We start from the raw sequence: 56,676 nt of genomic DNA on the forward strand, positions 1-56,676 counted from the left end.
CCTCTAAGCTCTGTTCGGAGCAGCAATGAAGCTTCGGTTACACCATCAAGCAGCTCCATCGGATTCGCCACGCCCGTACACTCCACGAACAACACATCGGGCTGATGTTCATCGACAAGCCGCAGTATTTCCATCCCCAGATCACCGCGTACGGTACAGCAAATGCAACCACTTAACATTTCCTTCATAGGGACACTGGAATCGACTTCAATACCGTCCAGATTCACATCCCCGATCTCATTCATAACAACTGCAGCCTTCAGTCCCTTATACTCCGCTTGCTTCAACAAGCGGGTGAGAAGTGTCGTCTTGCCACTCCCAAGAAATCCAGCAAGTATATAGATTGGAATCGGTGTAGTACTCATGGTATTTAACCTGCTCTCCATAATTATTCAGAATATCCGGCACGACCGTAAGGGGATTCTAACAGCGAAGGAGGTGGTCTAATGGAACGCGACCAGGTCAAGCAATTGGAGCCTAAGTATACCGGAAATACCCGTCATCTGACGGAAGGTGAAGCAGCCGCTATTATGCACAATGACCCTACTTATGAGGGTGACGATGACAGCATCTTAGAGAAAATCCCTCCCGTCCTCTTACTCGGTGTCAATCGGCCTCAATAATGCTCAGATGCAAGCAAGAACCTTCCATACAGCTACGTGGAAGGTTCTCTTATTCAGGATGGAGTTCAGACACGGCTTACTTCCGGGGACCAGCATCATGCTTGCCCAGCAATTGGGTCAGCTCTTTCATGAACATATTGATGTCTTTGAACTGCCGATATACAGAAGCGAAGCGGACGAAGGCGACCTCATCTACGGGATGAAGTTGCTCCATGACCAGTTCGCCAATCTCTCTGCTTGCTACTTCTGCATGAGCATGACTTCGAAGCTCCTTCTCCACTTCAGATACGACATACTCCAATTGTTCCATGGACACAGGCCTTTTCTCACAAGCCCGAATGAGTCCCCGAAGCATCTTATCGCGGCTAAATTCCTCTCGGCTCCCGTCCTTCTTAATTACAATTAACGGGGTCTCCTCAATCATCTCGAACGTGGTGAATCTTCTCTGACATTTGTCACATTCCCGACGTCTTCGAATCGATTTGTTCTCATTCGCGGGCCTGGAATCCAACACTTTCGTACCTGCATTATCACAGAACGGACACTTCAACGAACTACCTCCTCTCAAAGCTTATTATCTATTACATTGTGGGACCCCGGGACATTCCCCTACAGAGTATTCCAATCAATCATTTACCAAGCAATCACTGTATGAACCAAGGATATCCGTACATAATACAAGTACTACCGACAAGGAGGTGAACAAACATGGCAGCAACAAACTCTCTTATAGTTCCACAAGCGAACCAAGCACTGGACCAACTAAAATATGAAGTAGCTCAGGAGCTAGGTATCTCTATTCCACAAGACGGTTATATGGGTAACATGGCAACTCGCGATGCAGGTTCGATCGGAGGAAATATCACTCGCCGTTTGGTACAAATCGCTGAACAACAACTTGCAGGCTCTTCGAGATAATACGTTCCTACTGAATCTTACTACGGCCGCCATCCTGCAAAGGGTGGCGCTGTTCCATTATAACGCACGATTAGCTTATCCACATTCAGCTTGAAGATTCGAGCCCCAGTTCCTCCTCATACAACTTCACATATTTGTTGTAATAGTACATGACTCGCTGTATGTAATGCCGAGTTTCCCCGAACGGAATTTTATCGATATTTTTCAAACTGCCATCCCAAGTTCCGCTCTGCAGCCATTTCCTGGCGTTTCCTGGTCCTGCATTGTAGGCGGCAAGCACGGCAATCCGATTCGTTTCGAATTGCGTGTACAAGGAATTCAGATACCACGCGCCTACCTCAATATTCACATCAGGACGTTCCAGGGAATGGACCGTCTTTTCTGCATAATCCGCCTTGTCTACGATCCACTGCGCCGTATCCGGCATTAGCTGCATGAGCCCAATCGCGCCCTTGCGAGACTTCTTGTCAGGATTGAAGTTCGTTTCCACTCGGATAATGGCAGCGATCAGGAATGGATCTACATTATAGTTACTTGCGCTTACCCGTATATCCTTCTCATACGAGATCGGATACATCCACGTTCCCAGCAGTCTCGTATTATAGAACAAGAAGATCACAAACAGCAAGAGCAGCAAAGCATATATACGTTTTTTGCGAAAAAACTTCATCCCATTCCCTTTCTGTTCCAGAAATCATCTAGCTGCTTTTCCAATTCCTCTAAGGTACCACTATTGTCAATGACTATATCGGCCAGTTTCTTCTTGGATTCGATCGGCATTTGCGATTGCAGCCGTTTCTCTGCTTGCTCTAGTGTCAAAGCATCACGAAGCATTAGACGCTCCAGTTGCAAGTCAGCCGGAATATATACGAGCATAACCTCGTCGAACATATGGGACAAGTTCGACTCATACAGAAGCGGCACTTCCACCACGACAAGCTTGTCCGGCTGTAACTGCTCGAATCGGGCCATCTGATCCCGCATCGAAGCACGTATGGGCGGATGTAAAATCCCCTCGAGGTCCTGACGTGCAGTCTCGTCATTGAATATGATCTCACCCAGCTTCTTACGGTTCAAGCTCCGGTCTTCGAACAATACGTCCTGTCCGAACCGTTCTGCTACTTGGTCTAATACCGGGCTCCCAGGGAGCACGACGTCCCGTGCGATTCGATCGGCATCGACCAGATTGGCACCACGCCGCACAAGCATGGAAGCGACCGTGCTCTTGCCGCAAGCGATGCCACCCGTTAATCCAATATTCATGTCATGCCCCCTCCCAGCATTATCATCTATAACAGCTTCATCAAGCCCATGAGGATCAAGAGGAACCCAGGGAGAAAAGTAAGTTTCTTCACCCAGGAGCGATTGGCATAAAAAATTCCAAGGCGGAGCCCGCTTGCAATGAAAAATCCGCTGGAGCATGCAATTACGAAGGCTGTTGTAAGCGAACTGAATCCAATGAACGCAGCTCCGATTCCAGCCCCGAAGGCGTCGAGTGACAATGCGATTCCGAGCAGTACCGCCTCTGAAGCCGATATGATGCCCGAATGGTCAATGTCTGCCAAGGAAGGCTTGCGCAAAATCTGAATGACTAACCCTATGCGCTTCCACTCGATTACTACGAGTGTCTTAACCTCGCCAGACTGCGTAATTGGCGGCTCGTTGACTGATTCTGAATTTACGGAACTTGCAGATGCATCCCCTTCAGCCGACCGGTTCCGGATAATTTGCAAGAGCGCCCATATCCCGATCAGAATCAAGATAACCGCGCCAATTATTGTGGCAACATGGGGCGAGATAAACTGGGACATGTAGGATCCGATCTGCATGGCGAGCCAGAATATGAATCCCGAGCATCCCGAGATAATCGCGACCGACAGAAAAGGGATACGAATTCTCCGCAAACCGTAAGTAATGCCAACACCGAAGCCATCCAGACTGACGGCCAAAGCTAATAAACACAATGATATGATAGGCAGCATAAGCACCATCCTCCCCGCTCTAGGCTCCTACCCACTATATGGCGGAGAGGCGGAATAAGTGCTTATTGTTTCTTGATCGATCGGCCCGCGTTCTTCAGCTTCTGACAGGCAGGACAAAAGTGTGTTCCTCTACCGCCGACTACAGTCTTCACGATAGGTTCCCCGCAGCTCGTGCAGGGCGCCCCTGTCCGACCGTATACGAGTAACTGCTGCTGGAACATCCCCATCTCCCCTTGGCCGTTGACATAGGACTTGATCGATGAGCCTCCAGCATCAACCGCTTCCTGAAGCGTACTCACAATCGCTTCATGTAAGGAGGTAAGCTCTGCTCGGCTAAGCGAATCCGCCGTTCGTTCGGGGTGGATGCGGGAACGGTGCAGAGACTCATCGACATAGATGTTGCCGATGCCGGTTACGATCTCCTGATTCAACAGAAGAGGCTTAATCTTCGTCGTCCGCTTGGTGACCCGCTGGCGGAAATCTTCTGGCGTGAACGCTTCGTCCAACGGCTCGCGGCCGAGCTTATTGAGCGGCGGCAGTGTCAAGTCTTCTCCGGGAGCGAACAGGTGCATCGTACCGAATTGACGAACATCCTTATACCGCAGCTCCGTACCATCGTCGAAATGAAACACAACATGGGTATGCTTCTCCAGCGGCTCATCCGCACGGTATACCCCATATCGTCCTTCCATTCGTAAGTGGGAGACTAGGACCAGCTGATCCAGTATGAGGCGAAGGAATTTCCCCCGTCGTTCTACAGTGCGAATCGTTTGGCCTTCCAACATGAGGCTAAACTGCAAGATGTCATCTGGCCGCTGAATGATTCGGGGCAGATGCACGGATACGCGCTCGATACGTTTGCCGGCTACTAACTCATTTAATGTCCGTCGAACGGTTTCTACTTCTGGCAATTCAGGCATGCTGATCTCTCCTCACTCTCAGAGTTACATTACAATTATTGGCTTATTTGGCTTCATACCAATTGACGCCATAGCTCACATCGACCTTAAGCGGCACAACAAGAGCCAAGGCACTCTCCATTACTTCCGGAACGAGAACCTTCATCAACTCCAGCTCCTCCTCCGGCACTTCGAATACAAGTTCGTCATGCACTTGAAGCAGCATACGGCTCTTCACATTCGCTGCCTGCATCCGTTCAGACAATTGCACCATAGCTAGCTTAATAATGTCGGCAGCCGTGCCTTGAATCGGCGTATTCATGGCTGTTCGTTCGGCGAACGACCTTAGATTGAAGTTGGAAGCTGTAATATCCGCCAGATAGCGACGGCGCTGCAAGAGCGTAGTGACGTAGCCATTCGTGCGGGCTTGCTTCACAATGTCGTCCATATACTGTCGGACACCTTGGAAGACAGCGAAATACTGCTCGATAAACTGAGCTGCATCCTTACGCGTAATATGCAAGTTCTGCGACAATCCGTAGTCGCTAATTCCATACACGATACCGAAATTTACGGCTTTGGCCTGGCGGCGCATGTTGGAATCGACATCAGACTCCTGAACGCCGAATACGTCCATCGCAGTCTTCGTATGAATGTCCATATTGTTCTGAAACGCTTCAATCAACTTCTCGTCCTTGGAAATGTGGGCGAGCACCCGCAACTCGATCTGCGAATAGTCAGCGGCTAGCATGTACCAGCCAGGCTGGGAAGGCACGAATACTTTGCGAATTTTGCGGCCTTCTTCCAGGCGGATCGGAATGTTTTGCAAATTCGGAAATTGGCTGCTGAGACGACCGGTAGCTGCAATCGTCTGTTGATAATACGTATGCACCTTGCCGGTCTCCGGACGAATCTCTTTCAATAAGCCTTCCACATATGTGGATTGTAGCTTGGCCAATTGACGGTAATGTAGAATGCTAGTCACCACATCATGGTAGGGAGCCAGCTTATCGAGTACCTCAGCATCGGTCGAATAGCCGGTCTTCGTCTTCTTGATCACCGGCAGATTCAATTTGTCGAATAAGATTTCACCCAACTGCTTCGGTGAATTGATGTTGAATTCCATACCAGCGAGACTGTAGATCGTCTCAGCCAGCTTCTCAATTGCCTTACCCAGATCACTGCCGAGTAGGCGCAACCCGTCGGCATCAACGCGAATACCTTTCTTCTCCATGCTCGCCAGCACACAAGCAAGAGGTTTCTCCAGCTCATAATACAACCGATTCATCTCATTGTTCTCCAGCTCGTTTCGCAGAATCGGAACTAGACGGTGGATGACGGCAGCTTTGCGACATAGATGCTCACTCAATTGCTCCAAGCCAGGCAGCTTGAACTTCGCCCCCCTGCCGAACACATCCTCGTCAGCAGCAATGCCTGGCAACCGATGTCGGCCGGCCAATGCATTCAGTGTATGATTCGATTCGGTAGGATCGAGCAAGTAGGCCGCAATCAGGATATCGAAGGAAACGCCCTGTAGATCAATCCCTTTCCAGGACAACGCCACTTCAGCACGATGCATATCATAGACGTTCTTCTTAGTTGATCCATCCGACAGCCAGCTTCGGACTTGGTTTCCTTCTGTACCTTGGAGCAGTTCAAACGGTATATAGTAGCACGTATCGTCCGTGTAAAAGGTTAGTCCGATTACAGACGCTGTATGGGGATTGTCACCAATGACTTCCACATGCAGCGATTGTACAGCGTTCGCTGCCAGCAACTGTTCGAAGGCAGACAAGTTCGCTTCGTTAAGAACCGTGATCTGAAGCTGCTCTTGAGGTTCAATGGATTCCATTGAAACAGGCAGCTCCAGCTTCTCCAGCAACGACTTGAACTCCAGTTTACGGAACATCGCGCCAAGAATCTGTCCATCATATCCATCGTATTGCAGACTGTTCCATTCCAGCTCCATCGGAACTTCCCGGTAGATGGTGGCAAGCTCCTTGCTCATCCGTGCACTATCCGCATGTTCGCGAATCTTATCCTGCATCTTGCCGGAAATCTCTTCAACACGCTCAAGTACCTGCTCTACGCTACCATATTGATGCAGCAGCTTGAGGGCAGTCTTCTCGCCAACTCCCGGAATACCGGGAATGTTATCGGACGCATCGCCCATCAACCCTTTCAGATCAATGATCTGATGCGGCTCCAGTCCGTACGTCTCCTGAATATAGGCTGGTGTGAATCGTTCGACTTCGCTCACGCCTTTGCGGGTAAGTGCAATCGTAACATTGTCGGAGGACAGCTGCAGCATGTCCTTGTCTCCAGAAACGACAACGACGGGAAATTTCAATTCGTCAGCAAGTCGAGTCATCGTGCCAATAATATCGTCCGCTTCATATCCCTGTAACTCGAACTGGGATATACCGAACGAAGTCAGCAGCTCTTTCACGACGGGGAATTGCTCCGATAGTTCGGGCGGCGTCTTCTCGCGACCACCCTTGTAGTTCTCATAACCTTTATGTCGGAACGTCACTTTCCCGGCGTCGAAGGCGACCAGAAAGTGGGTAGGCTTCTCTTCTTCGATGAGTTTAAGCAGCATAGTTGTAAACCCGAATACGGCGTTCGTGTGCAAGCCTGACGAATTGCTGAGCAGCGGAAGCGCAAAAAAAGCGCGATACGCTACGCTGTTGCCGTCAATAAGAATCAATTTGTTCATGTTTACACCTCTTTTTGTACAGTCCTTGTCCCATCATAACATAATTGACTCTCATATCCTATGCATCAAGATCATATACATAATCATTAGTCTCGCTTAAAGAGGCTGTCGATTAACTGTGAACAAGAGGAGTGGAAAGTGAAAAAGAGGACCCTGGCGAGTTTTGGCTTGAACCTCCATACCACGAAATCCCTTGTACAATCATAGGAGGTTCAAACAAGATGTTTGAGCAGAAGGGTCCTTTTTCACTTGGAACGGCCGTATTAGCCTCCATCCACAGTTAATCGACAGCCATATAATCGAGCATCACAACAATGAGGTGTCCACATAATGAAGAGAACCATCATCCCCCCTAAGACAACCACTCTATTCTTCGATATGAACAACACGATGATTGATCCGGAACGATCCTTCGACCATTGTTTCACAAATATTCTGATCGACTTCACCGGTCGGTGGGAGTCGGACGACCAGCAGGCCACACCAGAGAAGGCCGTCAATCTATACTTGACCGAATGGAACAAACGCAAGAAGAAATACAAACCTTACTCGAACCAGACAGGAACGGCCATCAATGAGTTGCGTAAAATATGCTTGAAGGCAGCGCTCCATCATTACCCGTTCGCGGTTAATGATTCGTTCGTGCTGTCATTTTTCCGTGAGATGAAGAAACAGCAGAGACAACATGCTGTCCTATTCCCAGGCACAGCGGAGACGGTGCGAGGGCTGGCCAAACACTATCAGTTGGGCGTGATTAGCAACGGAAATCGCGAGGTACAGAGCGGGATGATCGCAAGGTTCGGCCTCTCTAAAGAGTTGCCCACAGAGCGCATTTTTACCTCGAAGAAAGGGGAATACCGCAAGCCTGAACCTGCCATATTCCATCACGCCTTGAGAAGCATGTCCGTCGCACCAGCAGAAGCTATTATGATCGGTGATTCCTGGACGAATGACATCGCGGCGGCACTGAAATGCGGGATGAACGCGATCTGGATTAACAGGTCAAGCGATAAAAAAATAACCCAACGCAAGGTTGGGAAGCATAAAATAACAGTGATTCGACACTTCGAGCAATTAAAGGATATGTTGCAAGGGTAGAAGAACCGCGTACTAGGGCCTCGTCGCGTATGATTACGAAGTAGCAGTAGCGTTGGTGGTATCATTCAAATGCTGGTACACATAGATGCTGCCTTTATACGACTTGGCCTGTTTCTTCAGCTTGGCCGCTTCCTGAGAGATGTGTTCAGGCATCAAGTCCGAGTAGCATTGGCATATTATGAGAGACAATGAAATGCTCACCCCATCAACATCTACAGGGTTCCCTTCCCGATCGAACACGCTATGACTTTCCTCATAGAACGAAACTACGCCCTGATTGAACCGTCGAATGATTTCCTCGCACAGCTTGTCCGGCATGTTCACATTCGTTATGACAATGAAATCGTCACCGCCTATATGCCCGACGAAGTCGAAAGGATGCCCACATGTACGGCTCGCTTCCTGCAACACGTCTGCTGTGAACTGAATCATCTGGTCGCCCCGGTGGAACCCATATCGATCATTGAACCACTTGAAGAAGTCCAGATCTGCGTAGATGACCGAGAAGGATTGCCGCTCGGTTAGCCGCTTCGTCAATTCTCGTTGAATCTGCACGTTGCCCGGGAGTCCGGTCAATGGATTGGCAATCCGTGCATATTCCACGCGGGCTTTCGTGATCGATTCCAATATGGAACGGATAGAGGCCGCCCCTAGGAAATGACCAGCGGACGTAATGACCACATAATCGTACAACTGGTTAAATTCTCGGGATGTGGCCATCTGCGACACTTGGTCGATCGGGGTTTGTTCGTCGACAATGAGCGGATGACGGTCCATGAGCTGGCTGATAGGACGATTCCAATACAAGGAAAGTCCGTATTGGCCCGCCAACTGTTGGAACAGCTTGTCCCTCATAATGAGTCCGATCGGTACACCGAACGAAACGATGACTGAACAGATCACACGCTCATTCTTCTTGAAATAATTAGCTACCTCAGATATGTACGCTTCCGGCTCGAACGTACGGTTCGGAGCTGCAAGCTGCCCGATGTTCATCAGGCCGTTCACGCTTCTTAATCTGCGCTGCCGTAAGATGTGCTCGACCAGTTCGTTGTCAATTGAAACCATCCTGGTGGCAGGCTTGGCGATCAAGTACCCCTGCCCGAAATGCACACCCATTTGCATCAGCTTCACCAGCTCTTCCATCTTCTCGATGCCTTCTGCAATGATACGGATGTTCATCTTTTCCGCGAACGAGACGAACGTTTCCAATATGTTCTCTTTGATCTTGTCTTTGTGAATATCCTGGATGAGGGAACGATCGACTTTGATAAAGTCAGGATGCAGTTCCGCTATGGCTTGCAAGGAAGAATACCCCGCTCCAGCATCATCGATGGCAATCTGGTACCCTTGGCTGCGATAATGCTGGAGCAGCTTCTTCGTTGTCGAGAAGTCTTCTATCGAGCTGCGTTCCGTAATCTCGAACACTACGTTGTGAGGTGTAAGGCCGCGTGCCTTCAGCAGCTTCAACGTCTGGCCAGGCGTGAATTGAGGATCGTGGATAACGTGAGCAGGGATATTGATGAACACCCGCTCCGACTTCTGCAGTTCCAGACAACCAGAGACCGCCTTCTCTCGAGCAAGGCGGTCGAGCATGTAGAGCATATTCTCCCGTTCGGCGAACTGGAACAATTGAACTGGAGAGTGGAAGACAGAGCCGACCGGACCTCGAGTAAGCGCTTCGTAACCGAATATACTAGCGTCATCGAATGAAACGATCGGCTGGTACACAGAAGAAATCAGCTGCTTCTCCATAATTGCCAGAAACTCGCTCACTTCACTTGACGCCTCGGACCCATCCTGCAGCCGGGCTGCACGGATCGATTGCTTGACGGCCGAATAAATGATTTTGTCGATGGCGGACACGCCGCTTTCCAACTGCTTGTTCTTACTGCCACTCTCCGCCAGTAGAGCCGTTCCCATATGAAGCTCAATGGGAAGATCCAGATGATCCGGACCATTGGTCAAGCGAAGCATGCGCTCTACCTCCAGCTTCAGGTGCATGCCCATTTCCAATAGGTCTCTCTGCTGACGATCTTCTGGCTGCTTCAGCTTCAACGTGGCGAAGAAGAAGAAGTCTTCTCCCACACTGTTCACTTTGAAAATCGACGGATTATCCGCTTGAAGCTGTATGATGTTAGTTTTAACGGAGGATAAGATGTGCTCACAATACGCCCGCCCATGCAACTGCTCCCACTCGGAGAAGCGGGCAATGTCCATATATATAAGGCCAACACGACTGCTCTTCCATTGGTGTCGGATTCGTTCCAGTTCTTGACTGTTCAAACTGAACATGCATATCCCTCGCAGTGTTGGCTTGATCGGTTAGTGGTAGGGTACAGATTGGTGAATGGGTTGGATCAAGTGTTCAAATCGGGACGTTTGCCCCGCACCAGATACACAACGCTTTCACCGATATTCGTGGCATGATCCGCCATCCGCTCGAGGTAACGGCTAACGAAACAGAGCAGCAACGACTGGTTGACGGTCTTCGGATTATCCACCATGAAGACGAACAGTTCTCTCATGATCTGACTATGCAGATGATCGACGTCGTCATCCATCTTGGCCATCTTGTAAGCCATATCGACATCCTCATTCACGTACGCGTTAATGCTCTCATTGGTCATCAGTTGCACGATTTCCGCCATACGCGGGATGTCGACAAGCGGCTTGATCAGCGGTTCCTCGCCGATGCGCTGCGTAACCTTGGCGATATCCACAGCCAGATCTGCCATCCGCTCCAGATCGCTGGCCATACGGAAAGCGATAATGATGCGGCGCAAGTCCTTGGCGACCGGCTGCTGGGTGGCGATCAGGTTCGTGCCCAGTTCATCAATATGCTCTTCCATGGCGTTAATCGACGCATCATTGGCGATCACTTGTCTCGCCAATTCCAAGTCGCCTTCCTTGAGTGATTTCACGGAGAGGAGGATGGCCTTCTCTACCTTCTCACCCATCTCGATCAATTGTTTGCGCAACCCGCTTAAGGCGCTGTCGAACTGTTGTCGTTTCGTTACCATCGTCTCAATACCCCCATGAATGGATTAGCCGAATCGGCCGGTAATATAATCTTCCGTGCGCTGATCATCCGGGTTGGAGAATAGCTTGACCGTATCGGCAAACTCCACCACTTCACCGTTTAGGAAAAATGCGGTTTGTCCAGAAACGCGCGCGGCCTGCTGCATATTGTGCGTGACAATCACGATGGTGTATTGATCCTTGAGCTCTTGAATCAGTTCTTCAATCTTCAATGTGGAGATCGGGTCAAGCGCCGAAGTAGGCTCATCCATGAGCAAGATAGTCGGATTCACTGCGAGCGCACGGGCAATGCACAAGCGCTGCTGTTGACCACCTGACAAGCCGTATGCAGACTTTTTCAAGTAGTCCTTCACTTCATCCCATAATGCTGCAGAACGAAGACTTTTCTCTACAATCTGATCCAGATCTGCTTTGCCTGATATTCCATGAATCCGTGGACCATAAGCCACATTCTCGTAGATGGACTTCGGAAAAGGGTTAGGCTGCTGGAACACCATGCCGATCTCCTTGCGAAGCGCTTCTACATTAACACCCGGACCGTAGATGTCCTCTCCGTTGACAGCGACATTCCCGCTAATGCGAACCCCCTTGATCGTATCGTTCATCCGGTTCAATGTACGCAGCAATGTAGACTTGCCGCAGCCGGACGGTCCGATAAAAGCGGTAATCGACTTCTCCTGGACATCCATCGCGATTTGCTTCAGAGCATGGAACTCTGTGTAGTATAAGTTCAGGTTGGAAATTTGGATGATAGCCACGGCCATGTTCCCCCTCTATGATTTATCTCCTGATATTTTCTTCTGGATCAGCCGGCCCGGAATCGCTATGAGCAGGTTGAACACGAGTATGACCAACACGAGCAAGGCTGCGCTGCCTTCAGCAATTTGCTTGGCATCCGGTGCAAGCGAGCTTCCACCCACATACCACAAGTGAACGGCCAACGTCTCACCGATTGCGAGCGGATCGAAGTCCGGAAAGTGCCTGGATACCGAAGTTCCCGCCGTGTAGATCAAGATCGCCGTTTCCCCGAGTGCCCGTCCAGCTACCAGTGTAACTCCAGTCAAGAGGCCTGGCAGGGCGGCAGGCAGCAGCACCTTGCGAATGCTTTGCCATTTGGTCGACCCAAGGGCGAGGGATGCCTCCCAATACGATTGCGGCACGGTTCTCAAGCTTTCTTCCGTAACGCGTACCAGTACAGGGAGGTTGAGCAGCGCCAACGTCGCCGCCCCCCCCAGGATCGAGAAGCGAAGTCCCATCCAGTTCACGAAGATAAGTGCCCCGAACAACCCGAATACGATGGAAGGTACAGAGGACAAGGCTTCTACCGAAATTCTAACCAGGTCAGTGAAGCGGTTCTTCTTGGCGAAGATCGTTAAGTATACGCCGGCTCCAATACCGATTGGAGTAGAAAACAGCATCGACAGAAACAATATATAAAACGAGTTGAACAAATGCGGCCCGACGCCTCCGCCTGCTGTCAGCTCTTGCGGTTTCCCAGTGATGAAGTGCCAGGACAAGTGCGGCAGTCCTGCCCCCAATATACGGACTAGAAACCAGGCCAGGATGACTATGATTAACACGCCGGCACTCCAAAAAAATAACGTAGCAAGCCGGTCCGTGATTTTACTCAGCTTCATTTCAATTCACTCCTTCGCGACAAGATTCTAATACCTAGTATCAGAACCAACGATATGACCAGCAGCAGGAGCGCCATCATATATAAGGCATTGTTCCAGGCCGTACCGTAAAATGTATTCGCCATGTCTTTCACGATAGCTGTTGTCAGCACAGTCGTGGAATCCAGTAAAGAATCTGGGATCTTGGGGGAGTTCCCGATAACCATGAACACCGCCATCGTCTCACCGATCGCCCGGCCCATACCCAAGATGACGGCTGTCATAATGCCCGAACGTGCTGCCGGCAGCAGTAAGCGCCATATCGTCTGCCAGCGTGTAGCCCCGAGGGCCAACGAAGCTTCTTCCAGACGGCGGGGCAGCGAACGAATCGCGTCCTCCGAGATCGACATGATCGTCGGCAGGATCATGACGGCGAGTATAATCGCGGCCGGCAGGATGCCGTATCCGATGCCGCCGAACACAGAGCCCAGGAACGGTACGATTACCGTTAAGCCTATCAACCCGTACACGACGGACGGGATGCCTACGAACAGATCAGCGGCCGGGCGAAGAATCTCTCTCATCCACTTCGGCGCGATCTTGGCAATGAATACGGCCCCAGCCAGCGCCAACGGCACGGCGAGCACGATGGAGAGCAAGGTTAGAATCAGTGTGCTATACAAAAACGAGAATGCTCCGAATCGTGGTGTTTCTGACGCCGGAGACCAGTCCGATGAGAAGAAAAACTGCTTGGGTGAGACGTCCTTAAATGTCTGAAGGCCCTGGAAGCCCACGAATGCAATGATGGAAAATATAATGACTGTTACGATCAATGCGCTGGCAATGAATACCCATCTCATGAAATTGTCCGTGCGCTTCTGCTTCCTTGTCCACTTGCCGGAAGCCGACTTGTCTAGTCGTTGATCTTTCAATGGAAGCTCCCCCTCTCTTTCTCTATCATAGGGTCAGACTGTTTTCCCAATATTAATAATTTGTAAAGTTAATGTAAAATGAGTAGGACTTTCGGCATTATATCGGTCTAGGAGGCTGTCGATTTACTACGGACAAGAGAAGTGGAAAGTGAAAAAGAGGACCCAGGCGAGTTTTGGCTTGAACCTCCATGCCGCTAAATCCCTTATACAATCCGAGGAGGTTCAAACAAGATGTTTGAAACCCGGGGCCCACACAAAGTACTCGGTAATACTACAGAGCTTGGCTTCACTTTGTGGGGATGACTAGGGGTCCTTTTTCACTTGGAACGGCCGTTTTTGTCAGGGTACCCGCACCAGAACTATTAGCCGCGAACAGTTAATAAATAGCGATCGCCCCCATGAATCGGAAGCGATCGCCGCATGATCATGCCTATTTATTTCTTCAGAAGATCGGCTGGAAGGAATCCAAGATCGGTGACTTCTGGTTTGTTCAAGAAATCTTTGCTCATAATAAAGTCGATGAATGCTTTCGTTGCGCCAGTTGGCTCACCCTTCGTATACATGTGCTCCATGCCATACAGCGGGTACTTGCCGGACTTGATGTTATCTGCGGAATATTCCACGCTGTCCATCTTCAACGCTTTGATCTTGTCATTGCCTTTGATGTAAGGTACGTCAACATATCCGATTGAACCTGTTGTCGAGCCTACGGCTTCAGCAACCGTCTTGCTTGTATCTTGCTGCACGCCGTCTTTAGTGAAATCTTTGTTATCCAGGACGATTTGCTTAACAAGCTTGCGGGAACCGGAGCTTTCTGGACGGTGTACGACGGTAATCTTCTGATCTTTGCCGCCTACGTCTTTCCAGTTCGTGATCAAGCCCATGAAGATGTCAGCGGCTTGTTTCTTGGTCAAGTTGTCCACGTTCACGTCTTTGTTCACGATCAAGGCGAACGGTGCGATTACAACGATATTGTCTTTCAACTTATCTTTATATTGAGCGTCAGCTTCCACGTCGGAATTCCCGATGTCGGATACGCCGTCCGCCACGTTCTTCACACCTGTTCCGGACCCGCCGCCGGTTACAGTAACTTCGGCCTTCGGGTTCTTTGCCATAAAGTCTTGAGCAGCTTTCGCTACGAGTGGTTGAAGCGCGGTGGAACCTGAGGCGGATACTTTCCCAGTTACTCCCGGTGCAGGTGATGCTGTTGTAGTTGCTGCCGGTTTCGAACCGTTTGTTGCGTCCGATGCTTTCGGATCATTTTTAGTTCCGCAACCTGCCAACGCCCCCGTAGTCAGTACTGCTACCATGGCCAACCCTAACATTTTTTTCGACATCAGCTTTAACATCTCTGAATGTCCTCCTCTTATCTTTTTTTTGTCTACGTCTGTTATCTTAGCAGTTGATTGTTAAGAGAAAACCCACCAAACGTAAAGGCAATGTAAAATAAACGAGGACTTACGCCACTTTCCAAAACAATCCATACATTTACATTCGGTTAACAGACTCTATCTTTCTACTTAATAGTTGTCCTCTATACTAGGCCCATACACATACATATATAAGGTGGAGGGGAACAGACGATGGGACTGATTCAGCATATTCCGTCTTGGAAAGGGAAGCTGGTCCTAAGTTTTGCGGTCATCGTACTCGTGTTTGTGGCGACGGCCGGATTCAATCTGATTCAGGTGCGAGGCATCGGGCAGCAAATCACCCAACAGAATGAAAAAGTTGCCAACCAGTTGATGGCCCGGGATTTGTTAGTACTTACGCAAGAGCTAAAAGATATATCTTCCGGCCTGATGATCTCGCGTGATCTACAATATGTAGACAAATACTATGCGAAGCGAGCCGAGTTCGAATCTTTACTCCGCACGATTGGCAACACAGCCACCACAGATGAACAACGGCAATGGAGAAGTCAGCTATTAATGGCCCGGACTGATCTCCTAGACTTGTTCGACCGCGCCGTTAGCATTATGCAGAACAAAGGTTTTTCGGAAACCGATATTCAGATCAATACCGCTTCCCTCTATAAAGAAACGCAGCAAAAACGTGACACCTTGTTCGACCTGATCAGCAAGTTCGATGCGGATTTCTCGCGGGATGCCGACAAGGCCGTAGCCTCGTCCGAAATCAAGTTAAACTTCACGTCGCTTGTCATGGTCGTGGCTTCCGGCTTCGTCCTCTGCATCACGATTGCGATCTCCATCTGGCTACTGCGCTCCTTCCTCAAGCCGGTCAACAAGCTGCAACAAGCGGCGGCCAAGATGGCGGAAGGCGACTTCCGCCACAACATTCGCTCTGTCGCCCTAGACGAATTCGGCCAGTTGAGCCGCGAGTTCGACCGCATGATCGATCATGTGCGGACGATGCTGCAAGGCACCCATGCAATCGCTTCGTCGCTGTCGGAGCGATCGGGCCGGTTCCGGCATTTCGCGCAAGTGACGGCGTCCGCCAACTCCAGCATACTCACGGCGATTGAGGAGATCTCCACCGGTGCCGACCAGCAGGCGTCGCAGACCGAGAAGAGCACCCAGCTCGTCACCGAGCTGGCGGAGGAAGTGGCGGACATCTCCCGCCACACAGACGAGATGCACGCGCTGAGCCAAGAGGCGCGCGGCAACACGAGGACGGGCTCCGCCGCCGTCCTGCAATTGCAATCAGCAGCCGACCGCTCGGACGAGCTGCTGCAGCAAGTGATGGCCGCGATGGACAGCTTCATCGCGGACTCGGTCCAGATCGGCCACATCGTGCGGACGATCAGCGAGATCTCGACGGAGACGAACGTGCTCGCCGTCAATGCCGCCATCGAGGCGGCGCGCGCCGGCCAGCATGGCCGGGGCTTCTCCGTCATCGCCGAGCAGGTTCGACAACTGTCCGACGAGACCGGCGCTTCGGCCAAGTCGATCGGCAAGCTCACCGCTTCGCTGCAAGGGCAGATCGCCCGGGTTCGCACGCAGATGGGTAGCGTTCAAGAAGCTGCGAATGTGCAGGGCAAGAAACTAAATGACACGCTGCAATCCTTCCAATCCATTGAAGGCTCCATCGATCGCCTGCACGGACATATGGAGCTCGTCCAGCAGAAGGCGCATCAGGCTGAGGCAAGCAATGCAAGCTTCGCAGACACGCTTACATTGGTAGCGGCTATCGCGGAAGAAACAGCGGCGGGTGTACAGGAAGTGAACTCCACCTCCATCGAGCAGAATGACGCCATTCATCAAATCGCCATGCAGTCGGACGACATTCACGGGTTGGCCGAACAACTATTCAGCGGGATGAGCCGATTCCAGATCGAGAACTAGGAGTCTGTCCAAAAAAAGCCCTCAAGAGTTCGCCTAAAAACGACAAATTGACGGGCTTTTTCGCTATGGACAATACCGGATGAGGGTTATATGATCAAAGTGTGAAGTGGCGTGAATATTGCGATAATTTCGTTCAACTAAGGATGGGGAATGATTGAATATGAGAGCGATTACATCACGCTTCAAGAACATATCCTTCAAGCGCAAGCTGATCCTATTCTCGCTGATCCTCAGTATCGGCCCGGTTCTGATCGTTGGCCTCTCCTCTTCCTACATAACGGCACGCAGCATGCAGCAGGAAGTAAATGCGAACCATGCCGCCGCCCTCGACCAGATCCAATTCCAAATGAACAATCTCATCAAGTCCCTGCATATTACGTCCATCCGGCTTGCCACCAACTTATCACTTGAAAAGTCCGTTCTGCTCGGCCCTTCCATGGATAACCTGAACCAGACACTTGAAGTATCCGAAACGATCCGCCGGGAAATCAGCTTGTCCACGATCAAGTTCAACGTCTCCCTCGTCTATCAAAAGTACAATACGATCTACTCCACAGCGACCGATGCGAATAAGCTGACGGAATCACAGGTCAAGGACATGGTGGAACGGGGAAAACCGTTATACAACTCCTCCTTCATGGTGCTGCCTGATCCGAACCGAAGTCGGGAGGACCTGCTGTTGTTCCGTCCCGTGCCCTTATCCACGTCATATTCCGAAGGCATTCTTGTTCTACATGTGAGCGTGCATGAGCTGATCAAATTCCTGTCGACCTTATCCGAAGGATTAGCGAGCAAAATCTTCATCGTGGATTCTAACGGATCGGTCATCGTCAGCAAGGACACGACCGACATCGGCACCCGGCTGAATTTGTATCCGGCAAGTGCGGGCGGACAACAGCAGCAGGCAGAGGCGGCTCATCTGCCCCAGCATTACAAGCTGGACGGTACGGACTACACGGTCTCTTCCCAAAACTCCCTGTTCGCCGACTGGACTTACATTATCGTGACGCCCACCAAGGTACTGACGCACAAGTCGGACTCGATCCGCACCATTACATGGACGATGGTCGGTGTCATTGCCGTATTATGGGTGTTCGCCGCCCTGTTCGGCTCCTATCGGCTTTACTATCCGATTGCCAGAATGCTGCATAAGTCGTTCTCCGGGCAAGCAACTCCTTATCGATTCTCCGACGGGTTGAAGGCACTAGATTCGTTCATCGAGAATATGGTCAGCACGAATCGTGAGCTGAAGAAAGAGTTGCATGAGCAGTCTCCCTACTTGCAGCAAAGCATCATACAACAGCTGCTGCTAGGTGAAATGTCCGAGACGCAGAGCGCGGATAAGATCGATCGCTTCCAGCTCCCGATCAAGGGCACACGCTTCTGCGTCGCGGTCGTGGCCGTCGATCAGTACATCAACTTCATTCGCAAATATAAGGAAAAGGACCGCACCCTCATGCATTATGCCCTGCGCAAAATGATCGAGGAACTGTTCGGCGAGGAGTTGTCCTGTCTCACGACTGTGCCGCAGCCGGGGCAGCTAGCCGTCTTGATCGGTGTAGATGCAGCGAACGAGACAGCCATTCATCGGTTGCCACGTCTGTTCGACGACATTCGGTTGCACGTCAGTCAATATTTTCAATTCACAGTAAGCGTAGCCGCCAGCCCGCTACGCTCCGGGTATACGAACATTCATGCGTGCTACCAGGAAGCGCTCGACTTGCTACGCTACCGTCTGACCCTGGGTCACAACGTAACGATCAACAGTGAGAGCATAGCCGCCGAAGTCAAGCAGGCTACCCATAACTTCAGCGAGCTGCAGAAGACGATCGTGTCTCACGTTATGATCGGCAATCTGGACGACGCCGATGCCAAGCTGTCCGAGCTGATTGCTGAACTGCCTGACCATATACGCAGCGCTGAAGCGGCAATAGGCGCTTTCGCCTACTTGCTGGGCGAGCTGGACTATATGCTGCACCGATTCGGCTGCAAGCTGGACGATGCGCTAGGCGCGGACGCGTACAAGGAGCTATATGGCATGATGACGATTCAGGAAGTACGGGATTGGTTGTCGATCGCCGTGTTCCCGGCCGTCAAGCAGCGCATGAGCCAGCTGTCTGTGACCCGGCAGACGAAGCTGATCAATCAAGTGCTTCACTACTTGGAAGAACATCTCGAGAGCGACTTATCGCTGCAACAGCTAGCGGATGAGTTCCAATTGTCCACCTCGCACCTCAGCCGAATGTTCAAGGAAGAGACGAACCGAACGTTCAGCGATTATGTGCTAGAGCAGCGGATGAACAAGGCGAAGGAATGGCTCACCCATACAAGCATGCCTATTAAGGACATTGCCGACCAGTTGCGCTACACGAATGTGACCAACTTCACCCGGGCTTACAAGCAATTTTTCGGAACGTCTCCAGGGAAATTCCGCAATCAGGCACTATCCGACTAGCCCCCAGCTCCCTCTGACACTATACCGCTTATCAGCAGCACTTATTTTCTGATCATTATATGACCCCTGCCCTGCACCCAAGTGATAATTGCGTGTCATCTTCCCGCTCCATTATATTGAGTACGAATAAACCGCTTTCAAATTTTATAATGGGGCCGGAAAGGGGAATGTTATGAACATGTTACGGAACAAGAAGAGGATTGCCAGCCTGATGGCAGTCTCGTTGCTCACAGTTACGGTCATTTCTGCATGCAGCAAGGGGGATTCCAAGGAAACATCCACAGACGCGCCGAAAGATATTCACATCCTGCTCTCCCACACGCTGGCCAAGTACGCGATGCAGTACAAAGACGATGATATCTACACCAAAGAGCTGTCCAAGCTGTCCGGCTACAACCTGAAGTACGAATTTCTAGGCCATAATGCAGACTATATTCAACAGTTGACCGTGCGCTTCGCTTCCAAGGATTTGCCGGACATGGTGCGAACCGACAGCATCTTGTCAAGCATTCATCCCGGTGCCGTCGAGCAAGGCGTATTCACCCCGCTCAACGATCTTTTGGACAAATATGGTCCGAATTTGAAGAAAAAGATTGCCAAGGAGCAGTGGGACAGCCCCAAAATCTCAAAGGACGGCAAAATCTATGGCATTCCTTATTTGACAGCGGTTCCAGCTTATCGCGTCATTTACATCCGCCAGGACTGGCTCGACAAGCTGAACATGCCTCAACCTAAGACGCTGGACGATTACCTGAAATTTTTCGAAGCGGTCAAAGTCCAGGATATGAACGGCAATGGCGATCCGAATGATGAATACGGGTTCTATGTACGTGAGAATCTGGACTATGGCGACCTCTTCTTCAAGGAATTCGGCGTGCACCCGAGGGAGTGGATCTGGAAGGACGGCAAGCTTCAAGCGGGTCTTATTCAACCGGAGATCAAGGATGCCCTGAAATTCTGGAAAAATCTATATGAGAAAGGCTACATCAACCCGAACCTGTTCACGAACAAGAGCAGCGATTGGCGTGCCGGCATTAAGCAAGGCAAGGGTGGTTCCTGGATGCATGATGTGCCCAACTATGCCGCCGATTGGCAGCCGAGCCTGTTCGTCAACGAGAAGAATGTGAAAATCTCGATGCTCCCGGGACCTGAGGGGCCGAAGGGCAAAGGCTTGTCTCCGGTCAGCGATCAGATCGGCCACGTCTGGGTCATCCCTTCCACGAACAAGCATCCGGAGAACGTGATCAAGTATCTGGACTGGGCCTGGTCCGATGACAAGGCCGAGAAATATTTCTCCTACGGCATTGAAGGCACCAACTATACGGTTGAGAATGGCAAGATTAAGTACGACGCAGCTAGCAAAGCGAATACGGATAATGATGCGTATGAATTTTACCGGACCACGCAAAATCCGCGTAAAGACGGCCGTCTCGAACCGCTTGTGCTGGATGTCGATCCGAACGCCGATCTGTTGAAGAAAGGCCTGGAAGCGGCCAACCAGTCTATTTACAAAAACGATGGGCTGCATATGCCGGTGCTTGAAGCTATGAAAACCCGTCCAGAGCTTGGCTTCGGAGGCGGGACGCTATTCCTCGATATGTTCGCCAAAGTCATTACAGGCAAGGCCGACTTGGATGCTTCGTTCGATGAGTTCGTGAAGGAGTGGAAGAAACGCGGCGGCGATCAGGCGATTCAAGAGGCGACAGATTGGTACAACAAGTTCCACGCTAAGAAATAAACCATGTACGCTTAGGCCTGCTTTCCCAGGAGAGCAGGCCTTTAATCCATCATTTACTCCATCATCAGGAAGGAGAGTCCGCTATGATTCGGAATGCCGGGAAACGAGATGCGGTCGTGCTGTTTCTGATCGCGCTTCCAGGAATATTGCATTTTATTATATTCAAATACGTACCGATCGGCGGCAATCTGATCGCCTTCAAGAACTACAATATGTTTCTGGGCATATGGGACAGCCCATGGTCCGGCTTCCTTCACTTCAAGAACATGTTCCGATTCGCCGAGTTTTTCCAGATCCTACGCAATACGCTCATGCTGAGCTTGCTGTCTATCGTGTTCGGGTTCCCCGCCCCTCTCATCCTCGCGCTTCTGCTCAATGAGATGAGACGCATGTGGTTGAAGCGCTCTGTCCAGACGCTGTTGTATTTGCCCCACTTCCTGTCGTGGGTTATCGTCGGGGGGATCTTCATCAACTTGCTGACGGTCGACGGATTTTTGAACACGATATTGAAAAACCTGGGCCTCGCTCCGACCGATTATTTGACGAATCCGGATCATTTCCGCGGTATGCTCGTGACCATCGGAATCTGGAAGGAAGCTGGATGGGGAATGATCATTTACTTGGCTGCGCTGGCCGGTATTAATCCGAACCTGTACGAAGCGGCTATGGTTGATGGTGCCGGACGGTGGCGGCAGATGTGGTCGATCACCTTACCCTCGCTGATGCCAGCTATCGTCGTGCTATTCCTGCTGCGAATCGGCAGTGTGCTGGACACGAATGTGGAGCAAGTGCTCATCTTCATTAACCCGCTCGTGCGCAGTGTTGGGGAAGTGATCGATACGTATGTCTATCGAGTAGGTTTGTTAGGCGCCCAGTTCAGCTATACGACCGCGATCGGCATATTCAAATCGGTCATCGGCTTGACGCTCATCATGGGATTGAATTTCTTAAGCAAGCGAACGACGGGGGAAAGCATCTATTAACGTACGGGGGGAGAGACTGCAATGCCCAGCTACAAATCAGACCGGACATTCACCTTATTCAATAATATGCTGCTCATCATAATCAGCCTGTCGATGCTGGCTCCACTCGTCCATCTTGTCGCTGTCTCGCTGAGCTCACCAAAGTACGTAGGGGCGAAGCAAGTGTACTTCTGGCCGAAGGAATGGAATGTGAAGGTGTACCATACGATATTCGCCACCGATTCGCTATGGCGGGCACTAAGTGTGAGCATCTATATTACGGTATTCGGCACGCTCATCGCCCTGCTGCTTACCTCAATGATCGCCTATTCACTTTCGCGCTCTCGTATGCCCTTCCGGCGACTGATTCTGAGAGGCATTATCGTGACGTTCGTCTTCTCGGTTCCGCTCATTCCGAGCTACCTTGTTGTACGATCGCTGCAAATGGAAAATACGCTGTGGGCCTTGATGATTCCAGGCGCTCTTACAGCGTTCAACGTAATCATTATGAAAACTTTCTTCCAAGGTATCTCAAGTGAGCTGTTCGATGCGGCCAAGATCGACGGCTGCGGAGAAGCAAGCATCTACGCCCGCATCGCCATCCCGTTGTCTATGCCGGTCATCGCGACCATCGCGCTGTTCCACGCGGTCGGTCAATGGAATTCCTACTTCAGTGCACTCATCTACATCCACACGAAGTCATTGCTCCCGATACAGGTGCTTCTGCGCAATCTGGTTATCGAGGACAACCTGGGCTCCTTCTCGCAGCTTGGTACGGTCGATCTATCTCGTCCCGCCACACCGGAAATGTTAAAAGCCGGCATCATCCTGTTCGGTACGGTTCCGATTCTGCTTGTGTATCCGTTCTTACAGAAGTACTTTGTAAAAGGTGCTATGCTTGGCTCGCTCAAGGAGTAGGCTGCTTCATTTCTTCGGCCCATGCATGACGAGCTTATAGCCCAATCCCCTGATGGAGTCGATCTGAACGCTTTCCTGATTCATCTCCAGCTTCTTCCTTAGCGAGCTGACGTGTACATCAACGGTACGTTGGCCGCCAACATAGTCGAAGCCCCAAACGATGTTCATCAGGTCGTCCCGCGTTATGACTACCCCAGGGCGCTGCACCAAGTAGAGCAGTACCTCGAATTCCTTGGGCCGCAGCGGAATAGAATGGCCGTTCAGGTTGACTTCATATTTCTCAGGGTATATTTTCAACTCGCCGATCTGGATGACCTTGTCTTGATTCGTATCTTCCATGAGCATTCCGTCGTCTGACTTCGTCCGTCTCATGACGGCCGACACACGAGCTAGCAACTCGGCGACACCGAATGGCTTGGTGATATAGTCATCTGCTCCGCTCTTCAAGCCCTGGACGACTTCCTCTTCTGCATTGCGTGCCGTCAATATAATAACTGGCGTCTTGTTGCCCTTCTGACGCAGCTTCTGCAAGATCTCGAACCCGTTGAGCCCCGGCAGCATAATATCCAGAATGATCAAGTCGTACGCATGCTGCTGGGCGGCCTGTAGCCCTTCCCCGCCATGATCAATCACTTTCGTTTCATAGCCTTCCTGCGATAAGTTATAGGACAGCAATCTCGCCAAGGTAGGCTCGTCCTCGATAACCAAAATCTTTTTCGACATGCAAACCCCCGATCAAGCATACACGGCTTATGAATTTAAATTGTATGGTTCCGATTTACATTAGTATACGGTCAAGCTCAGTTTAGCATACGATTGTAAATGTTGTTTGAAGAGTTTGTTAACATTTTGTAAACTGTTAGCTCTGAATGACCGGGAGCTCGATGATGAATTTGGAGCCTATACCCAGGTCGCTCTCCACACGGATCGTTCCTTTGTGAAGCTCCACCAGATGCTTTACGATCGAGAGGCCAAGCCCAGTACCGCCGGAACTGCGTGAACGTGCCTTGTCCACCCGGTAGAATCGTTCGAAGATACGCGGCAAGTCTTTCTTGGGAATGCCGATGCCGGTGTCGGAGATGACGATGCGTATTTTCTCGGCTTCCTGATTGTCGCCAGCTATGGACATCGCTTTGACCCGGACTTTGCCGCCTTCCGGCGTGTAGTTGATCCCGTTCGACAATAGATTGATCATAATTTGTCCTAGCCGATCCTCGTCTGCTTCCAGATACAGCTCCTCGCTGACCTGAAACGCCAGATCGATCGACTTCTTCTCGGCTTCCGTCTGCATCATCTCTAGTGTCTTGCCCATAAATCCATTCAGGTGCACCGGTGAGAATTGTAGTGGAATGCGCTTGGACTCTACCTTGGACAGCTCCAGTATGTCACCGATCAGCCGGTTCAACCGCTCACTCTCGTCATAAATGATTTGGAGAAATTGTCGGGCGATGGCAGGGTCGTTCATCGCGCCGGCGAGCAGCGTCTCCGCAAATCCTTTCACGGCCGCAACTGGCGTCTTCAGTTCATGCGACACATTCGCTACGAACTCGCTGCGCACCTTCTCCAGACGGCGGATCGCCGTTATGTCATGCAGCACGATAACAAGCCCGGCCCATAGCTGTTCCACTTGGATCATCGGGACGAGGTTGACCTCAAGGATGCGTTCCTCGGGGTAGTAGAAGTTCATCTCATCGCGTATATGTTCATTGCGGTCCATGCATTCCTGAATCATCTGCGTCAGCTCGAACGGCAGCTTCGCTCCGTCGAACGGCTTGCCGATCAGTTCCTTGGACGTGAAGCCCATAATTTCTTCCGCAGGGCGATTCAGCAATACGATCACCCCTTGCTCATCGATCATGACGACGCCGCTGACCATGTTGTCCAGCACGCTGGAGAGCCGGGTTTCGTTCTCGCGAATTCGGTTCATCTGCACCTGCAGACTATCCGCCATCGTATTGATCGCTTGACCCAGTTGGCCAATCTCGTCCTGATTGCGAATTTGGACACGGGACTTGTAATTCATGTTCGTAATTTGCCGGGCAACCCGGGTAATTTTCTCAAGTGGACGAGTCAACTGGTGAGCGATTCGGAAGCTGATCGCTCCCGCTATAATGAACACGATCAGCAGGCCCCCGATCAGCCCCCACCATAATGCCCTGATCGTGGTTTCTACTTCTTCAAGTGACATCGACAAGCGGGCATAACCGATGATCCGGTCCTGTTGGAGGATGGGCAGCGCCACATATAGCATCGTCCGGTTCGTCGTGTCACTATGCCTCTTGGAGTAGCCTTCGCCCTGTTCGCGTGCTTGTCGAATCTCATCACGGTTGTAATGGTTGTCCATCTGGCTCGGCTCGCTGTCCGAGTCCCCGCTCACCTTGCCATCTGCCTCGATGAACGTCACTCTCGCACCAGCCGACTGTTTCAAGTGTGCGGCCAGCTCCGCATACTGCGCCGCCGACATTTTCGAGAATGCACCTTGATCCGATTGGACGGATGTGACGGCTGCGATCAGGATTTGAATCTCGCGTTTCATGCTCGTTTCCAGGGCGGCTACCTTCGACTTCTCGATCATGACCGCACTGAATATGCCTGCCACAAGGACAGAGCTGCCAATCAATATAATGAACAGTAGCGTTAATCTTGTGCGAAATTGCTTCATCCTACTCAAACCTTCTTCCCTTGCTGAATTCGACTGCATCCATCCATATTATATCGAAAGGCCAACAGGAATCCAGTTGATTTATTGTAAAGGGGTAGCTTCACCGTTTTTAATAATAACGGAAGAAGTTCGGTTGAAGGTCGCACAGGAAGATTTATTCATTCTTTAATGGCCGGTATGTCCAGGAAGAAGCCGCAGCAATAAGCCATGGACGGTATCAATTCCACAGGAAGTCATTACTACTCCACCTCCGCGACACGTACTACATAATTCACACCATAGGGATACCCAGTCGCAATGAACTGAAACCCTCCAGTCGACATATCCTGCTCGAATTCCAGAAGCTCCCCACTATCAAGCCATCGGACCGTGCGAACCGGTCGGTACAAGCCAGAGAAATGCTTCACTCCTGCCCCTCCACCGTTCACCGTAACATTCGCGTGGCCGCTAATCTTCAGATGGTGGATGAATAAGTATAACTTGCCGTCTTCCGCCTCCAAAGCGAAGTTGCTGCCTTCTCCCACAACCGAGGACGGCCGTCCTCCATAGATTGCCCGGCCGTTCAACTGCAACCAATCGCCCAACTGCTCTAACATCGCTTCCTGAATCTTCGGAATGCGTCCAGCCGCTGTCGGACCGACGTTCAGTAAGTAATTCGCCCCTACCTTACGACAGGAGCACAGGCTCTCGATCAGATGAGGCAACGATTTGTACATGAAATCGCCACTCCCGATCCCCCAATGATCGTTCATCGTCTCGCACATTTCAGCGGCCACATACTTCTCCATCCCAGTCCGGTCCATCGGCTTCGGCCGCCCTTGCTCATAAGTGACGCTGTCGATCTCGCGATGTCCCAATTCGCCCCTATGATTCAGTCCGGTGTTGTTGACAATCAACGCTTCCGGCTGCAGGCGGCGGATCATCCCGTATAGCTCATCGAGCTTCCAGTCATCGTCGGGACGGTCCCAATTGCCATCGAACCAGAAGCCGCCGATAGGGCCATAGTGTGTGCAGAGCAGCTCTACCGAATGGTACAGATAGTCCAGGTACGCATCAAAGTCTGCACGATAGCTATCTTGCTTCCAATCGAGCGTCGTATGATAGAGCACTGGGAGTAGCCCTTCCTCTCGACAGGCGTCAACGAACTCTTGGACGAGATCCCGCTTCGCAGGACTATTCATGACGTCGAAGCTGCTCAATCCTCGCGTATCATACAAGGAGAATCCGTCGTGATGGCGAGTTGTGACGGTAATGTAGCGCATCCCCGCTCTCCGCGCGCTTTGCGCGATGCTTCGAGCATCGAATTCCTCCGCACTGAACGCTAGCTGCAACTTGGCGTATTCTTCCTTCGGAATTTGCCGGGTGCGTTGAATCCACTCACCTTGCCCGAGCTCCGAGTAGAGGCCCCAATGAATGAATAGGCCGAAGGCCATCTGTTCGAATCGAGCAATTCTCGGTTCTGGTACTGGGATCGCTCCGACAGCGAGACGTTCGCTCATAGCTCGACCCCCTGCTTGTATCGACTCGTCTTCATCCGCTCCCGCAAATGCGACAGGAATAACTCTTCATCGATCGGCAGATCCACCCAGCTGTCCGTCCAAGCAGATAGATGCATGGCGTTCGACAGCATCAGGCCCTTGATTCCTTCTTCCCCAGGCGCGATCAAGGAGGTGCCGTTGCGTATGGCGTCGGTGAAGTTTTGCGTCGTCAACAGGTGGCCATCCTTCTCCTGCTTGACGATTGGAATGTCGCATTTCCAACATTCCGGCTGGCGGAACAAGTCCTTCGTTGTCCGGTTGAACTCCGATTCCGACACAGTCAGCCGCCAGAATGTCATCTTCCCATCCTCGATGACGATCTTCCCCCGGTCGCCGACCAGTTCGTATCGGTTCGTACCTGGCGCTTCCCCCGTTGAAGTAATGAATTGTCCAGTCGCCCCATTCTCATATTCCGCGATCGCGATAACTTCGTCCTCCACTTCAATATCGCGGTTCTTCCCGAAATAACAGGAAGCCCGAACACGCTTGGGCATCATATCCATCGTCCACTGCCACAGGTCGAGCTGATGCGGCGCCTGATTAATCAACACACCTCCCCCCTCACCTGCCCAAGTGCCTCGCCACGTACCAGAGTCGTAATAGCTCTGCGGCCGATACCAGTTCGTCACGATCCAGTTCGTCCGTCTAATCTCTCCTAGCTCGCCAGAGACGACGAGCTCACGTAGCTTCCGGTACAGCGGCTGCGTACGTGCATTGTACATCATTCCGAACACGGTACCCGACTTGGCCGCCGTTTCGTTCATAGCCCTTACTTGCTTCGTATACACGCCAGCTGGCTTCTCCGTCAGTACATGCAGCCCTCGCTCGAATGCGCGTATCGCGATGGAAGGGTGATCAAAATGAGGTGTAGCGATGTACACCGCATCGATGCAGCCTGAGTGAAGCATCCCGTCGATGGAGTTGAACTTGTTCACGCTTGCCGGGAAATGATCCTCCGCCCATTTCAACCGATCGGGGAACATTTCGCATACGGCCGCCAGTTCCGCTCCCTCCACTTCGCCCTTCGTCAAATAATTGGCCGTCATCGTTCCCATATTGCCTAACCCGATAACTCCGAATCTTACGTTGCTCATTATGACATCCTCCCCTGTTCATGTAGCTGGTCCACCAGCCGATTCAAGTTGTCGAGCGATACCTGTAAGCTGTCCAGTGGATGACCAGGGCAGACATCCTGCTCGACGGCGTACCACTCGATCCCATGCTGCTCGCCCCAGAGCAAGATCGGTGCGAAATCTATGCTGCCCGTGCCGATCTCCGCAGTCGCTTGCAAGTCATCTGGCGTCATATCCTTCAAGTGGATGATCGGCATCCGATTCTCATACTTGCGAAGAAAGGCATAAGGATCCTGGCCCCCCTTCTTCACCCAATACGTATCGATCTCGGCGAGGATCCGGTTGTCCTGGGACGGCTGCAGCAAGTATTCGAGCGCCGTTACACCATCGATCTCCGTATCGAATTCGAAGGCATGATGGTGATACGAGAATCGGAAGCCTTTCACAGCAATCCGTTCAGCGATCTCATTCAGCACCAGACGCATGTGCCTGTAACCGTCCGGGTTCTGGTATTCCTTCGGCATATATGGGCAGATGATGTCGCGCGTGTTGAAGATAGCCGCTTCCTCCATGACGACGTCCAGCTCGTTCAACAACCGCTCGAGCAACACATGGACGCCAGCCGTGGCCAGACCGGTTTCCTTCAGCACGGCTGCTATGTCCTTCGCAAGCCAGCCCCTTAGCCCCGATATTTGGACAGCCGGCCAGCCCATCTCACGGACAGCGCGGAGCACACCGGGAAAGTCTTCCTCCGTTTGCCGATGCAACGTCATCAACTGCGCAGCGAATTTATGCTTCATGTTCCTTCTGCTCCTCTCGTACCTTTTCATGAATGCAAACCGGAAATGGATGTTCGTCCATTTCCGGAAGGTCGACCTTATTTCTTCTTGCCTTCGTTATACTGGTCCATCAATTCTTTCAGGATCGTTGCCCCCATGCCCTTCGACCACGCATCCACTTCGGCCTGCACCGCATTCCAGTCGCCATTGTTCAATACATAGTTAACAGCCGCTTCGGTCACCTTTTTCTGGTGATCCGGATTTTTGCCTGCTGTGTCGGACAAGTACTTCAATAACGGATTTGGTACTCCTACCTTCTCGAAGCCATCGAGCACGGCTTTCTGCGCCTTCTGAACGTCCACCAGTTGAGAATCGACATAGTAATGTTTGCTGTATTGATTTTCCAGAATCAGCAGGTTCGGCTTTTCCTTGTCGAACAGCTTCTTCTGCTCATCCGTCCGCTCAGGCAAGCCTAGTTCCTTATTGAAGGTGTTATAATGAATCCCTTGAATGCCGGCCTTGAGTATCGTAGTCGCATCATCCGACGCAGACCAATCGAGGAACTCTACAATTTTCTTTGCTTTATCCTTGGACACGTTGGACGGAACGACCCAGATCCCGAAGTACCCTTCGATCATTTGTGCGCCCTTCTTGCCCCCGGGTCCTTCCAGATACGGGATGCCGACGAGTTCGGCTTTGGGATCAGCCTTCTTGATCGTTGCGACGACGTTCTCGTTCATAATACCGACGTTGTTGACGAACGCGCCTCCTACCCCGGCGAGGAATTTGTCACGAGACTGACCGCCCTTGATGACTGGAGCGTCCTTGTCGATCAACCCGCTGGATTGAGCCATCTTAACCCAGTCCAAGAAGCTTTTATACTCCGGTGTTTGGAAGTAAGTAACCGGTTTGTCTCCCTCGATCTTGTAGATGTTCGGTAAGCCTAACGCGTAGGCAATCGGATTCATCGAGGACATGTATGGCGAGGTGTACGGTCCTGCAATCAGCGGGATCGTTTTACCACCACCAGCCGGATCCTTCTCCTTGAACACCTTCAGAGCGTTGGTGAATTCGTCGAGCGTCTTCGGCACTTGCAGGTTGTATTTATCGAGCCAATCTTTGCGCATGAAGAGGTTCGCATTACCTCCACCGAACTCACTGCGCGGTCTTGGCACACCGTACAGCTTGCCTTTAACGCTAGTCATGTCCCATGTATACTGAGGAATTTGCTGCAGATTTTTCATGCCTTTGATGATGTCGGTCAGATCATGGAACGCACCTTGACTCACCAGCTTCTCGTATTTCGAGTCCTTTCCATCGGTTAGCAAAATCATATCGTATTGGTTACCTGCGGCGATGGCGATGTTGACCTTGTCCAAGTAAACGTCCCCGGGTACGAACTCCACGTTCAGCTTGACGTTCGCCCGCTTCTCAATCTCTTTTAGTGCCTGGTTGTTCTCCAGGACCGGCGGCTCGCCTCCAGACAATATCGCCAATGCCTTAATCGTCGTCGGTTCCGCAGTCTTCGCACCTGCTGTAGTCGCCGGACTGGCTGCACTTTCCTTGTTATCCCCTGTCGTTGTGCCGCATGCAGTCAATACAGTTGCCGTTAAGGTAATGGCGGTTACGGCCGAGACCATCGTTTTTTTCATTGTGGATAACTCCCCTCGATATAGTTGAGATTGTACGATCAACATGAAGCGCTAACCAAGCTGTATGCGTCCTTGCTATTCCTTGATTGAGCCAAGCATCGCCCCCTTCGCAAAATGTTTTTGAAGGAATGGGTACACGACGATAATCGGAACCATGGCGACCAATATCGCGGCCATCTTGACGTTGTCTCCGACCTTGCTCACCAGCTCGAAATTCAAATTGCTCTCGGCGGCAATATTCGCGGTCCCGGCAATCACCATCAGTCTTAGAAGCACTTGAATTGGCCATTTCGCGCTGTCGGTCATATACATGATCGCCCCGAAGAATGAATTCCAATGTGCAACCATGAAGAATAAGGAGAATGTCGCGATGATCGGCATGGAGAGCGGTATGACGATCGACCACAAGATGCGCAGTTCCCCCGCTCCGTCGATTCGCGCCGCTTCGTCCAGGCTATCAGGCAAATTCTGAAAAAATGTTTTCATAACCAACACCGTAAAAGCGTTGGTAGCCCCTGGTAGGATGAGCGCCCAGTAGTTGTTCAGCAAGCCCAGCCATTTGATGAGCAAATAGGAAGGAATCAAGCCCCCGTTGAATACCATGGTGAACAGCATTAACATCAGCATCCATTTGCGGCCAGGCAACGTCTTCTTGGACAAGGCATATGCCAGTGTAATCGAGATGATCAAATTGAATATCGTCCCTACGACCGTAATGTAGATCGTATTCCCGATGCTGGTCATGAATCGGTCGGTTGAGAACAAGTAACGGTATGCTTCCAAGTTCCATTCCTTCGGGAATAGGAAGAATCGTCCTCCGATCGACTCGCTGACCGGGGTTGCCGAGACGACAAACATGTACCAGAATGGCAGGATTACCGTCAGACACAAGGCGAACAAGAATAGCCCGTTGAAGATGTTGAATATCGAGATGCGTTTGACTAGCATAGGTTTCTCCTCTCGCCCTTTAGAAAATTCCTTCTTCTTTGAACAACTTGGCGGCGAAATTGGCCGTCAGCATGAGGATCAGGCCTACTGCCGAATTGAACAGCCCAATTGCGATACTATAGCTGAATTCGAAGCGCTGCATGCCCACCTTGTACACGTATAGGTCGAATACGCTCGCTGCCGTTTCATTGAAGTTGTTCCACATCAGGAACACCTGCTGGAAGTTCGAATCCATAACGGAGCCGAGCCGCAAGATCAGCAGAATGACAATGGTGCTGCGAATTCCTGGCAGCGTGATGTGCCAGACCCGATGCCAGCGGTTCGCACCGTCAACGGTGGCTGCCTCATACTGCTCCGGATTGATACCGGCAAGAGCAGCCAGGAAGATGATCGTGCCCCAGCCTGCATCCTTCCATATCTGCTGGAGGACAATAAGTGGCCGGAACCAGTTGTTGCTCATAAGGAACGGAACGGTATCGTTGAACCATTCGTCCCAATAATGATTAATGACGCCGGATGGCCCGAAGAAGATGAACGTGATCCCGACGATAATGACCCAGGAAACGAAGTGGGGCAAGTATACGACCGTCTGTACGAATCGCTTGAACAAGCTCGACCGCACTTCGTTCAACAACAACGCCAATAGAATGGTGAAGGGAAAGAAGAAGAACAAGTTGTAGAAACTGAGCAATAGCGTGTTCTTCAAGAGTTGCATGAAGATCGGTTCGGAGAAAAATCGTTGAAAATGTTCGAAACCTACCCATTCACTCTTCAACAGCCCTTTATAAGGACTGTACTCTTGAAACGCCAGCAGTACCCCCCACATCGGTACGTAATGGAACAATAGAAAGTACAACATGCCCGGTGCCGCCAATAAGTAAAACCATACATGTTTTCGAAATAACTGCTGTTTTAATGACGACACTCTCTTCGTCATCTCTTGCTGCCGGGTCGCTTGCTTCTGAGTCGACGCTTGCGCCATTGTGAATTCCCCCTGCTCTGATTGCTGATTGCTGATCGATGAAGTTTTCGTAGTTCGACCTTACCGAATGGAAGCGTTGCCATCAACAGAAAACTTTTCCTCGCAGTGCACTTTTTCGGATAACAAAAAAGTGCACTTCTCCGAAAAAAAGTGCACTTCCTGCTACACATCCCGGCTATATGGCTGTTTCCAGCTCTCTATCCGGGTTATTTGTAAAGCTCACGGTATCGCGTCGGCGTAACGCCCTCATGCTTCTTAAATACACGGTAGTAGTATGAGGGTTGATAGCCGACGAGAAAGGCAATGTCGTTCACCTTCTCCTTGGAGTGCAGCAGAAGCTCCTTCGACTTCTCCAGCCTCAATCGTGTCAAGTAATCTATGAAGTTCACACCGGTCACTTCCTTGAAGCTTGCGCTCAACTTCGACATCCCGACGTCGAATCGATCCGCATACATCTCGAGCGAGATGTCCTTCGGATAGTCTTCCTCGAGAAGCAAGACGACTTTCTCTACCGTTTCTTTCATCAAATCAAGCTGCGTGCTGCTCTCCGTCTGCTCAATCTTCTCCATATAGAAAGCAATCTTCGTCGTGAACCATAGCTGTATTTCCTCTGCTTCACGCATCCTGGACAGCTCGTCATACAGATCTTCTCCGTCGAACAAGTGAAGCGGATTGTAGCCGGTGAGCAGTACTTGGTGGATGAAGGCTCCGAGCAGCTGATGCATCCCTTGCTTGACGGCAATTTCAGTCTCCCCGCTCAGCGTGAGCTCACGTACGAACTGCTCGAGTGCGGCTAATGTGTCTTCTCGTTCTCCAGCTCTCATCCGACGCAATAGTTCCTTTTCCGCCGCGAACGGGTACGCCAATGCCGTATCCTTCAGTGTTGTCTGCTCCATGACGAAGATCTGGCTCATCTCCTGCATATTCCGATGGCGGAACGAACGGCATATTTCATGGTAGGCCAACGGCAGTTCGCTGACCTGCACAACAGGCTTGGCAATGCCAGCCAATACGTGCAGGTGCAGCACCGTAGTGAGCCCACGAATCGTCTGCTCGCTGAACTCATATAGCCGTGTTTCCCTCTCCTCGACTGGTTGCTCAGCCGAAAGCAACACGAACAGGCAGATGGACAACTCGTTGCCGCTGCCGCTGGACACTTCCGCCTGCTCGAATTGACCTTCGGCCAATTCTCCGATCACGTTGGCCGCAGCGAAGGTCGCGAGTTGCTCCTCGCCTTCGCCGAACCGATCCCGGATCTTGCTGTACCCGATCAGCCGGAACACCATGAGGGCAGGCACCCGTCCTTCCATCTCCCAGCCATACTGCTCCATGCGGCTGCGAAGCTCCTCCTCGGACAGATGGCCCAAGTGTTCGTTCAGCAGTTGGAACAAGAACAGCTCACGCAACGTGCCGATATGCTGCTCCATGCGCTCGTGCAGCAGTTGGCTCTCACGGTTCACGAACTGCCAGTGCCGTTCAATGAAGTCTACTTCGTCCCCCGCCTCTGCGTCGGCGGGTCCGGGCTTCGCAGCACGGAATAGCTTCACCAGACGGGCGAGCGGCTGCGTCAGCTTCCTCGAAGCGAACCAGGACAATCCGATGGATACGAGAATCCCAAGCCCTCCAACAGCCAATAATATACGCGAGGCGTTCACAACCGGCTGCGTCAACGCCGAAGTCGGCGTGGCGGACACGTACGTCCATCCCGTCCGTTCGATGGTACCGTAGGTGACCGAATATTTATCCCCATTCCACAAGCTGAAGAACGAGCCTTCCTGCTTATCCGATTGACGGGCGACCTCTCCGCGCAGGAAGTAATCGAATGCGTGCGCCTCATCCTGCGAGACCGCCGGATCGAGCCAGTCACCGTTCGACTTCAAGATGAAGGCGCTTCCGTGTAAGGCAGGGTCGAGCCGGATCAGCTCGTTAACAGCTGCCGCATCCATCTGCGCCAATAAATATCCGTATGGCGCTCGCTGCGGCACCATCTGCACAATCGAAAGCTGCCCCTGCGCGTACGTCCAATAATGATTCATGTCGCGAATGAGCAACGATCGGAAGAAATCGAGCTCCTCTGTGTTGTTGATCGGCACGACGACACTGCTGTCCAGTGCTGACAAGTATAAGCCATTGTCCGGCAAGTATAGCCGAACCTCCTTGATCAGCGGATTAGAGTTGCCCATAACGAGAATCGTCTTGGCCAGATTCAGCTCCAATACAGGGTCCTTCTGAATCGAATCCGCGGACATATCACCGAGCGGAGACTGAAAGATTGGATTGAATGTCCACATCGTGACCATCTTCTCCAGTTGCTCCAGTTGCCCGTTCAGCGTCTCGGCCATATGCTGCAGCCGGAGTTGATGCGTCCGATCCACCTCCCGCTCGATCTGTGCAGCTCCTACGAAATAAGTGATGACTGCAAGCAGGGCCGTTGGCAGGCTGGCAAACAATAGGACCATGATGAAGCTTTTGCGGAGCAGCGGGACCTTCCCCCGTTTCACCCGGTTAATGGCAAGGCTGTTCGTTAACACACGGCTTCATCCTCCTGATCGAGTAGGGAGTTGTCAAATATTAGGTTATCGGTAACGCAAACTATTCTGTCAATGGTAGTAATTAGAGCCCCAATGAGCTTGTCCTCACCGTACTTTCCCGTTATTGTAACATTGCTATCCTGAACGCGGCAATATGGGAGCGCTATTAGGGAATAATTGGAACAGGAGCCTAGCGACTGCTTCGCCAGGCTCCTGCAAGCGTACCTATTCGATTCGTTTACTTGAACACCGGCTCCTTGAACGTAGCCAGCTTCTCCAGCGAATTCTTCTCTACATCCGCGTGCAGGCTGTTGCCGTGCGAATCCATCGTCACGATGGCGGCGAAACCTTCAGTCTGCAAGTGCCACATCGCTTCCGGGATGCCGAATTCCATCAAATCCACGCCGTTTACTTTCTTGATGCACTCCGCATAATATTGAGCAGCACCGCCGATGGCGTTCAAGTAGACCGCTCCGTGCTCGCCCAATGCCGCGAGCGTCTTCGGTCCCATCCCGCCTTTGCCGATAACGGCGCGAATGCCGAACTTCTTAATAATGTCGCCTTGGTAAGGCTCCTCACGAATACTCGTCGTCGGGCCGGCCGCCTTCACATGCCATTCGCCACTCTCGTCCTTGGCCATAACCGGACCGCAGTGATAAATAACATGTCCATTCAAGTCAACCGGCGAGTCGTGATCCATCAAGTAATGATGCAAGGCATCGCGCCCTGTGTGCATCTCGCCATTGATCACGACGACATCGCCAACGCGAAGCTGACGAATCTGCTCTTCGGTAATCGGCGCCTGCAATACGATTTCCTTACGCTCTTCCTTCGGCTCAGCTGGCTTCGCTTGGTCGTCCGTCATAGGGACTTCCTTGCCATCCTCGTAGATCCACTCTTGAATCTCGCCTGTCTCAGGGTTCAACAGCACGCCTTGACGACGGAACGCCCAACAGTTGTAAGCAACGGATACGAAGAAGCTGGCGGGCAGTCGATTCATAACTCCAATCTTGCAACCAAGCAAGGTCACTTGACCGCCGAAACCCATCGTGCCGATCCCGAGTTTGTTCGCATTGTCCATCACGTAATCTTCCAGCTTGCGGAGGTCCGAATTCTCATTCACATCATCTACCGTGCGGAACAACTGATGCTTGGCCAGCTCGTAACCCGTTGTGCGGTCGCCGCCGATCCCAACCCCGATGAAGCCTGCACTGCATCCTTGGCCTTGCGCCTGGTACACAGCGTGCATGATGCACTTGCGGATGCCATCGAGATCACGTCCTGCCTTCCCTACCCCTTCCAGCGTGGCAGGCAGGCTGTACTGAATATTCTTGTTCTCGCACCCGCCACCCTTCAGAATAAGGCGAACATCGATCGTGTCCTGCTCCCATTGTTCAAAGTGAATGACTGGCGAACCTGCACCGAGATTGTCCCCGCTGTTCGCGCCAGTGAGTGAATCTACAGAGTTGGGGCGCAGCTTGGTGTTCTTTGTCGCTTGACGAACGGCTTCTAACACTTGTTTCTTCATCATAATCTGGTTTGCGCCAACCGGACAATGTATAATGAAAGTCGGCATCCCCGTATCCTGACAGATCGGCGAAACGTTGCACTCGGCCATCGTGATGTTCTCTGCTATAGTGGATAGAGACAACGCCGCACGTGTGCCGGTGTCCTCTAGCTCCTGAGCTTTTTGCACAGCGCGTCGCACGTCAGCAGGTAAGTTAGTCGATGTTTCTACAATAAGCCGGTATACACTTTCTTGAAAATGATTCATGATGAGGGCAGTCTCCTTTATAATGATTCTAATAAGCTATCTATATAAGCATCATACCAGATTTTTTTCATTTTTGTCATGTCGTTTGCTAGAGCCTATGTCTATTTAGTGGAAGGTGTCCTATGATTAAATCCATCTTACGAGCTTTCATCCTGCTTATCGTTGGCTCCTCCCTGCTGCTGCCTCGATTGAGTGCCTCAAGGGACAACACCTTATACACCAATCAAGTGGCCGTGCTCATGTACCATCATGTGAGCGATACAGACGAGAGCTCCAGCACCATTACGACCCAGCTGTTCCGTGAACAGCTAAGCTTCCTGCGGGACAAGGGTTATACATTCATCTCGCCGGACGAGCTTCATCAGTTTCTGAAAGGCGGCTCCGTTCCGAACAATGCCGTTCTGGTCACCTTCGATGACGGCTACGAAAGCTTTTATACGAACGCTTATCCCATTCTGGAACAACTGCATGTGCCTGCGGTCAACTTTCTCATTACAGAGACACTGGATCATCCGGACTACAACCCGTATATCGGCAGCATTCCGTTCATGTCTCGAGACCAGGTGCGCGATATGACGAGCAAGACCAAATCGATCAAGGCCGCATGTCACACGAATGGCAACCACAACAAGCAGGGCAACCTGGCATACTTGACGAACAAATTAACGATTAATGACGTGGTCGAAACCGATGAGCAGTATAAAGCGCGCATTCTGTATGACACACAGGCTTGCTTGCAAGAAGTGAGTGCGCTAACCCAGGAAATGACGGTCGACTTGGCCTATCCATTCGGGATATCGAACAAGCTGTCGAGAGAGTTCTTGATGCAATGCGGCATTACTTTCGCTTATACGATCACGCCACAGATGACGACTCGTCGGACGGACCCGATGTTGATCCCGCGGATCAATGGGGGGAATCCGAATATATCGCCCCAGCAGTTGCATAGTACGATTACAAGGAGCATTGTTGTGAAGTAGCAGGAACCCTGCACCCAATCCATTAACTTTATTCAAAGGGGGCGTACCTAGGATGGAAAGCCATTTTCTTGCCTACTTATACCGATTGAGATATATCGAGCGTTGGAGTCTGATGCGCAACGTATTGAAGGAGAACGTCGCTGAACATACGTTTCAGGTTGCCTTGCTGACCCATGCCCTCTGCACGATTGCGAATGTAGTGTATGGTCGAAGCGTGCCTACCGAGCATATTGTGACGCAGGCGCTGTTCCATGATGTGACCGAGGTGTTCACAGGAGATATTCCTACGCCGGTGAAGCATCACAACAAGGAAATCTTGCATAACTTTCGCGAAATCGAGGATATCGCGGCTTCCCGGCTGCTGAACATGGTTCCGGAGGAGCTGAAGCATGTGTATACCCCGTTGATCGGCGAGCACGGCAAGAACACGGAGCTTACGCCAGAGCAGGTGGAGCATAAGAAGTACATCAAGGCGGCCGATCTGCTGGATGCGTACTTGAAGTGTGTCACGGAGCTGTCGGCGGGCAATCGAGAATTTTCCATGGCCAAAAAACAAATCGAGCAGTCCATCACGAAGATGAACATGCCCGAATTGGAGTACTTCCTGGAGCATATGGCGCCTAGCTTCGAGAAGACGCTCGACGAGTTGTCTGAGGATGTGTAAGCAATAGGAGCCGGTTCATCACTAAGATGAGACCGGCTCCTTCGCGTCTTGCCTACCCTGTGCCTTAAGCGAACCACGTAGGATTATACATCAGGATGACGAGCATAATGAACGCTACCGCCGCTACGCTGCTAAATGTGCGGAACTTCCGTACGGAATCTGCCGTACCGGAGTTGCCGGTCTTCAACCGCTTCAGCGGGCCGGACATCATGCCAGCCATGGCGAACATAACAAGGATAATAACGACTGCCGCCACCATCCATGTAATGGACATGCCAGCTTTGCTAACCATATATCCACCGGTCAGGAAGCTGATGATCAGAATATACTGGCCGATCCGGTTCAGCCGATGCAGGCCTGCAGCCGTATCGGGCTTGGCCGCCCCGCCTGCGAGGAAAGGTAGCACCACATAGAAGATCATTAGAATCGCAGAAATCACGTGAATCCATTTAAACGTATCATACATAGCTGTATAGCCCCCTGTCCATGTTAGGTTCATCATATGTAGTATAGCGAAAAAAAGAGTTTGGCACAAATTGGCGGGCGATTTGTTTAAGAAACCATTTTCCTTATTTTAACTCTAGGAAGTTTCCCGTCGATTAAGGTAACCTAGACTCATGTCTATATTTCTGAACGAATGGAAAACCCAGTTGATGGCGTACAGCCGGAACATCCGCCTATTCTTCATCTTCAATCTGGTCTGGAATCTGGGGCTCGGTATGTTCGGGCTCGTCTACAATTTATACGTAAGATCACTAGGCTACGACCAAACCATGGTAGGCCAACTGGTAGGCGTCACCGCCATCGCTTCAGCCCTCATCCTGATCCCCGCCGGGATTCTGAACGACCGATACGGTCCGAAGCGACTCGTCGCCATCGGCTTATTCGGCGTGGTCATCGCGTACGGAGCACGCTGCGTATTCGTGACCGGACAAGGCTTGATCGTCACGGCGTTCCTCGGCGGGCTAGCAACCGCAGTCGTCTCGGCGACGATTCTTCCGTTCATGGCGAACAATTCCACACCTCGACAGCGGGTACACTTGTTCAGCTTCAACATGGCGCTCGTCATGATGGCGAATGTGATGGGGAATATGTTGGGCGGGGGGCTGAGCGATGTGTTCCAGCAGGCATTTCACTTCTCGGAAGTGATGGCTCTCCGAACGACACTGCTCATCGGGGTAGGGACGGCGGCTTTGGGGTTGATCCCGGTGCTGTGGTACGCCGGGGATATGGGGGACGAGGCTCAGCGTAAGTCTAATGCTGTGCAGCAACAACCGCGTCGTTGGCGGGGGCGGCGATGGCGCGACCTAGATGTGAAGCAGCGATCGTCGCTCCAGGTTATTGGCCTGTTCGCTGTACTCGGGCTGCTCTCTTCCACAGCCGGGGGTATGATTATTCCTTACCTGAATGTCTACTTCGCGGACCGCTTCGTCGTGTCGCATACGACGATCGGTTTCGTCGTGTCCCTCGGGCAAGGGGCCACAGCGCTCGCCTTCCTGCTCGGACCAACGATCGCCCGCAAGTTGGGTGAAGCCCGAGCTGTTGTGGTGCTACAGCTGAGCTCCATCCCGTTCATGCTGCTGACGGCATATACCTCAAACTTCTTCTTGGCGAGTGTCGGGTATTTGTTCCGCCAAGCGCTCATGAATGCGGCGAATCCGTTCTACAATTCGATCAAAATGAAGTATGTGGATCGTTCCATGCGGGGCCTCGCCTCCAGCTCGGGCGAGGCGATGTTCAACCTAGGCTGGTTCCTCGCGTCTCCAGTCAGCACAGGGCTGGTCGCTCATTACGGCGCCTATTACGGATACGCGTACGCCTTCACGATTACCGCGTTCGTGTATACGCTGATCTCGATCTTGTTCTATTATTGCTTCGTGAAGAAGGAACGGTTCCGCGAAGTGGAGTAAGGGAAATCTGTTACTCAGTGTTGCCACCACCATACTCCTGCGCATTCAGGTAATGTAGCGCTGCCTCGGTCACGTACTTGCTCCGATAGAGTGTCGCCGAAGAAAAACCCTGTGAGTTCCACCGCCTGCTCGAGGCTATCGAACGTGTAATCCGTGCGGATCCACTTGTGTTGGAACCCATACTCCTGCTCCAACGCCACGTAGTAGTCGGTCAGGAACGCTGGCGGGTTCGGCGTTGTCGCCCCGGTGCCCATCGTCTCGAAGATGACGATGGTGCCGTTCGGGCGGAGCACGCGCTTCAGCTCCGCGAGGATCGTGCGGAGCTGGCGTTGCGCATTGGCGGCGCCCGCATGTACGGCATAGCTGATCGTCCAGCCGGCGACGATCAGGTCGGCACTGCTGTCCGCGAGCGGCAGTTCGCGGTGGTCGGCCACCGCGGTCCGCACGCTCGCGTGCGCGAGGCCGGCCGCCTCGAGCCGGCGGCTCGTGACGTGCAGCATCGCGGCCGAGGCGTCCAGCGCGACGACGGAGTGTGCCTTCGGCGCGAGCTCGAGCGTCAGCCGGCCGGAGCCGGCGCCGAGGTCGACGACGTCGAGGCCGTCGACCGGTCGGATCGCCTCGATGATCGGCAGCAGGCCGGTCTGTTTGGCGATGAGCTGGTGGTAGCGGTCGGCCTCGAGGCTGTAGATGTGGGTGTGATTCGGTTCGCGGTTCGGTTGATCGTTCGATGTTTGACTTGGCATTTGGTTTTGCCCCTCTCGATTATGGTAGTTGGCGATTGGCCTTCTTTACCGTAAGGCTTCACGTAACGTGAAGGTCAAGGGGCTTACCCTTACTTAGACTTCAATGAAGGAAAGGTTGTAGCAGGCGTATTCCGCGGCTCCATTTCGTCGTACGTCACCTTGCCGTTCAGTTGTTCTGCTACGAATCGGAGTGGGACATAGGCGTGACCGTTGTAATTGAGCATCTCGTACTCGCCCCCAATCGATTGCTCTTGGCCATACAGGAACAATTTCACTGGATAAAGGACCGTTTCCATGACGTTAGAAGCGTACCCGATCGTGGTGAAGGATAGAGCACAGCCTAGTAAAATTCCAATCAACAACTTTTTCACTTATCAAATTTTTGCTTTATCGCTGTACCGCTACGTAAAAGGACTCGCCGACGTATCGATCGGCGAGTCCTTTCTTTGCCATTACTGGTTTCCATCACGGGTTTCGATTCAGCTCCTGAAATCAGCTCTCAAATCCTCTCAGCCAGTAATAGATCGCATCGGCCATTTGATTGTATCCCGTGTCAGCCGGGTGAACCCCGTCCGACTGACGATCAATCGTCGTGTTATTTCTTGAATTCACTGCAACCGTCGACACCTTCATATTGTGTTCCGTGTCAAGGATCACATTAAGCGGGACAAGGTAAATGTTCTCTGTGGTCCGGTTTTTGAAAGCGGCCAGAATTGCTTTATTCCATCGGAACCAGTTCATCTTATATCGCCATCTCGTTTGTCCGGAGCCGTAGTTATTCCCGAATGCGTCCTGATGCTTTGACGGCGGAATCGTTAGGCACATGCCGATCTTCACGTCCGGGAACGATGTCTTAATATTGGCGATCATGTTGTTATATGCCGTGACCGCCGCATTAACGACGGCGTCAGCGCCGGAATCGCTCGTTTCGTTGAAAATATCATTGATCCCCAAGTGGAAGATGATAAAATCGACATCGGTATACCCTTGACTGCTCATATATTGCGAAAAGTTAAATGCACCATCGAACACAAAGGGGCTGGAGGAATCCGTAGTATATTGTTCCACTCGCCAGCCACCCCGACCTTCGTGAAGGTTCGGTGCCGTTCCTTGCGAACCTAGCAGCGTAATGTCCATCGTATCGAAGCTGTATAGGTTGAGCAATTCGTTAGTATACTTACCGGCAGCCGTTATACTATCCCCAATGAATAAGGCACTTTTCGTGACACCACTTCCAACGCTACTCAATTTGACTACTACCTCTGCCGAAGCCGTACCGATCTTCTGCACGCTCTTTTTGTCGTACACGTCAATCGTGATCGGGTATGTTCCTGCTGTATTCGTGATTAATGTCCAACGTTCATTCTGATGGATGCCGATTGAGCAGATAACGTCAAATAGGTAGTCATCTGCATGGCCTGCAATCAGATTGTCAAAGTAAATGTTGATTTCTTTGCCTGTCATTGCGTTTATCGTTGGAGGCAGTTGAATCTCAATCGGTTTGTCTTCAGCGAAGGCGCTCATTGTTCCTTTCCTTCTCCCTGCTTCGATTTGACCGCCGCCATGATGCACCGCAACGCACGATCATCTATTTCCTTACTTCATCGACCTTTTTATTCGCTTCCTCTTCCGCATCCCGCAGCGCACTGTTGACATCCTGTCCCTTAATAACCTTGTCTATGCTTGCATTCAGAGCGGGCCAGGCCACAGCTTCATAAGAATTCGTATAAGGAAGCTGACCGAAAGGATGCTTGAAGACAGCGCTTACGTTTTTTCCCTGCAGCACATCCAGCTTGTTGCCGAACTGCTTTTGGATGGCATCATCTTTCAAGACGCTAATTCTTCCGTTCTGTGACAAAAGCATCTGTACTTCCTGCGAAGTCGTCAAATAAGAAACGACTGCGGCTGCCTGCTCTTTGTGTTGGCTTACCGATGAAACAGTGAGATAGAGCGGCTTGGCAGGACCGGAGGTCTTGGGTTGGTCTTTGGAGTAGGGCATCGCCGCCAGATCCCAGTTTAAACCTGCTGTTTCTTTCGTAAATAGACCGTATGCAGCACCTAACCACTGCGGATATATAGCTAATCGTCTCTCTTTAAAGAAGGCATCAGGCTGAACGACAACAACACCGGCATCCAGCATTTGCTTGACCATAGAAAGCGAATGCTTCCATCCTTCCGTTTGAATTTCGGCTTTTCCTGTCTTGGAATTAATAACCGGAAGCCCGAATTGCATCCCGACGGTATACAAATTACCCCAACGATACCCAATATAATCAATCTTGTCATCTTTTCGAGTCAGTTTTTTGACGAGGGTGACGAGATCCTCGTAGCTCATATCGTCAGTCGGATACGGAATGGCGAATCTATCAAAAATGTCTTTGTTGTAGAACATCATGTATTTGTCTAAATAGAACGGCAACCCATACAATTCCCCTTTGGAACCCATAGCTTTGACTCCGTCGAGGGCGATCTTGTCTAATTTACTCAGGTTCACGTTTTCCCGCTTCAACAATTCGTTCAGATCCAACGGATAATTATATTGCATCAACCCTGATAAGTTGGGATAGTCCGTGATCACGAGATCCGGAATGTCCTTTGCCTGACCTGCAGCAATCAACGAAGATAAAGAAGTAGCGTTAATCGTTTGGATATACTCTACTGTAATAAAAGGATATTTTTTCTTGATGGGCTCGGCAATAAATTTATCGATGTCTTCCTTCTGAACCAACGTATTGTAATACATGATTTTCAAAGTAACCGGTTCCGTACTCAATGCTTTAGGACTCGTCGTTTTGTTATCCTCTGGGACAGGCCCTGCATCAGGATTCCCCCCTGTGCATCCGGCAGCGATACAAACAATCAGCATCATCATGACCCATGCATGAACTGCTCTTTGGCGTATTCTAATCATGTCATTACTCCCCTCTTATACTTTGGCAAACTCTTAACGAATGAGATCACTGGCCAAAAAAATCAAGGACTTATTTACAAATGACTGACTTGGAAGCGCTAGCAAGACATTGGACGTACACAGAATCCTTTTTTCTATCCTTCCCTCCTCTCGCTACTTTTCGTCTCGCTATTATCATGATAGAACCAACCCAAGAATCGATCTTTACCATTTATTCCGTTTATTTTGCACATTCGTGTTAATCCACCCTCGGTTGCGGAGCAAAAAAACGCAGTGGAGTATTGTACTCCACCGCGTTATTATTCAAGCTATTAAAGTCTAGACTTGTTCTGATACGTTAACGATTGTGTAAGGTAGTCATCAAGCAGGGTAAACTGAAACTCATTCATCAAGTCTTGAATCGATAATTCATCGGTCTCGCATGACAGTAGAACTGACCCCAGATAGCTGGGATCCGTTACTTTGACCTTCGACCCGTATTTGGCCCGCATAGCTGCCAGCTTCCCCTGGTGTTGATCCAGATGGATGACCGCGCAGTCCAGATTAACAGTAGCACTTACATAAGGGTAATAACTCGATGTTTGGGCGACGACATGACCAACAGGCGATAGGATAGCACTCGGTAAACCGCCAGCGATAGCCCCGACAAAGTGGGAACGGCAGGAATAAGCCCAATAAGCCTGCATAAGACCCCCGTGAAACATGGAAGGGAATACAATAAGATCAGGCTTGGATTGCACATATTGCAGGCGCAGTTGATCAAAGTTCAAATCGAAGCAAATAGCGAAACCTACTCGACCAAAATCACATTCGATGATCGGAGCCTCATTCCCGCATACGATGCCATCTCCTTCAATCTCTGTGATAACGGCATGATTTTTGTTATACACCCCAAGTAATTCGCCGCTACGTCCGATAAGCTGTACCGAATTCCGCCAAGTACCGTCTTCCATTAGACGGATAGATGGATAAGCAATATGACATCGGTTGTCGGCAGCAACTTGCGCCAGAACATGCAACAGCTCGTCACCCCGGTTGCGGTAGAACGCTAGACGCTGTTCTGGCGAATAATTGACAGGCATGTCACAGCACTCAGGAAATACGATCAAGTCCGGCTGATCAGGCAGCACTTGGTTCAGTTCCCTTAACAAATGATTTTTCATTTGCTGCATCGCATCTTTGTGTGGCAGCCCTGCACCGATATTAGCGTAATGACCGCTCAACGTACTAATGGTCACCCTTTTAGCCATTGTTACGCCCCCTTCTTAATCAGTCTGGCTGGAACCTTATCCGATAGGTTTGAATTTCCGAACCGTGGAGATTAATGTCGAATCCGTCGCTCTCGTGAGGAAGAGGATCGCTGCCTTTTTCATTCATATTCACTTTGGTTACACCTATAATCGTCTTGAAGCTGGAAAAGCGTGCAGTCGAGCTTCGGGATGACACGTTGTAGCAGCGAATGATCATTTCATTCTCTATTCCGTTCTCAGGACGCTTGAGCGTACTCAAGCATATATCCGAATCGGATAGTTGAAAAAAACTCGTCGGAGCAGCAATCGTATAATCTTGGCTCACTGGAGAAGAGCTTACCCGGTAACTCGCCTGCAACCATTCATGCAGCCGGATCAAATCGGCGAACGAAGTATGCCCATCAAGCGGTGCAATCGCGTATTTGAAATGAAGGTCACCGATTACTTGACCTCCCTCCTCCCCGTTCGATTCCACTGTTCTTCGGAATGAACGGTATAGCGTCACTTGGAGCGTTCCCCTCTCATCCTCAACTGCCGCACACTCATGAAGGCCGTAAGCGGATATGAATGCGAGTCCTGTACCCTCGTCTCCACGCTTACCCACAATGCCGCCCATCTGCTTCTCTGGGACGTCGCACTCTTTCCAATCCTGGGTGCTTCTATCGAAACCCGTCTTCCGTTCCTGGAATGCAAAGGGCTGGTTCACGAAATAAGTGTCGGATTGAATGCCTGTTGGCAATGATACTCTTAGTCTATGGTCACGCGCATTGTTCGTCACAGTCGTTTCAACATCAACAAACGTCGCCCCTTTGGACAAGCCCACTTTCGAGCGAATAACGAGCACAACTGACTCCGATGAACGGCGGAACCCATTTGGATGCTCTTCCATTCGGCTTGGGATAAGAACGGAATGTGTGATTTGGAAAACCGTGCGAACCGGCCCATTCTCAATTCTCTCGATCGTGCATGGAGCGCCATAACTAGATATCAAACGATCTTCTGCAGGGTTGGCATGATTATACCCGTCTCCGATCTCCCCATCATCCAAATAACTCAATAGATGTTCATAGCACGTTCCATTCCGCTTGTCGTGGATGCTAACCGTGCCGTTATCTCCAATGATCAGCTTCAAATATTCGTTCTGTACTTCTCTCTCATGCTGAGACAGAACATTCAAATATCTGCACGTTCCCACGAACGGAACAACATCGTATTCGGCGTAGCCCATTGCTGGCAGATCCACTTCCAATGAAATGGTGTGGCGATTGTTAACCCCAATCTTCTGATTAAGGATGCGATGCTTCCAGTTTTTACGCATACTGACCAGACCATAAGGCACTTCTTCCCCAAGATGGTTATAAAGTTTGAAGCTATTCTTCACCTCGTAACCATAGTGGACCTCATTCATGAACGGATAGTTCCTATCAAAATCCAAATCCACCGTGACAACAGCACGTTGAGCGAATGGAAGCGGGTTCCATACGGTCATAACCTTCCGCCAACTGCCCTCTCCCGGAACATATTTGTTCGTTTCCTTATCCAATGCAGCACTTATTATTTGCCTGGAGATTCCAGCCGATTGGTCAAACCGATATCTCATATCTAGATGGACTTGATCGATGGAGCAACCACAGATCGAATCGTGCGGATGATTCTGAATCAAATATTTCCAAGCCATGTCCGCATAAGATTGCTGTATGTTGTGACCTCTCAGCGTGGCAATTGTGGTTAATGGCTCCACCCATTTCTCAAGCAACGTCTGACATTCATCGTTCGCGCGCTTAAGAGGATAATAGCTGGATAAAATGTTCGGCAGCAGTCGATTGAACCCTTTCTTTTTAGCTGGCTCGTTCAATTCCCCTATTCTGACGGTCATCTTCTCCCGATACTGCTCCATCTGCAAGCCCATCTGTTCGATATTGACATGCTTTAGCTCCGCCTCAGGATACAGCCTTCTCACGGTGGCCAGCACTTCGTTCGTTTCCTTGCGAATATGCCCATGATCACAGCTATCCATCAGCAAATGTACGGGAAACGGGCTCCGATTCAGTTCGAAATCAATACGTTCCTTCAGAAATTGGTCCTTCTCTTCCCCTGACAGCTTCTTGCTGGCGGCATCGTTAAGCGCGACTAGAAATGCACCATACAGACCTTCATCCTGCAGCTTGAACGTAACGCACTCACTCCCATCAGGAGATCGCCATAGGAAATGGGCAGGAACCGTGTGGTCATTAACCCCCCTACCCACTACAGCATGAGTAATGCCAAATCCATTGAAAATTTGTGGCATCTGAGCAATATGACCGAAAATATCACATAAATATCCGTACTTCCAAGCTTGTGTTCCCCACTCCTCGCATATCCGAATTCCTTTAATCAAATTACGGATCAGACTCTCCCCTGACAACAGGTATTCATCTGGCATCACATACCAAGGACCGATTATGATGCGTTTCTCCCGTATCAGCTTCTGCAATCTCTCGCGCTTGCCCGGCTCAATTTCTAGAAAGTCCTCCAGTACAATCGTTTGACCGTCCAGATGGAATACTTCGAAGTCCGGCTGTGTCTCAAGCACCTCAATCAAATCATTCATCATCGTAACTAATCTATAGCGGAATCCTTGGAACGATTGATACCATTCCCTATCCCAATGTGTGCCGGAATAATAGTAAATCGTCTTTGTCTTCAATATCCACAACCTCCTGATACGGGCTTATGTTGTGACACTCTTCCAATCTTCATCTAGTCCAAGTCCGCGCAAATCAGCGAATGTGCTGTTCAACTCTGCCTCATACAAGCGCCAAACGACGCGAAGTCCCTGCAGACTTGCTGGGCCATCCGTTATCGGACGTGAACCGTCCCGGATACAATCGAGAAAATGCCCGATTTCGAAATGCGTGAATTTGCTGGACATGTTCATGTCGAGCAATACGGTTGTGCGTGATTCTGTATCCAGATTCGCACGTTCTTCCTTGATATGTGTATGCAGATACAGCTTTTGATTAGCAAGATGAATCTCCAGCATGCCTTCCGTGCAATGCGCATGAATGCTCCATCCGAGTCTAGTCCCTCTAGCTCCCCATGTCCCGAAATGGTACCCTAACGCACCGTTCTCGAACTCAATGGTTACATTACTGGTCCCCTCCTTCTCCATCCAGGGCGTTCCGAAGTTCGTACCCAGATGAATACCTCTCACAGGCTTACCCAAGAACCAGAGCAACAGATCGACGTAGTGGCAGCCATGACTAAAGAACTGTCCACCACCTAACCGCTTAGCTGATGTTGCCCAGTGCCCTTCTGGGTACTTAGTGAACTGCTCCGTCCAAATCGACATTTGGAAGCACTCCCCATAAGTTTTGCCGTCAATCAGCTCCTTCATCATGCGCACAGCAGGGAAGAATCGGACAGGATAGGCGGTCATCAATACTTTGCCTGCTTCATCCGCAGCAAGAATAAGCTCGATACACTCCTCCTCTGTGTTGCACATCGGTTTTTCCATCAATACATGCTTGCCGGCTTTCAAACAGGTCATCCCGACCTCAAAGTGCAGATCATGCGGCAATACAACCAACACTGCATCGACTGCATCCAGCAGCTCTCGATAGTCCGTGACGAACAGCTCTGCTCCTGCAAGCTCCGCTGCTTTACGCGCTCTTTCCTCAATGATGTCGCACGTAGCCGTGATGACCATCCGATCACTTAACTCTTGATATCCGGTGCTGTGTGTGCTTGCCATGCCACCGCAGCCAATCACTCCAAGACGTATAATATTCGTGTCCATATGTGTCTCTCTCCCTTATTCTAATAGTTAGATTTTTATGATTCGATTGCTTCGTATCCTGCTGCCGCGTAGATCGACTCGGTCAATTTCACAACCTTGAGCGCATACTCTCCGGGAACCAAGACCTCATGTTTACCCCTTATCGCATCCAAGAAACTGCGATCGGGATCCGTCTCAGCTTCGGGAAGCTCAGGTTCGATCAGATCTTGTCCATTCAGGTTAAGCGTTACTCGGCCGTCGTCATAAAAGATGGCGCCGGCTTCTCCAATAAAGGCATAAGTTTCCATCACTCTGGCCACCGGGGCCAAACCGATAATGTTCATGTTGCCGATGGCGCCTTCCGCAAAGCGGATATTCGTAAGTGTATCAATTTCCACCGGCGATCCGTGACATTCCAGTTGAACCGTCAACTCTTTCGGCGTCAAACCTGTCGTCCACAGCAGCACATCGATAATATGGCTGCCCGAATCCATCAGCATGCCGCCCCCGGAAAGCTCAGGGATTTGCCGCCAAGTTCCTACCTGCGACTGCTTCCAATCTTGATACATGGTTGCCGTCACCGAAGTAAGTCTACCGATCACCCCACCCTGGATAGCTTGATGGATATACATGAATGGGGGCATAAAATGTCTTTGGAACGATACCTGCAGCACTTTGCCGTATTTCTCGGAGCACGCGATAAGCTGTTCCGCTTCCTTGGACGAGCAAGTCATCGGCTTCTCGATCAGCACGTGCTTACCTGCTCGCAGCGCCTCCTCGGCATGCCGGAAATGCAGCGTGTGCGGAGAACAAACGATTACCGCATCCAATTCACTATCGTTTAACATGTCGGTGTGATTCTCATACTCAGTTGCCTCATTCAGCCCGAATTTCTCTTTCACCAATTGCCTGCCCTGCTCCCCCGGATCCGCAAGCGCAACAATTTTCGTATTCTCAATGCGGGACAATCGCAGTGCGTGACTATGCGCGATGTTGCCGCACCCGATGAAGCCTACTCGAATCACATTCATACCGTTTCCACCATAGCGATTGGATTAATGATGATGTTCAACTCGTTATCACTTCCCTTGTAAGGTATAGTGGTGTACTGCTCTAGCAAAGTATTAGAGCTTAATTCAATAGTAGGACCTTAGCTGATTTTCATCTTTAGCATTAATTCCGCTGTTTTTGCACTTTTGGATCAATCGTGTTTCAACTTATTGTTTCGTAGAGGATTTTGAGTATAATCGAACTATACTTGACTGACCTTATTGGCTATACATTTGTTTTAAGGAGGGACAACCGATGATATATAAACGTGTGACGCTTAATCAGGAAATCGTCGTGGACAGCATTATTACGTTTCATTATTACGAGCTCTCTGGCTCTTATTCGACTAAAGGAGAACGGCACGATTTTTGGGAATTTGTGTATGTAGATAAAGGGGAAATTCACGTCAAGATGGAGGACGAGCAATTCAGCTTGAAGCAAGGGGAAGTGATTTTTTATAAACCTAACCAGTTTCATGGCGGGCGAGCCGACGTTAAGTCTCCTCCGAATCTTATTATCGTTACTTTTGATTGCGCTTCTATAGCGATGAATTTCTTCGAGAACAAGTGCTTCAAGGTCAATGAGCAGGAGAAAAAAATTCTGACTATGCTCGTAAATGAAGGATATAATGCACTCACCCCCCGCCTAGATAAGCCATTCAAACGCGTCATGCACAAAAAGAAAAACGCTCCGTTCGGGAGTGAACAGTTAATCAAGGTGTATCTGGAGGCGCTGCTGATCCATTTCATTCGCAGGCTTAAAAACATCGAGACAGAGCCCCAGCTTCGTTCAGGTGAAAACAGCAATAAGGATGAAGATCTGACCACACAGCTTGTCGCCTACATGAAGCTTCATGTTGAATCGAAGCTGACATTGACGGACATCTGCAAGAAATTCGCGATCGGCCGATCACAATTATTGCGTATTTTCAAATCGAACACCGGATGCGGGGTCATTGAATATTGGAATGACCTCAAGGTGGAGCGAGCCAAAACGATGATTCGTGAGGAAAAATACAACTATACGGAAATTGCCAAGCTTCTAGGTTACAACAGCATCCACTATTTCTCCCGCCACTTCAAGCGGTCAACTAACATGACGCCTACCCAATATTCACGATCCGTACGTGCGAAAATTTCGCATCATCCTAGTGGATAGACGATCACGGTCCTTGTTGAAAATCGGGCCCTTTGTTTAATAACAACAAAAAAAGAGGGCTATCCTTAAGGGTATTCTACCCTTTTGGGACAGCCTCAGTTCAAGATATCAATCCGACGGTTTTTGTCAACTACAATCAATGTGGTATGCAGGCTTTGATTCTCAGCTACTTGCTTCCACTATTTGTATTGCCGATCGTATGCGGATTGCATTGTGCTTAAATACTTTTCATAGCCTAATTTCTCGATATCCTTCTTGTAGGCATCCCAATCCTTGTCGATGTCTTTTTTGCCTGTAACGAACTCCATGATACTTTTCTCTACATAGTTGGACAGTTGCGTTTTGGGCTCCGCGATCGCTTCCGCTTCATTCTTCTTATAGAAGATCGGCGGTGGAATGATGCTTGCACCATATGGCTTGTAATCTTTGACAGCAGCATCCCACAAGATCTGCTCCTGGTTAAATGATCCGTCGTTCGTAACGGCAAGTGTACCTTTATCATCTGCAGCCGCATACAAAATACCTACAGACGCCCAGAACTGATCGGTTGGTGTACCCCATTGGTAAGTCTGATTCCATAAGGCCTGATCGCCGTTCAGTCCCTTGACCCCCTGCTTAGGCTTTTCCCAAGTCACACCTTCTTGACCGTAGAAGAAGCTTCTCCATTCCAGATCATGGGAATAGTCGACGGCCAAGGCATCACCTAGGCGGAAAGCGAGCTCTGGATTATCGGCATACTTGGTGATGACATAAGAAGGAGCGCCGAATGGTTCGTACCAGGGAGTTAATCGTTTGCCGCTTGCACTTTTCAATGGAGGTACCACGACAAACTCATCTCGTGCCCCAGGCTGTGCGATTTGGATCAAGGAGCTGAGCGCACCGTCCGCAAATGCCCCTACACGGTTGCCGTCCGGTCCGCCAATCAACACTTTTGCCTGATCAACCTTTAATGAGAATGCCTCTTGGTCAAGCAGCTTCTCGTCATACAGCTTCTTCAGGTATTTCAAGCCATCCTTCCAACCATCCTGCATATAGGAAGCTTTAATTTTTTTGTTATCCATATAAAGCCAGCCATAGCCCTTGCCGGTACTCGGAACGAATGGATTCATAAGAAAACCCGTTAAATCCCCATTCCACCCATTCGTAGTCGAGATTAACGGGATTTCATCCTGCTTGCCATTGCCATTCAAATCTTTTCCTTGGAAGGCCTTTAACACCTTATAGAAATCGTCTGGTGTTTCCGGCATCTTCTGGTTTGCTGCAGCCAGCCACTTTTTATTGATCCAGAAGCGCTGTGCATACATGCAGTGCATACACTCGGATACCATAGGCAGTGCGTAGATATTGCCATCCGGTGCGGTAATCTGCTTCAACAAATCAGGATATTTTTCTGTCAGCTTTTTGATATTGACTCCATCTTTTTTAATATAATCATTCAAGGGCAGGAACAGGCCCTGCTCTCCGTATGCAGCAATCTGATCAGTGGACAGGCCCGCTTTCAAAAACACATCGGGCAGTTCAGTGCCACTTGCAAGCATTAGGTTAAGCTTTTGCTTCCCTTCCTCCGCTGCCTCCGGCCCAAGCGTGAATTTCAATTTGACATTTGTTTTTTTCTCCAGCCATTTGGTAGCCACGCTGTTATCCCATTCTGTGATCCAGGATATCTTAGGCGTATACATGCTGATTTCCGTAGGCTGGCTTACGATTGGAAACTGCCCAGGTGTCGATAATGGCACCGATGACTTACTTGTAGCTCCTCCATTCTGATTCGAGCATGCCGCAAGCAAAAGCAACAGAGCTAAAGAACAAATGATGACCCATTGAAATCTCTTTCTCTTGAAATTCTTCATCTGAATCCCTCCTTTATTATTTTGAACAAGCAACGAACGGCCTAGGCCGGTTCATCCTTTGATGGCCCCAATCATTACACCTTTAACGAAATAGTGTTGAATGAATGGATAAATAACAAGCATAGGAACGGAGGATACAATGATTAAAGAATATTTCAGCAGTTCACTGAGTCCCATCTTGGCCGATAATGTATCAATATCGACGTTCTGCATCATGGACATGTCAATACTGTTAGCAACAAGAATATCACGTAATACTAATGTCAGGGGCCGAAGGCTTTCCTTGTTTATATACAACAGGGCATCAAAGTAAGAGTTCCAAATCGAGACCGAATAAAATAGCGCCAATACAGCTATGATCGGTTTGGACAATGGGAGGAGGACGGATAACAAATAGCGCATATCACTGCAGCCATCTATTTGGGACGCCTCGAGCAACTCAGTAGGGGTACTCTGGAAGAAGGTTCGCGTAATAATAACATTAAACACTGACATGGCTTGCGGCAGCAGTAGCGCCCAGCGGGTATCGATCATTCCAAGATCCTTGACAAGGATATAAGTAGGAATAATTCCGCCACTGAAAAACATCGTAAAGGCAAAGATCATCATGATTGCATTTCTCGGTTTAAAGTCCCGTCTCGCCAGTGGATAAGCAGCCGCGATTGTCAGTACCACACTGATCAACGTACCCACTAAGGTATAAAAAATGGTGTTTGCATACCCTGTCATGATGCTGTTGTTTGCGAAGACTGCCTTGTAGCCAGCAAGTGAAAAGTCTACAGGGAATAGCCATACTCGGCCGGTTACGACAGCGTTGGGTGAGCTAAAGGATGCACTAACAACGTAGATGAGGGGATATATGATGATCAGCAGCATCATGAATAAGAACAGATCGTTAGTGAAATAAAAATATCGATCCTGTTTATTTATTCTTTTGTTATATACGCTCATGGGCTTCTCCTTAACCGATAATTACCACAAACTGGTATTCCCGTATTTTCTGGCGAGTCCATTAACAAACACTAGAATAACGAAATTGATAATCGAGTTAAAAAATCCGATGGCCGTCGAATAGGAATAGTTGGGCAAACTGCTTAGAAAACTTAATTTATATAGGTATGTCGAGATGACCTCAGAGGAGTCTAGATTCGTAGTATTCTGCATGAGATACACCTTCTCAAAGCCGACACTCATAATATAACCGGTATTCAGAATAAGCAGGATGATTGCGACCGGGATCAGAACAGGCAGATCAACATAGAGGACTCGCTTGAACCGGCTTGCTCCATCCATAATAGCTGCCTCGTGCTGCTGCCAGTCTACAGTCGATAGGACGGAGATATACAATATAGAGCTCCAGCCTATGTTTTGCCAAACGTCGGACCACACATACAGATGTCGGAACCAATACTCAGAGCCCATAAACAGAATAGGCTCGCCTCCGAAATGAACTATAAGCTGATTGACAATGCCAATTTTGGGTGACAAGATTTGATACATCATCCCGACAAGAACAACGACGGATATAAAATGTGGCGCATACGTAATCATTTGCACAATTTTCTTGAACTTGGCACGAAGTGTAATGTTGAAGGCAAGCGCCAGAATAATCGGTAATGGAAAGCCGACCAACAATCCATAGAGCGTTAAATATAGCGTATTTCGTATGACAACCCCAAATGATGGAGAGGCGAAGAAGTTCTCAAAGTGTTTGAAGCCTACCCAAGGACTCCCCGTAATTCCTTTAGTAGCGATAAAATCCTTGAACGCAATTTGTAATCCGTAAAGCGGGAAGTAATGAAAAACAACGATATACGTAAATGGAAGCACAATAAGCAAATATAATTGATAACGAGCAACCAATTCTTTCTGGATGAGCTTTAGTATCGTTGGAGCATGATTGGGTCTTACTTTTCCTTCCAAGTAATCACCTCCTGCTGCCGTATTCACTATAACGTGCTAACCCCAGCTATTTCATCACTCAATAAGTGCTTTTCACCGTAGTCACCGGGCACCAGCGAGCCGTCTTTAAGAACGGGAGCAAGATTCCCAGCGCCTCACTGCTGCCGATGCGTTCAAGGGCGCAAGCTGCAATAGCTGAAACATAACGATCTTCATCATATAACGATGTCGCTAATACAGGGATAGCTTCTACTGCCGACTTCCCTAATCGAGTTAGTGCCAAACCGGCATTAAAGCGGATATATCCATTCTTATCCTTTAATTGCGTACATAGGGCAGGAACGATTTGCCCAACAGGCTGCTTGATCATCCCAAGCGCTTCTGTAACATGCATGCGTACAAAATCAGAATCCTCTTGCAGCCATTCGATCAGCTTGGGCACAGTGGGTGAAGCGCAATCACCTAACTCTCCCAAGGCAAATGCTATATACCCATATACATTTCTATTCAAATAGTTCACATGCATGGCTTCCTCAAGAGCGTTTAACGCAAGACCACCTTGTGAGGACAACCCATACGCAGCACTGCGGACAACGAGCTCGGACGAATGATTCAAAGCCTCTATTAATGCAGGAATCCCATGCTCACCCAATGACGCTAAGCCGTAAGCACCGTTCAAGGCATTCGGCTCTCTTTCATCCTCAAGCTCACGAATAAGCTGGGGAATCGCCCTCTCCGCTGCTTCCTTCGTTATATCTTGTTCTAAAGGCTGAACTGGATTACCCGATAACCAATTCCACACACTATCCCAAATCAACTGATGGTCATGAATGGGGTGGCTTACTTGCGGCGGAACGAAGTGCGAGATCTGGTTATTCCATTCCGGTTGCTTCGGTGCCTCAAGTCGGTAGAAAAGGAACTTCAGCATGAAGCGATCGAGATCCGAACGATTCGCCATCGCGGTATGCCAAATATCATAATCGATTAAGGCAAAGGTACCCGCTCTTCCCAAGATGGAAAGTTTATACTCCGAATCATCTCCTGCAAGCTTGAAGTAATTCTGAGTGCCTGGCATAATCGCAGAAGGTCCCATATCTTCTGTAACATCCTGCATGTAATAAAAGATCATTGCATACCAGGGATGATGATTACGTACCTTCTCATTCCCCCAATAATCGTCTTTATGCCATGCCATTCCCTTGCTGCCTGGTCGATTATAATGTCCATGTCGATGGGCATCCAGAATATAATCCGGACCTAACAAGCTCTCCAAAGCGCCTGTTACGACCGGATGATCAAAAAACTGCTGAATTTCAGGCATTCTTGGCAGTAAATTGTTCCCCGGATTCCCCTCC

General features: G+C 50.3%; 48 protein-coding genes. 12 read left to right on the forward strand and 36 right to left on the reverse strand.

Annotated features, from left to right (window positions below; translation table 11 throughout):
• Positions 1–365, reverse strand: a 365-nt coding sequence (locus AC1DWB_RS15965; RefSeq protein ID WP_477542073.1) for a CobW family GTP-binding protein, incomplete at its 3' end; no start/stop codon positions are given.
• 81 nt (positions 366–446) lie between these two features.
• On the opposite strand from AC1DWB_RS15965, the gene AC1DWB_RS15970 reads away from it, so the two are divergent.
• Positions 447–623, forward strand: a complete 177-nt coding sequence (locus AC1DWB_RS15970; protein WP_477542074.1) for a hypothetical protein — start codon at positions 447–449, stop codon at positions 621–623.
• 76 nt (positions 624–699) lie between these two features.
• Here the strand turns inward: AC1DWB_RS15970 and nrdR are convergent, their stop codons facing one another.
• A complete protein-coding gene (nrdR, locus tag AC1DWB_RS15975) occupies positions 700–1,173 on the reverse strand; it encodes a transcriptional regulator NrdR (RefSeq protein WP_477542075.1) in 474 nt (157 codons plus the stop codon).
• 158 nt (positions 1,174–1,331) lie between these two features.
• On the opposite strand from nrdR, the gene AC1DWB_RS15980 reads away from it, so the two are divergent.
• Positions 1,332–1,541: a small, acid-soluble spore protein, alpha/beta type gene (locus AC1DWB_RS15980; RefSeq protein ID WP_477542076.1), complete on the forward strand. Its 210-nt coding sequence runs from the start codon at positions 1,332–1,334 to the stop codon at positions 1,539–1,541.
• An 85-nt stretch (positions 1,542–1,626) separates the two neighbouring features.
• Here the strand turns inward: AC1DWB_RS15980 and AC1DWB_RS15985 are convergent, their stop codons facing one another.
• The 5 genes from AC1DWB_RS15985 to polA form a co-directional block, all read right to left on the reverse strand.
• Positions 1,627–2,211 (reverse strand): lytic transglycosylase domain-containing protein, encoded by a 585-nt coding sequence (locus AC1DWB_RS15985; protein WP_477542077.1) that lies wholly within the window; start codon positions 2,209–2,211, stop codon positions 1,627–1,629.
• On the reverse strand, positions 2,208–2,804 hold the full coding sequence (gene coaE, locus AC1DWB_RS15990) for a dephospho-CoA kinase (RefSeq protein ID WP_477542078.1): 597 nt from the start codon (positions 2,802–2,804) through the stop codon (positions 2,208–2,210). The genes AC1DWB_RS15985 and coaE overlap by 4 nt, the downstream gene beginning before the upstream one ends.
• Positions 2,805–2,830: 26 nt before the next feature.
• Positions 2,831–3,523, reverse strand: coding sequence for a sporulation membrane protein YtaF (gene ytaF / locus AC1DWB_RS15995; protein ID WP_477542079.1), 693 nt, complete (start codon positions 3,521–3,523; stop codon positions 2,831–2,833).
• Positions 3,524–3,585: 62 nt separating this feature from the next.
• Positions 3,586–4,443, reverse strand: coding sequence for a DNA-formamidopyrimidine glycosylase (gene mutM / locus AC1DWB_RS16000; RefSeq protein ID WP_477542080.1), 858 nt, complete (start codon positions 4,441–4,443; stop codon positions 3,586–3,588).
• A gap of 43 nt (positions 4,444–4,486) precedes the next feature.
• Complete coding sequence (gene polA / locus AC1DWB_RS16005; RefSeq protein ID WP_477542081.1) at positions 4,487–7,138, reverse strand: DNA polymerase I; 2,652 nt, start codon at positions 7,136–7,138, stop codon at positions 4,487–4,489.
• A gap of 330 nt (positions 7,139–7,468) precedes the next feature.
• On the opposite strand from polA, the gene AC1DWB_RS16010 reads away from it, so the two are divergent.
• Positions 7,469–8,236, forward strand: coding sequence for an HAD family hydrolase (locus tag AC1DWB_RS16010; protein WP_477542082.1), 768 nt, complete (start codon positions 7,469–7,471; stop codon positions 8,234–8,236).
• A gap of 33 nt (positions 8,237–8,269) precedes the next feature.
• Here the strand turns inward: AC1DWB_RS16010 and AC1DWB_RS16015 are convergent, their stop codons facing one another.
• From AC1DWB_RS16015 to AC1DWB_RS16040, 6 genes are all read right to left on the reverse strand, one after another.
• Entirely contained in the window at positions 8,270–10,531 is a 2,262-nt protein-coding gene (locus AC1DWB_RS16015; RefSeq protein ID WP_477542083.1) for an EAL domain-containing protein, read from the reverse strand.
• Between the two features lie 65 nt (positions 10,532–10,596).
• The gene (gene phoU, locus AC1DWB_RS16020; protein ID WP_477542084.1) at positions 10,597–11,259 is read right to left on the reverse strand and encodes a phosphate signaling complex protein PhoU; all 663 of its coding nucleotides are present in this window, start codon (positions 11,257–11,259) and stop codon (positions 10,597–10,599) included.
• A 24-nt stretch (positions 11,260–11,283) separates the two neighbouring features.
• Positions 11,284–12,036 (reverse strand): phosphate ABC transporter ATP-binding protein PstB, encoded by a 753-nt coding sequence (gene pstB / locus AC1DWB_RS16025; RefSeq protein WP_477542085.1) that lies wholly within the window; start codon positions 12,034–12,036, stop codon positions 11,284–11,286.
• Between the two features lie 15 nt (positions 12,037–12,051).
• Positions 12,052–12,915, reverse strand: coding sequence for a phosphate ABC transporter permease PstA (gene pstA / locus AC1DWB_RS16030; RefSeq protein ID WP_477542086.1), 864 nt, complete (start codon positions 12,913–12,915; stop codon positions 12,052–12,054).
• The gene (pstC, locus tag AC1DWB_RS16035; protein WP_477542119.1) at positions 12,912–13,754 is read right to left on the reverse strand and encodes a phosphate ABC transporter permease subunit PstC; all 843 of its coding nucleotides are present in this window, start codon (positions 13,752–13,754) and stop codon (positions 12,912–12,914) included. The genes pstA and pstC overlap by 4 nt, the downstream gene beginning before the upstream one ends.
• A 506-nt stretch (positions 13,755–14,260) precedes the next feature.
• A complete protein-coding gene (locus AC1DWB_RS16040) occupies positions 14,261–15,175 on the reverse strand; it encodes a phosphate ABC transporter substrate-binding protein (RefSeq protein ID WP_477542087.1) in 915 nt (304 codons plus the stop codon).
• A gap of 234 nt (positions 15,176–15,409) precedes the next feature.
• Between AC1DWB_RS16040 and AC1DWB_RS16045 the strand changes: the two genes are divergently transcribed.
• From AC1DWB_RS16045 to AC1DWB_RS16065, 5 genes are all read left to right on the forward strand, one after another.
• Positions 15,410–17,131, forward strand: coding sequence for a methyl-accepting chemotaxis protein (locus tag AC1DWB_RS16045; protein WP_477542088.1), 1,722 nt, complete (start codon positions 15,410–15,412; stop codon positions 17,129–17,131).
• A 160-nt stretch (positions 17,132–17,291) separates the two neighbouring features.
• On the forward strand, positions 17,292–19,586 hold the full coding sequence (locus tag AC1DWB_RS16050) for a helix-turn-helix domain-containing protein (protein ID WP_477542120.1): 2,295 nt from the start codon (positions 17,292–17,294) through the stop codon (positions 19,584–19,586).
• A 172-nt stretch (positions 19,587–19,758) separates the two neighbouring features.
• The gene (locus tag AC1DWB_RS16055) at positions 19,759–21,324 is read left to right on the forward strand and encodes an extracellular solute-binding protein (RefSeq protein WP_477542089.1); all 1,566 of its coding nucleotides are present in this window, start codon (positions 19,759–19,761) and stop codon (positions 21,322–21,324) included.
• An 83-nt stretch (positions 21,325–21,407) separates the two neighbouring features.
• Positions 21,408–22,307: an ABC transporter permease gene (locus AC1DWB_RS16060; RefSeq protein WP_477542090.1), complete on the forward strand. Its 900-nt coding sequence runs from the start codon at positions 21,408–21,410 to the stop codon at positions 22,305–22,307.
• A 21-nt stretch (positions 22,308–22,328) separates the two neighbouring features.
• The gene (locus AC1DWB_RS16065) at positions 22,329–23,204 is read left to right on the forward strand and encodes a carbohydrate ABC transporter permease (protein ID WP_477542091.1); all 876 of its coding nucleotides are present in this window, start codon (positions 22,329–22,331) and stop codon (positions 23,202–23,204) included.
• 6 nt (positions 23,205–23,210) lie between these two features.
• Here the strand turns inward: AC1DWB_RS16065 and AC1DWB_RS16070 are convergent, their stop codons facing one another.
• From AC1DWB_RS16070 to AC1DWB_RS16115, 10 genes are all read right to left on the reverse strand, one after another.
• Positions 23,211–23,927 (reverse strand): response regulator transcription factor, encoded by a 717-nt coding sequence (locus AC1DWB_RS16070; RefSeq protein ID WP_477542092.1) that lies wholly within the window; start codon positions 23,925–23,927, stop codon positions 23,211–23,213.
• A gap of 136 nt (positions 23,928–24,063) precedes the next feature.
• Positions 24,064–25,866 (reverse strand): two-component system histidine kinase PnpS, encoded by a 1,803-nt coding sequence (gene pnpS / locus AC1DWB_RS16075; RefSeq protein ID WP_477542093.1) that lies wholly within the window; start codon positions 25,864–25,866, stop codon positions 24,064–24,066.
• Positions 25,867–26,105: 239 nt separating this feature from the next.
• Complete coding sequence (locus AC1DWB_RS16080; RefSeq protein ID WP_477542094.1) at positions 26,106–27,365, reverse strand: alpha-L-fucosidase; 1,260 nt, start codon at positions 27,363–27,365, stop codon at positions 26,106–26,108.
• Positions 27,362–28,498 (reverse strand): Gfo/Idh/MocA family protein, encoded by a 1,137-nt coding sequence (locus AC1DWB_RS16085; RefSeq protein WP_477542095.1) that lies wholly within the window; start codon positions 28,496–28,498, stop codon positions 27,362–27,364. Before AC1DWB_RS16085 ends, AC1DWB_RS16080 begins: the two co-directional genes overlap by 4 nt.
• The gene (locus AC1DWB_RS16090) at positions 28,498–29,277 is read right to left on the reverse strand and encodes a sugar phosphate isomerase/epimerase family protein (RefSeq protein ID WP_477542096.1); all 780 of its coding nucleotides are present in this window, start codon (positions 29,275–29,277) and stop codon (positions 28,498–28,500) included. Before AC1DWB_RS16090 ends, AC1DWB_RS16085 begins: the two co-directional genes overlap by 1 nt.
• A 77-nt stretch (positions 29,278–29,354) precedes the next feature.
• The gene (locus AC1DWB_RS16095) at positions 29,355–30,908 is read right to left on the reverse strand and encodes an extracellular solute-binding protein (protein WP_477542097.1); all 1,554 of its coding nucleotides are present in this window, start codon (positions 30,906–30,908) and stop codon (positions 29,355–29,357) included.
• Positions 30,909–30,983: 75 nt separating this feature from the next.
• A complete protein-coding gene (locus AC1DWB_RS16100; RefSeq protein WP_477542098.1) occupies positions 30,984–31,856 on the reverse strand; it encodes a carbohydrate ABC transporter permease in 873 nt (290 codons plus the stop codon).
• 19 nt (positions 31,857–31,875) lie between these two features.
• Positions 31,876–32,838, reverse strand: a complete 963-nt coding sequence (locus tag AC1DWB_RS16105) for an ABC transporter permease (protein ID WP_477542099.1) — start codon at positions 32,836–32,838, stop codon at positions 31,876–31,878.
• Between the two features lie 206 nt (positions 32,839–33,044).
• Positions 33,045–35,369 carry a helix-turn-helix domain-containing protein gene (locus AC1DWB_RS16110; RefSeq protein ID WP_477542100.1) on the reverse strand — a complete coding sequence of 775 codons (2,325 nt, stop codon included), beginning with the start codon at positions 35,367–35,369 and terminating at the stop codon, positions 33,045–33,047.
• A gap of 238 nt (positions 35,370–35,607) precedes the next feature.
• Complete coding sequence (locus AC1DWB_RS16115) at positions 35,608–37,143, reverse strand: fumarate hydratase (RefSeq protein ID WP_477542101.1); 1,536 nt, start codon at positions 37,141–37,143, stop codon at positions 35,608–35,610.
• A gap of 122 nt (positions 37,144–37,265) precedes the next feature.
• Here AC1DWB_RS16115 and AC1DWB_RS16120 point away from each other — a divergent pair, with 122 nt between their 5' ends.
• Positions 37,266–38,123, forward strand: coding sequence for a polysaccharide deacetylase family protein (locus AC1DWB_RS16120; protein WP_477542102.1), 858 nt, complete (start codon positions 37,266–37,268; stop codon positions 38,121–38,123).
• A 52-nt stretch (positions 38,124–38,175) separates the two neighbouring features.
• Complete coding sequence (yfbR, locus tag AC1DWB_RS16125) at positions 38,176–38,787, forward strand: 5'-deoxynucleotidase (protein ID WP_477542103.1); 612 nt, start codon at positions 38,176–38,178, stop codon at positions 38,785–38,787.
• Between the two features lie 64 nt (positions 38,788–38,851).
• Here the strand turns inward: yfbR and AC1DWB_RS16130 are convergent, their stop codons facing one another.
• A complete protein-coding gene (locus AC1DWB_RS16130; protein ID WP_477542104.1) occupies positions 38,852–39,253 on the reverse strand; it encodes a hypothetical protein in 402 nt (133 codons plus the stop codon).
• Positions 39,254–39,404: 151 nt separating this feature from the next.
• On the opposite strand from AC1DWB_RS16130, the gene AC1DWB_RS16135 reads away from it, so the two are divergent.
• A complete protein-coding gene (locus tag AC1DWB_RS16135) occupies positions 39,405–40,697 on the forward strand; it encodes an MFS transporter (protein WP_477542105.1) in 1,293 nt (430 codons plus the stop codon).
• A gap of 14 nt (positions 40,698–40,711) precedes the next feature.
• On the opposite strand, the gene AC1DWB_RS16140 is transcribed toward AC1DWB_RS16135, so the two are convergent.
• From AC1DWB_RS16140 to AC1DWB_RS16175, 8 genes are all read right to left on the reverse strand, one after another.
• On the reverse strand, positions 40,712–41,440 hold the full coding sequence (locus AC1DWB_RS16140; protein WP_477542106.1) for a class I SAM-dependent methyltransferase: 729 nt from the start codon (positions 41,438–41,440) through the stop codon (positions 40,712–40,714).
• Positions 41,441–41,529: 89 nt separating this feature from the next.
• Positions 41,530–41,799 carry a stalk domain-containing protein gene (locus AC1DWB_RS16145; RefSeq protein ID WP_477542107.1) on the reverse strand — a complete coding sequence of 90 codons (270 nt, stop codon included), beginning with the start codon at positions 41,797–41,799 and terminating at the stop codon, positions 41,530–41,532.
• A gap of 133 nt (positions 41,800–41,932) precedes the next feature.
• On the reverse strand, positions 41,933–42,964 hold the full coding sequence (locus AC1DWB_RS16150) for an SGNH/GDSL hydrolase family protein (RefSeq protein WP_477542108.1): 1,032 nt from the start codon (positions 42,962–42,964) through the stop codon (positions 41,933–41,935).
• A 64-nt stretch (positions 42,965–43,028) separates the two neighbouring features.
• Complete coding sequence (locus AC1DWB_RS16155; protein ID WP_477542109.1) at positions 43,029–44,351, reverse strand: ABC transporter substrate-binding protein; 1,323 nt, start codon at positions 44,349–44,351, stop codon at positions 43,029–43,031.
• Positions 44,352–44,662: 311 nt separating this feature from the next.
• Complete coding sequence (locus AC1DWB_RS16160) at positions 44,663–45,601, reverse strand: carbon-nitrogen hydrolase family protein (protein ID WP_477542110.1); 939 nt, start codon at positions 45,599–45,601, stop codon at positions 44,663–44,665.
• A 19-nt stretch (positions 45,602–45,620) separates the two neighbouring features.
• On the reverse strand, positions 45,621–48,290 hold the full coding sequence (locus AC1DWB_RS16165) for a glycoside hydrolase family 38 N-terminal domain-containing protein (RefSeq protein ID WP_477542111.1): 2,670 nt from the start codon (positions 48,288–48,290) through the stop codon (positions 45,621–45,623).
• Positions 48,291–48,314: 24 nt separating this feature from the next.
• Positions 48,315–49,382 (reverse strand): Gfo/Idh/MocA family protein, encoded by a 1,068-nt coding sequence (locus AC1DWB_RS16170; protein WP_477542112.1) that lies wholly within the window; start codon positions 49,380–49,382, stop codon positions 48,315–48,317.
• A gap of 35 nt (positions 49,383–49,417) precedes the next feature.
• The gene (locus tag AC1DWB_RS16175; RefSeq protein ID WP_477542113.1) at positions 49,418–50,392 is read right to left on the reverse strand and encodes a Gfo/Idh/MocA family protein; all 975 of its coding nucleotides are present in this window, start codon (positions 50,390–50,392) and stop codon (positions 49,418–49,420) included.
• A gap of 274 nt (positions 50,393–50,666) precedes the next feature.
• On the opposite strand from AC1DWB_RS16175, the gene AC1DWB_RS16180 reads away from it, so the two are divergent.
• The gene (locus tag AC1DWB_RS16180) at positions 50,667–51,569 is read left to right on the forward strand and encodes an AraC family transcriptional regulator (RefSeq protein WP_477542114.1); all 903 of its coding nucleotides are present in this window, start codon (positions 50,667–50,669) and stop codon (positions 51,567–51,569) included.
• A 179-nt stretch (positions 51,570–51,748) separates the two neighbouring features.
• On the opposite strand, the gene AC1DWB_RS16185 is transcribed toward AC1DWB_RS16180, so the two are convergent.
• The 4 genes from AC1DWB_RS16185 to AC1DWB_RS16200 all read right to left on the reverse strand — a co-directional run.
• Positions 51,749–53,419, reverse strand: coding sequence for a type 2 periplasmic-binding domain-containing protein (locus AC1DWB_RS16185; protein WP_477542115.1), 1,671 nt, complete (start codon positions 53,417–53,419; stop codon positions 51,749–51,751).
• A gap of 51 nt (positions 53,420–53,470) precedes the next feature.
• Positions 53,471–54,370, reverse strand: coding sequence for a carbohydrate ABC transporter permease (locus tag AC1DWB_RS16190; RefSeq protein WP_477542116.1), 900 nt, complete (start codon positions 54,368–54,370; stop codon positions 53,471–53,473).
• 21 nt (positions 54,371–54,391) lie between these two features.
• Complete coding sequence (locus AC1DWB_RS16195) at positions 54,392–55,342, reverse strand: ABC transporter permease (protein WP_477542117.1); 951 nt, start codon at positions 55,340–55,342, stop codon at positions 54,392–54,394.
• 58 nt (positions 55,343–55,400) lie between these two features.
• On the reverse strand, positions 55,401–56,676 hold a 1,276-nt coding region (locus tag AC1DWB_RS16200; protein ID WP_477542118.1), incomplete at its 5' end, for a HEAT repeat domain-containing protein.

This window comes from Paenibacillus sp. P4_E11 (assembly GCF_056401635.1).

What these genes read in the sequence shown, in the direction of transcription:
- AC1DWB_RS15970 (WP_477542074.1), top strand. Translation starts at nt 447, where the DNA reads ATGGAACGCGACCAGGTCAAGCAATTGGAGCCTAAGTATACCGGAAAT.
- AC1DWB_RS15980 (WP_477542076.1), top strand. Translation starts at nt 1,332, where the DNA reads ATGGCAGCAACAAACTCTCTTATAGTTCCACAAGCGAACCAAGCACTG.
- AC1DWB_RS15985 (WP_477542077.1), bottom strand. Translation starts at nt 2,211, where the DNA reads ATGAAGTTTTTTCGCAAAAAACGTATATATGCTTTGCTGCTCTTGCTG.
- coaE (WP_477542078.1), bottom strand. Translation starts at nt 2,804, where the DNA reads ATGAATATTGGATTAACGGGTGGCATCGCTTGCGGCAAGAGCACGGTC.
- ytaF (WP_477542079.1), bottom strand. Translation starts at nt 3,523, where the DNA reads ATGCTGCCTATCATATCATTGTGTTTATTAGCTTTGGCCGTCAGTCTG.
- mutM (WP_477542080.1), bottom strand. Translation starts at nt 4,443, where the DNA reads ATGCCTGAATTGCCAGAAGTAGAAACCGTTCGACGGACATTAAATGAG.
- polA (WP_477542081.1), bottom strand. Translation starts at nt 7,138, where the DNA reads ATGAACAAATTGATTCTTATTGACGGCAACAGCGTAGCGTATCGCGCT.
- AC1DWB_RS16010 (WP_477542082.1), top strand. Translation starts at nt 7,469, where the DNA reads ATGAAGAGAACCATCATCCCCCCTAAGACAACCACTCTATTCTTCGAT.
- AC1DWB_RS16015 (WP_477542083.1), bottom strand. Translation starts at nt 10,531, where the DNA reads ATGTTCAGTTTGAACAGTCAAGAACTGGAACGAATCCGACACCAATGG.
- phoU (WP_477542084.1), bottom strand. Translation starts at nt 11,259, where the DNA reads ATGGTAACGAAACGACAACAGTTCGACAGCGCCTTAAGCGGGTTGCGC.
- pstA (WP_477542086.1), bottom strand. Translation starts at nt 12,915, where the DNA reads ATGAAGCTGAGTAAAATCACGGACCGGCTTGCTACGTTATTTTTTTGG.
- pstC (WP_477542119.1), bottom strand. Translation starts at nt 13,754, where the DNA reads ATGAGATGGGTATTCATTGCCAGCGCATTGATCGTAACAGTCATTATA.
- AC1DWB_RS16040 (WP_477542087.1), bottom strand. Translation starts at nt 15,175, where the DNA reads ATGTTAAAGCTGATGTCGAAAAAAATGTTAGGGTTGGCCATGGTAGCA.
- AC1DWB_RS16045 (WP_477542088.1), top strand. Translation starts at nt 15,410, where the DNA reads ATGGGACTGATTCAGCATATTCCGTCTTGGAAAGGGAAGCTGGTCCTA.
- AC1DWB_RS16050 (WP_477542120.1), top strand. Translation starts at nt 17,292, where the DNA reads ATGAGAGCGATTACATCACGCTTCAAGAACATATCCTTCAAGCGCAAG.
- AC1DWB_RS16055 (WP_477542089.1), top strand. Translation starts at nt 19,759, where the DNA reads ATGAACATGTTACGGAACAAGAAGAGGATTGCCAGCCTGATGGCAGTC.
- AC1DWB_RS16060 (WP_477542090.1), top strand. Translation starts at nt 21,408, where the DNA reads ATGATTCGGAATGCCGGGAAACGAGATGCGGTCGTGCTGTTTCTGATC.
- AC1DWB_RS16065 (WP_477542091.1), top strand. Translation starts at nt 22,329, where the DNA reads ATGCCCAGCTACAAATCAGACCGGACATTCACCTTATTCAATAATATG.
- AC1DWB_RS16070 (WP_477542092.1), bottom strand. Translation starts at nt 23,927, where the DNA reads ATGTCGAAAAAGATTTTGGTTATCGAGGACGAGCCTACCTTGGCGAGA.
- pnpS (WP_477542093.1), bottom strand. Translation starts at nt 25,866, where the DNA reads ATGAAGCAATTTCGCACAAGATTAACGCTACTGTTCATTATATTGATT.
- AC1DWB_RS16080 (WP_477542094.1), bottom strand. Translation starts at nt 27,365, where the DNA reads ATGAGCGAACGTCTCGCTGTCGGAGCGATCCCAGTACCAGAACCGAGA.
- AC1DWB_RS16085 (WP_477542095.1), bottom strand. Translation starts at nt 28,498, where the DNA reads ATGAGCAACGTAAGATTCGGAGTTATCGGGTTAGGCAATATGGGAACG.
- AC1DWB_RS16090 (WP_477542096.1), bottom strand. Translation starts at nt 29,277, where the DNA reads ATGAAGCATAAATTCGCTGCGCAGTTGATGACGTTGCATCGGCAAACG.
- AC1DWB_RS16095 (WP_477542097.1), bottom strand. Translation starts at nt 30,908, where the DNA reads ATGAAAAAAACGATGGTCTCGGCCGTAACCGCCATTACCTTAACGGCA.
- AC1DWB_RS16100 (WP_477542098.1), bottom strand. Translation starts at nt 31,856, where the DNA reads ATGCTAGTCAAACGCATCTCGATATTCAACATCTTCAACGGGCTATTC.
- AC1DWB_RS16105 (WP_477542099.1), bottom strand. Translation starts at nt 32,838, where the DNA reads ATGGCGCAAGCGTCGACTCAGAAGCAAGCGACCCGGCAGCAAGAGATG.
- AC1DWB_RS16115 (WP_477542101.1), bottom strand. Translation starts at nt 37,143, where the DNA reads ATGAATCATTTTCAAGAAAGTGTATACCGGCTTATTGTAGAAACATCG.
- AC1DWB_RS16120 (WP_477542102.1), top strand. Translation starts at nt 37,266, where the DNA reads ATGATTAAATCCATCTTACGAGCTTTCATCCTGCTTATCGTTGGCTCC.
- yfbR (WP_477542103.1), top strand. Translation starts at nt 38,176, where the DNA reads ATGGAAAGCCATTTTCTTGCCTACTTATACCGATTGAGATATATCGAG.
- AC1DWB_RS16130 (WP_477542104.1), bottom strand. Translation starts at nt 39,253, where the DNA reads ATGTATGATACGTTTAAATGGATTCACGTGATTTCTGCGATTCTAATG.
- AC1DWB_RS16135 (WP_477542105.1), top strand. Translation starts at nt 39,405, where the DNA reads ATGTCTATATTTCTGAACGAATGGAAAACCCAGTTGATGGCGTACAGC.
- AC1DWB_RS16140 (WP_477542106.1), bottom strand. Translation starts at nt 41,440, where the DNA reads ATGCCAAGTCAAACATCGAACGATCAACCGAACCGCGAACCGAATCAC.
- AC1DWB_RS16150 (WP_477542108.1), bottom strand. Translation starts at nt 42,964, where the DNA reads ATGAGCGCCTTCGCTGAAGACAAACCGATTGAGATTCAACTGCCTCCA.
- AC1DWB_RS16155 (WP_477542109.1), bottom strand. Translation starts at nt 44,351, where the DNA reads ATGATTAGAATACGCCAAAGAGCAGTTCATGCATGGGTCATGATGATG.
- AC1DWB_RS16160 (WP_477542110.1), bottom strand. Translation starts at nt 45,601, where the DNA reads ATGGCTAAAAGGGTGACCATTAGTACGTTGAGCGGTCATTACGCTAAT.
- AC1DWB_RS16170 (WP_477542112.1), bottom strand. Translation starts at nt 49,382, where the DNA reads ATGGACACGAATATTATACGTCTTGGAGTGATTGGCTGCGGTGGCATG.
- AC1DWB_RS16175 (WP_477542113.1), bottom strand. Translation starts at nt 50,392, where the DNA reads ATGAATGTGATTCGAGTAGGCTTCATCGGGTGCGGCAACATCGCGCAT.
- AC1DWB_RS16180 (WP_477542114.1), top strand. Translation starts at nt 50,667, where the DNA reads ATGATATATAAACGTGTGACGCTTAATCAGGAAATCGTCGTGGACAGC.
- AC1DWB_RS16185 (WP_477542115.1), bottom strand. Translation starts at nt 53,419, where the DNA reads ATGAAGAATTTCAAGAGAAAGAGATTTCAATGGGTCATCATTTGTTCT.
- AC1DWB_RS16190 (WP_477542116.1), bottom strand. Translation starts at nt 54,370, where the DNA reads ATGAGCGTATATAACAAAAGAATAAATAAACAGGATCGATATTTTTAT.